This is a genomic window from Bartonella sp. AP20NXHL (assembly GCF_042196165.1).
Taxonomy (GTDB): Bacteria; Pseudomonadota; Alphaproteobacteria; order Rhizobiales; family Rhizobiaceae; genus Bartonella.
Map to the genome: position 1 here is coordinate 57672 of NZ_JBHIPV010000001.1, position 57671 is coordinate 115342.

Annotated in this window: 41 protein-coding genes and 1 tRNA gene (1 of these 42 only partly in view); 24 read left to right on the forward strand and 18 right to left on the reverse strand. The window is 38.3% G+C overall.

Annotated elements, in window-relative coordinates:
- A protein-coding gene (gene acnA, locus ACFILL_RS00205; protein ID WP_375642984.1) for an aconitate hydratase AcnA crosses the window boundary here: on the reverse strand, positions 1-1895 show its 5' portion. It extends 793 nt beyond the left edge of the window; 1895 of the gene's 2688 nt are visible here — the first part of the coding sequence; its start codon is at positions 1893-1895; the stop codon falls past the left edge of the window.
- 297 nt (positions 1896-2192) lie between these two features.
- Between acnA and ccmA the strand changes: the two genes are divergently transcribed.
- The 4 genes from ccmA to ACFILL_RS00225 all read left to right on the forward strand — a co-directional run bounded on the left by ccmA (position 2193) and on the right by ACFILL_RS00225 (position 5113).
- Complete coding sequence (gene ccmA / locus ACFILL_RS00210) at positions 2193-2804, forward strand: heme ABC exporter ATP-binding protein CcmA (protein WP_273790270.1); 612 nt, start codon at positions 2193-2195, stop codon at positions 2802-2804.
- 11 nt (positions 2805-2815) lie between these two features.
- Positions 2816-3481, forward strand: coding sequence for a heme exporter protein CcmB (ccmB, locus tag ACFILL_RS00215; RefSeq protein WP_375630511.1), 666 nt, complete (start codon positions 2816-2818; stop codon positions 3479-3481).
- 46 nt (positions 3482-3527) lie between these two features.
- Entirely contained in the window at positions 3528-4307 is a 780-nt protein-coding gene (locus tag ACFILL_RS00220) for a heme ABC transporter permease (RefSeq protein ID WP_375642985.1), read from the forward strand.
- Positions 4308-4498: 191 nt separating this feature from the next.
- A complete protein-coding gene (locus tag ACFILL_RS00225; protein WP_375637349.1) occupies positions 4499-5113 on the forward strand; it encodes a DsbE family thiol:disulfide interchange protein in 615 nt (204 codons plus the stop codon).
- A gap of 848 nt (positions 5114-5961) precedes the next feature.
- Here ACFILL_RS00225 and ACFILL_RS00230 read toward each other — a convergent pair.
- Genes ACFILL_RS00230 through ACFILL_RS00240 form a run of 3 tightly spaced genes read right to left on the reverse strand, consistent with a single transcriptional unit; the run spans position 5962 to position 9146 of the window.
- Positions 5962-6963, reverse strand: a complete 1002-nt coding sequence (locus tag ACFILL_RS00230; RefSeq protein ID WP_375642987.1) for an Hsp33 family molecular chaperone — start codon at positions 6961-6963, stop codon at positions 5962-5964.
- A 36-nt stretch (positions 6964-6999) separates the two neighbouring features.
- Positions 7000-7935, reverse strand: coding sequence for an ornithine carbamoyltransferase (argF, locus tag ACFILL_RS00235; protein WP_375630517.1), 936 nt, complete (start codon positions 7933-7935; stop codon positions 7000-7002).
- Positions 7932-9146 carry an aspartate aminotransferase family protein gene (locus ACFILL_RS00240; protein ID WP_273790265.1) on the reverse strand — a complete coding sequence of 405 codons (1215 nt, stop codon included), beginning with the start codon at positions 9144-9146 and terminating at the stop codon, positions 7932-7934. The genes argF and ACFILL_RS00240 overlap by 4 nt, the downstream gene beginning before the upstream one ends.
- Before the next feature lie 486 nt (positions 9147-9632).
- On the opposite strand from ACFILL_RS00240, the gene ACFILL_RS00245 reads away from it, so the two are divergent.
- Positions 9633-10169: a GcrA family cell cycle regulator gene (locus ACFILL_RS00245; RefSeq protein WP_375642988.1), complete on the forward strand. Its 537-nt coding sequence runs from the start codon at positions 9633-9635 to the stop codon at positions 10167-10169.
- Between the two features lie 913 nt (positions 10170-11082).
- Here ACFILL_RS00245 and ACFILL_RS00250 read toward each other — a convergent pair.
- Both ACFILL_RS00250 and ACFILL_RS00255 read right to left on the reverse strand, forming a co-directional pair.
- Entirely contained in the window at positions 11083-11673 is a 591-nt protein-coding gene (locus ACFILL_RS00250; RefSeq protein ID WP_273790263.1) for a Smr/MutS family protein, read from the reverse strand.
- Positions 11674-11725: 52 nt separating this feature from the next.
- On the reverse strand, positions 11726-12418 hold the full coding sequence (locus ACFILL_RS00255) for a Tim44/TimA family putative adaptor protein (RefSeq protein WP_273790262.1): 693 nt from the start codon (positions 12416-12418) through the stop codon (positions 11726-11728).
- 174 nt (positions 12419-12592) lie between these two features.
- Between ACFILL_RS00255 and ACFILL_RS00260 the strand changes: the two genes are divergently transcribed.
- On the forward strand, positions 12593-13087 hold the full coding sequence (locus tag ACFILL_RS00260; protein WP_273790261.1) for an FxsA family protein: 495 nt from the start codon (positions 12593-12595) through the stop codon (positions 13085-13087).
- Positions 13088-13230: 143 nt separating this feature from the next.
- On the forward strand, positions 13231-13707 hold the full coding sequence (gene secB, locus ACFILL_RS00265) for a protein-export chaperone SecB (RefSeq protein ID WP_375630527.1): 477 nt from the start codon (positions 13231-13233) through the stop codon (positions 13705-13707).
- Positions 13708-13774: 67 nt separating this feature from the next.
- On the opposite strand, the gene ACFILL_RS00270 is transcribed toward secB, so the two are convergent.
- Positions 13775-16075, reverse strand: a complete 2301-nt coding sequence (locus tag ACFILL_RS00270) for an NADP-dependent malic enzyme (RefSeq protein ID WP_375642989.1) — start codon at positions 16073-16075, stop codon at positions 13775-13777.
- 195 nt (positions 16076-16270) lie between these two features.
- Here ACFILL_RS00270 and mutS point away from each other — a divergent pair, with 195 nt between their 5' ends.
- Positions 16271-19015: a DNA mismatch repair protein MutS gene (mutS, locus tag ACFILL_RS00275; RefSeq protein WP_375642991.1), complete on the forward strand. Its 2745-nt coding sequence runs from the start codon at positions 16271-16273 to the stop codon at positions 19013-19015.
- A gap of 1038 nt (positions 19016-20053) precedes the next feature.
- Here mutS and ilvD read toward each other — a convergent pair.
- From ilvD to ACFILL_RS00290, 3 genes are all read right to left on the reverse strand, one after another.
- Positions 20054-21892, reverse strand: a complete 1839-nt coding sequence (gene ilvD / locus ACFILL_RS00280; RefSeq protein WP_273790257.1) for a dihydroxy-acid dehydratase — start codon at positions 21890-21892, stop codon at positions 20054-20056.
- A 993-nt stretch (positions 21893-22885) separates the two neighbouring features.
- Complete coding sequence (locus ACFILL_RS00285) at positions 22886-23137, reverse strand: DUF1150 domain-containing protein (protein WP_012754519.1); 252 nt, start codon at positions 23135-23137, stop codon at positions 22886-22888.
- Between the two features lie 26 nt (positions 23138-23163).
- Positions 23164-23595 carry an Hsp20 family protein gene (locus ACFILL_RS00290; RefSeq protein ID WP_012754518.1) on the reverse strand — a complete coding sequence of 144 codons (432 nt, stop codon included), beginning with the start codon at positions 23593-23595 and terminating at the stop codon, positions 23164-23166.
- 120 nt (positions 23596-23715) lie between these two features.
- Between ACFILL_RS00290 and nth the strand changes: the two genes are divergently transcribed.
- From nth to ACFILL_RS00340, 10 genes are all read left to right on the forward strand, one after another.
- The gene (gene nth / locus ACFILL_RS00295; RefSeq protein WP_375642992.1) at positions 23716-24456 is read left to right on the forward strand and encodes an endonuclease III; all 741 of its coding nucleotides are present in this window, start codon (positions 23716-23718) and stop codon (positions 24454-24456) included.
- A gap of 155 nt (positions 24457-24611) precedes the next feature.
- On the forward strand, positions 24612-24815 hold the full coding sequence (rpmI, locus tag ACFILL_RS00300; protein ID WP_183193590.1) for a 50S ribosomal protein L35: 204 nt from the start codon (positions 24612-24614) through the stop codon (positions 24813-24815).
- A gap of 33 nt (positions 24816-24848) precedes the next feature.
- Positions 24849-25250, forward strand: a complete 402-nt coding sequence (gene rplT / locus ACFILL_RS00305) for a 50S ribosomal protein L20 (RefSeq protein WP_012754515.1) — start codon at positions 24849-24851, stop codon at positions 25248-25250.
- Positions 25251-25344: 94 nt separating this feature from the next.
- Positions 25345-26421 carry a phenylalanine--tRNA ligase subunit alpha gene (gene pheS / locus ACFILL_RS00310; RefSeq protein ID WP_375630537.1) on the forward strand — a complete coding sequence of 359 codons (1077 nt, stop codon included), beginning with the start codon at positions 25345-25347 and terminating at the stop codon, positions 26419-26421.
- A gap of 39 nt (positions 26422-26460) precedes the next feature.
- Complete coding sequence (pheT, locus tag ACFILL_RS00315; RefSeq protein ID WP_375642993.1) at positions 26461-28875, forward strand: phenylalanine--tRNA ligase subunit beta; 2415 nt, start codon at positions 26461-26463, stop codon at positions 28873-28875.
- Between the two features lie 289 nt (positions 28876-29164).
- The gene (locus tag ACFILL_RS00320) at positions 29165-30073 is read left to right on the forward strand and encodes a metal ABC transporter substrate-binding protein (RefSeq protein ID WP_375630541.1); all 909 of its coding nucleotides are present in this window, start codon (positions 29165-29167) and stop codon (positions 30071-30073) included.
- Entirely contained in the window at positions 30070-30900 is an 831-nt protein-coding gene (locus ACFILL_RS00325; RefSeq protein ID WP_273790252.1) for a manganese/iron ABC transporter ATP-binding protein, read from the forward strand. Before ACFILL_RS00320 ends, ACFILL_RS00325 begins: the two co-directional genes overlap by 4 nt.
- Positions 30897-31763, forward strand: coding sequence for a metal ABC transporter permease (locus tag ACFILL_RS00330; RefSeq protein ID WP_273790251.1), 867 nt, complete (start codon positions 30897-30899; stop codon positions 31761-31763). Before ACFILL_RS00325 ends, ACFILL_RS00330 begins: the two co-directional genes overlap by 4 nt.
- On the forward strand, positions 31760-32665 hold the full coding sequence (locus ACFILL_RS00335; RefSeq protein ID WP_273790250.1) for a metal ABC transporter permease: 906 nt from the start codon (positions 31760-31762) through the stop codon (positions 32663-32665). Before ACFILL_RS00330 ends, ACFILL_RS00335 begins: the two co-directional genes overlap by 4 nt.
- A gap of 408 nt (positions 32666-33073) precedes the next feature.
- Positions 33074-33460 carry a YbaN family protein gene (locus ACFILL_RS00340; protein WP_273790249.1) on the forward strand — a complete coding sequence of 129 codons (387 nt, stop codon included), beginning with the start codon at positions 33074-33076 and terminating at the stop codon, positions 33458-33460.
- Positions 33461-35022: 1562 nt separating this feature from the next.
- On the opposite strand, the gene pncB is transcribed toward ACFILL_RS00340, so the two are convergent.
- From pncB to aroA, 5 genes are all read right to left on the reverse strand, one after another.
- A complete protein-coding gene (pncB, locus tag ACFILL_RS00345; protein WP_273790248.1) occupies positions 35023-36327 on the reverse strand; it encodes a nicotinate phosphoribosyltransferase in 1305 nt (434 codons plus the stop codon).
- Between the two features lie 133 nt (positions 36328-36460).
- Positions 36461-45031 (reverse strand): GH36-type glycosyl hydrolase domain-containing protein, encoded by an 8571-nt coding sequence (locus ACFILL_RS00350; protein ID WP_375642994.1) that lies wholly within the window; start codon positions 45029-45031, stop codon positions 36461-36463.
- Positions 45032-45259: 228 nt separating this feature from the next.
- Positions 45260-46960, reverse strand: coding sequence for a 30S ribosomal protein S1 (gene rpsA, locus ACFILL_RS00355; RefSeq protein WP_026500132.1), 1701 nt, complete (start codon positions 46958-46960; stop codon positions 45260-45262).
- Positions 46961-47093: 133 nt separating this feature from the next.
- Entirely contained in the window at positions 47094-47741 is a 648-nt protein-coding gene (cmk, locus tag ACFILL_RS00360; protein ID WP_375617510.1) for a (d)CMP kinase, read from the reverse strand.
- Positions 47738-49066 carry a 3-phosphoshikimate 1-carboxyvinyltransferase gene (aroA, locus tag ACFILL_RS00365; RefSeq protein ID WP_375642996.1) on the reverse strand — a complete coding sequence of 443 codons (1329 nt, stop codon included), beginning with the start codon at positions 49064-49066 and terminating at the stop codon, positions 47738-47740. Before aroA ends, cmk begins: the two co-directional genes overlap by 4 nt.
- Before the next feature lie 187 nt (positions 49067-49253).
- On the opposite strand from aroA, the gene ACFILL_RS00370 reads away from it, so the two are divergent.
- A complete protein-coding gene (locus ACFILL_RS00370; RefSeq protein ID WP_273790244.1) occupies positions 49254-49634 on the forward strand; it encodes a TIGR02300 family protein in 381 nt (126 codons plus the stop codon).
- 117 nt (positions 49635-49751) lie between these two features.
- A tRNA-Ala gene (locus ACFILL_RS00375) sits at positions 49752-49827 on the forward strand.
- Between the two features lie 1592 nt (positions 49828-51419).
- Here ACFILL_RS00375 and ACFILL_RS00380 read toward each other — a convergent pair.
- Together ACFILL_RS00380 and ACFILL_RS00385 are read right to left on the reverse strand one after the other, a co-directional pair.
- A complete protein-coding gene (locus ACFILL_RS00380) occupies positions 51420-52007 on the reverse strand; it encodes a hypothetical protein (RefSeq protein WP_375642997.1) in 588 nt (195 codons plus the stop codon).
- A 111-nt stretch (positions 52008-52118) separates the two neighbouring features.
- Positions 52119-53300 (reverse strand): DNA recombination protein RmuC, encoded by a 1182-nt coding sequence (locus ACFILL_RS00385; RefSeq protein WP_375642998.1) that lies wholly within the window; start codon positions 53298-53300, stop codon positions 52119-52121.
- Positions 53301-53396: 96 nt separating this feature from the next.
- Between ACFILL_RS00385 and def the strand changes: the two genes are divergently transcribed.
- The 3 genes from def to truA are packed head-to-tail and all read left to right on the forward strand — an operon-like array spanning position 53397 to position 55607.
- The gene (def, locus tag ACFILL_RS00390) at positions 53397-53933 is read left to right on the forward strand and encodes a peptide deformylase (RefSeq protein ID WP_375643061.1); all 537 of its coding nucleotides are present in this window, start codon (positions 53397-53399) and stop codon (positions 53931-53933) included.
- Positions 53933-54862, forward strand: coding sequence for a methionyl-tRNA formyltransferase (gene fmt / locus ACFILL_RS00395; protein WP_375630553.1), 930 nt, complete (start codon positions 53933-53935; stop codon positions 54860-54862). Before def ends, fmt begins: the two co-directional genes overlap by 1 nt.
- A gap of 1 nt (position 54863) precedes the next feature.
- Entirely contained in the window at positions 54864-55607 is a 744-nt protein-coding gene (gene truA, locus ACFILL_RS00400) for a tRNA pseudouridine(38-40) synthase TruA (RefSeq protein WP_375630555.1), read from the forward strand.
- A gap of 32 nt (positions 55608-55639) precedes the next feature.
- On the opposite strand, the gene ACFILL_RS00405 is transcribed toward truA, so the two are convergent.
- Entirely contained in the window at positions 55640-56503 is an 864-nt protein-coding gene (locus tag ACFILL_RS00405; RefSeq protein ID WP_375637222.1) for an LOG family protein, read from the reverse strand.
- Positions 56504-56609: 106 nt separating this feature from the next.
- On the opposite strand from ACFILL_RS00405, the gene dapD reads away from it, so the two are divergent.
- Positions 56610-57458 carry a 2,3,4,5-tetrahydropyridine-2,6-dicarboxylate N-succinyltransferase gene (dapD, locus tag ACFILL_RS00410; protein WP_375630559.1) on the forward strand — a complete coding sequence of 283 codons (849 nt, stop codon included), beginning with the start codon at positions 56610-56612 and terminating at the stop codon, positions 57456-57458.
- The last annotated feature ends 213 nt before the right edge of the window (positions 57459-57671 follow it).

Genomic DNA, 57671 nt, shown 5'->3' on the forward strand with positions numbered 1-57671 from the left:
GTAGAACCCGTAGGAATCTGAACTTTTTGCCAATTTTCATCTCCCTTAAAAACATCTGCATACTTTTCGGCAAAAACCTTACGCGTGACATTTTTTTCGATAAACTCCTGTATTTCTTGAGAAGTTGGCCAAATATCTCTCAAATAAATGGGTTGGCCATTTGAATCTTCACCAAGAGGCTCCTTGGTTAAATCCTTACACACCGTCCCGATGAGCGCATGTGCAACAACTAACGGTGGTGAAGCTAAATAATTCGCTTGCACATCAGGGGAAACACGCCCTTCAAAATTACGATTTCCTGAAAGAACCGCAGATGCAATTATACCATTGTCATTAATCGTTTTGGAAATAGCTGGATGCAAAGGACCAGAATTCCCAATACATGTTGTGCACCCAAATCCTACTAAGTTAAATCCCAGTGCATCTAAATCTTTTTGCAGACCCGAATTTTGAAGGTAAGCTTCAACGACTTGTGAACCAGGTGCAAGAGAAGTTTTTACCCATGGTTTACTCTTGAGCCCCTTTGCCACAGCATTTCGTGCCAAAAGACCCGCTGCAATAAGAACACTTGGATTCGATGTATTCGTACACGACGTAATCGCAGCGATCACCACATCACCGTGACCAAGCGTATATTCTTCACCCTCGACCTGATAACGCTTATCTTGTCCAGAAGTCTTCTTATAGTCTTCGACCAATGCCTTCTCAAAACCCTGCCCAACGTTTTCCAATGCAATACGTCCTTCAGGACGTTTAGGACCAGCCATAGAAGAGACAACAGTTCCCATATCTAATTCAATTGTATCACTAAAAATGGGATGAGCTACCATTTCATCATGCCACATCCCTTGTGCTTTGGTGTAAGCCTCCACTAAGGCAATCCGATTTTCATCACGCCCTGTCATATTGAGATAACGCACTGTCTCCTTATCAATTGGGAAAAAACCACACGTTGCTCCATATTCAGGTGCCATATTTCCAATCGTTGCCCGATCAGCAAGTGTCATATGCTCCAAACCAGGACCAAAAAACTCAACAAATTTACCGACAACACCCTTCCGACGTAGCATTTGAGTCACCGTCAATACGAGATCGGTGGCTGTTACACCTTCCTTAAGTTTACCTGTTAGACGAAAACCAATCACTTCAGGTAACAACATAGAAACAGGTTGGCCTAACATTGCTGCTTCTGCTTCAATACCACCAACACCCCAACCTAAAACCCCTAAACCATTTACCATAGTCGTATGCGAATCAGTTCCCACACAGGTGTCAGGATAAATCGTCTCACACCCCTCTTCATTCTTCATCCATACACATTGTGCTAAATATTCTAGGTTAACCTGATGACAAATCCCTGTTCCTGGAGGAACAACACGAAAATTTTGAAAGGCTTGCTGCCCCCATTTAAGGAAACGATAGCGTTCACCATTGCGTTCATATTCATGCTCGACGTTTTCCTTAAAAGCCATGGAAGTGCCAAAAGCATCAACAATAACTGAGTGATCAATGATGAGATCAACGGGAATGAGAGGATTGATTTTTTCAGCGTTACCACCAAGTTTAACCATAGCATCACGCATTGCAGAAAGATCAACAACTGCTGGAACACCTGTAAAATCCTGCATAAGAACACGCGCAGGACGGTAAGCAATTTCTGCCCCGGCACTCCCTTTGTCGTTTAACCACTTAGCAACATTGAGGATATCCTCTTTTTTAACTGTGCGACCATCTTCAAATCGCAATAAATTTTCGAGAATAACTTTCATCGAAAACGGTAAACGAGAAACACCTTCAAGTCCGTTCTTCTCCGCTTCGATCAAACTATAATAAATATATTCTTTGCCACCAACATTTAATACTCTGCGACAATTAAAGCTATCAATTTGAGTCATGACTGTCCACCCTCAATACTATAACCACCCAATTTCCAGGAATGAACAACACAAACTACGAGTCAAGGTCGCAGCTTGAGCGCAGACGCAATTACCTCCGCTATCCATTTCCCCTCCACCCTCTCATAGGCAAATGCGGAAATCAGCGCCAGAAACCATTTTACACCAGATATTGATGTAAGGTATCCTTTATAGAACTATTTCTAGAACTATTCTAGGTACAATTGCATAAAAAATGTGTTTTTTATTCTATAATACAATAAAGAATATGAAAATAAAAACAAAATAGGCAATCACATGGTGTTATCAGGCAAAGATTTAGCCGCTTACAGAAACGAAGAAATTCTGTTTAAAGGTCTTTCTTTTTGTTTATTTTCACAGCAACTTATGACAATCACCGGTCCTAATGGTATCGGAAAGTCTACATTACTCCGAATCATTGTCGGTCTTCTTGAAGCTGCTGAAGGTCATATAATACTTAAAGACCATGATCAAATATACCCTGTTGCAACTGCCTGTCATTATCTTGGTCCTCAAAATGCTATGAAACCTCTTTTATCTGTCATTGATAATTTGCAATTTTGGGCAGATTTTTACGGTCAACATTTACGTTTTGCGCATGAAGCTCTTGCCGATATTGGTCTTTCTAACCTTGAACATTTACCCTTTAACGCTCTGTCAACTGGACAACAAAGACGCGTAGCTATTGCTCGCCTTTTGCTCTCCTATCGTCCTCTTTGGATTTTAGATGAACCAATATCTGGGCTTGATAACCATGCTCAAAAACTCCTTGCTCGTATTTTCCAGCGTCATCTCAATCAAGGTGGTATGATTATCGCTGCAACTCATAATTCCATAGGCATTCCAGAAAACCATAAAATCGCTCTGGAAAAATTTTTACCTCTCTAGGAGAGAATAAAATGAAAGCACTGTTCTGGCGTGATCTTAAACTATTATTAGTGCTACAAGCCTCTTCACTAACAGGATTATTGTTTTTTATCGCTGTTGTTGTCATAACCCCCTTTGCCATTGGGCCAGACCCCAAAATTCTTGCACAAATAGGACCAGGTATATTGTGGTTTGGAGCCCTTCTTGCAGGGCTTCTCAATCTGAACAAACTTTTCCAAATCGATCGCGATGATGGTAATCTCGACCAATTTATCCTTTCAGGACAAAGACAAAGTTTTACTCTAATTGTCTTTACCAAATGTTTTGCCCATTGGGTAGGAACGATGCTTCCTCTTATTTTTGCCACACCTATTTTAGCCCTCATGCTCCATTTAGATGTAACAATAACTTTTACAACAATACTCACCCTTTTATGCGGAACACCAGCTATTATTTTTATTGGTGCTATAGGCGCTGCACTCGCAACCTCATTGTTGCACAGTACTTTGCTTATTTTTATCATTATCTTGCCGTGGATCATTCCAATTATGATTTTTGGTGTTTCGGCTGCTACAGCCCCAATAAACCCAAATACCTCTTTTCTTACTTCCCTAGCTCTTCTCAGTGCTTTTTCACTTCTTTTGAGTCTCTTTAGCTCTTTTGTTGCTGCAATAACGCTTAAACTTTTATCAGAATAATAAAAGATGATTGCCGCATAGCAAAACTCTGCCTATTATGAATTTTATGAATGAACTATCTCGTACATATAAAATCAGGTCACTCCCTGCAAGTTTCACCCTTTTCATGAAAATAAGCAGTATCGTCTTACCTTGGTTGGCCGGCATAACATTGTGTTTCCTTATCTTAGGACTTATTCTAGTGATGCATTCCCCTGATGACTATCAACAAGGCATTACTGTTAAGATTATGTACCTTCATGTTCCCTTTGCGTGGTTGTCTACATTCTGCTATGTAACGATAAGTGCAGCGGCATTAGGAAATCTGATTTGGAAATATCATCTTGCTGACGTGGCACTTAAATGTGGAGCGCCTATTGGGGCAATTTTTACCGCCTTGGCTCTCATGACAGGAGCGCTTTGGGGGCGACCTACATGGGGAACATGGTGGGTCTGGGATGCACGGTTAACATCAGTTTTAATTCTGCTTTTTATCTATCTCTCCATTATCCTGCTTGGGCGTGCTTTTGACAACCAAGTAAAAGCCGCTCGTGCTACTGCAATTCTTACACTTGTTGGATTTGTTAATATCCCTGTTATTAAATTTTCCGTTAATTGGTGGAATACATTGCATCAACCAGCATCATTGTTACGTGCTGGAGGATCAACAATCGACAATGCTATGTTATGGCCCCTTATAACAATGCTCTTTTGTTTTATCTTTATGTTTATTGTGCTTTATTTGATGGCTATGCGAAATGAAATCAATAGTCATTATATCCGAATACTTCAGATTAAAAAATCCCGTCGTGCACAACAACAGGACGCTTCATCATGCTCGACCTAAATGGCATCCACAGCGGACTTTTAGGAAATCTATCTCAGAAAATTGATTTTTTCCTTAGCACCCTTAAACACGAGCAAATTGTTGTTTTAAGCTATGTGCTTTCTGCAATATCCCTCTTATGTCTTATTGGATATATTCTTTGCAAAGCTCTATACCAAAAAAAAATTCTCCAACAACTAAACAAAAAAGAGCTGTCACAAAAAGAAAAGTATAATGAAAAACATCCCTCCAAACTTAAAAAAAATATATCTTTGCCTGTTCTGCTTGTTTTTTTTGGACCATTTGTTCTTTTTCTTCTTCTCATGGTGTTTTTTTTCAACTTTATGGATAAAAAACACCTTCAAGATTCTTCTCTTCTCGCAAACGCATTGGCTGAAAAACCTGCTCCCAATATTCATCTTCCTCTTCTTGATAAAGAAAGTTATCTCAATTCAAAACAGTTTAAAGGACGTGTCACATTGGTCAATTTTTGGGGCTCTTGGTGTCTGCCCTGTCGCGAAGAACATCCTATTCTTATGCAAATTGCACAAGATAAACGTTTTGATCTGATTGGTATTAATTATAAAGATAATAAAACAAATGCCCTGCGTTTTTTAAACAGTTTTGGTAATCCTTTTAAATTTATTGGCTTTGATGTTTCAGGATATACAGCCATTGATTGGGGAATATATGGCCCCCCAGAAACCTTTCTCTTGAATAAAGAGAGCATCATTATTGCCAAACATGTTGGTCCCTTAACGTGGCAAATTTATCAAAAAAAAATTCTACCAAAAATTGAACAAGCGATTATGACAGAAGAAAAATAAAATAATGCAGGTTTGTAAAAACATAACGTTTTATCATGCTATGTATACTACTTTATTTATACGGACCATCATTCTTCTTAGAAAAATTTTACAAGAGCATTACCATTGTTGATTCAAAAACATGTGTAAAGAAATATCTGTTTGGGAGCTTTATTTTTGATTACTTGGACAAAAACAATATTGCTGTAGAACCATCGTTAGATTAGTGACAGCAACCAACTATTATTTTCAAAGTCATATAGTATTTTGTCTTCGCATTTTTATCTAAAATGCACATTGTTATGAGGGGACTTCACCACTATTCTCATCTTTTTTATAAAATAACAAACCCGTTCCTTCGCAGCGTCATTGTTATATTTATTCCCATTATACTATCTGTTCGTAATAGACTCTATAAAGTCCATATTGAGTCTATACATTCTTATTCTATCGATAATTTCTCTTATGATTATAACTAATGAGCTTTTTTGACTCTTAATAAGATAAATTCGAGTCAAAAAATATGACTACAATCAAAAAGTCTCATTTAACAGAGAAGATAAGTTATGAATACATAATCAATCTATCAATGAACATTATAAAAGAATTCATTGTAAGAAATAAACTTTTGAGATGTAAAAAGTATAAAAGAAGCTTTTTCGAGAGGAGAAAATATATTTTACAGAGAACTCTTTTTTAAGCACTCTATAACGTAATTACTGATCTCAACAGAAAAATCACTCGTATACATTAAAAAACTCTAAGACAAAAAATATTCTAGAAGTTCATATGAGCTTATGCGCAAACTTTTATGACGCAAATAAAATAGGCTTTTGTTGCAATCATCATTTTTTATGAAAAATATTTGATTATGTTTTTTCTTCTAAAAATTCTTGCGGTGTAAAACAATATGTTTTTGAGCAAAATTCACATGTGACTGAAATATATTTATTTTTAACCATTTTATTGCGTTCATCAATAGAAAAGCCTTCTAGGATTCCTTTAATTTTTTCGTGTGAACAAGAACATTGATCGACAAGAGAAAAAGGATTAAAAACTCTAACACCTTGTTCATGAAAAAGACGGAACAAGAGCTGTTTACTACCGACTTGGGGATCTGTTAATTCTGAACTTTCAATCGTTTCCATGAGTATTTTAGATTCCTGCCATTGGTTATCCAATTGGGTATGAGTTTTCGTTTCTTCTCGCTTTTGATGAGGGGCATCTATTTTATGATGAGACGATTCTTGGGGTAAAAGTTGGATCAAAATACCTCCAGCTCGCCAGCTTTTCTGCGGTTTTCCTTGTTGGTCACGATTAATTAATATAGCAACAGCCAGACGGATATCGGTAGGAATTTGTTCTGATTGATCAAAATAAATACGAGAAGCTTCTTGTAAATTTGATCCATCTAATGCAACTATCCCTTGATAGGGTTGCATATGGGGACCTTGATCAATTGTGAAGGCTAAAGTGCCTTTTCCTAAAAGTGTTTCTGAAGAGGTTTGACCATTGTCTATGGCTTGTTTCAGCTGTTCTTTATCAAAACGAGCGTATCCACGTAAACTGGAAGGAGGCGAAAAATCGCACACCAACATATTAACCGGTCCATCGGAATGGGTTTGTAGAATAAATTTTCCCGTAAGTTTTAGAGAAGTTCCAAGCAGAACCGTTAAAAGTAAAGCTTCTGCCAGAAGATAAGAAACCGGTTCAGGGTATTGATGTCTGTTAAGAATAGAATTTAAAGTTTCCCCAAGTTGTACGGCACGTCCACGGATATCAAGTTCTTCAACTTGAAAGGGAATAACACTATCATCTTCACGCAAGAAGTTGTTGTTGGGAGAGGCTTCATCTTTAGCTTGTTCACTCATAGCTTTGCCTTTTTTATATAATTTGTTGTAGGGAGGCTATTGTGGAGAGAAAAACGCATCTTGTAAACACCAAGAAAGAATTGCTTTTTGAACATGAAGACGATTTTCAGCCTCATCGAAAACAACGGAGTGCGGTCCATCAATCACAGAATCAACAACTTCTTCACCGCGATGAGCAGGAAGACAATGCATAAAAAGAGCATCAGATTTTGCTAATTTCATGAGAGATTCATTGACTTGATAAGGCTGAAAAGTAGAACGACTGCGAGCACGAAATTCTTGTCCCATGGAGACCCATGTGTCGGTCATAATACAATCAGCATCTTGAGCTGCTTTTTGGGGATTATGGGTTAGTGTAAGATGCGCTCCTCGTTCACGTGCCCAATGGATAAATTTTTCCTGTGGCTCACTGCCCTTTGGAGTAGCAATACGCAAATGAAAATCAAAAAGAGCTGCAGCTTCAATTAAGGAATGGAGTACATTATTACCATCCCCCATCCACGCAAATATTTTACCAGAAATAGGCCCCCGATGCTCCTCATAGGTTAATATATCTGCTAGAATTTGGCAAGGATGTGTATCATCTGTAAGGGCATTAATGACAGGAATTTGTGCATATTGTGCCAATTCGAGCATACGTTGATGTTTTGTTGTTCGTAATATCACGATATCCACAAAACGAGATAAAACACGAGCCGTATCAGCTATAGTTTCACTGTGACCAAGCTGCATTTCTGAACCCGTGAGCATGATTGTATCTCCGCCAAGCTGGCGCATACTGATATCGAATGAAATACGGGTTCGTGTGGATGGTTTTTCAAAAATCATCGCAAGTGTTTTACCTATAAAAGGTTTTGAACCTTTTCCTGCTTTAAAAGATGCTTTAAGGATCTTCGCATAATCGATCAGTGCGCGTGCTATTGCTGGCGTTAAAATGGATAAGTCCGTGAAATGACGAAGAGCATTTGTCATGTGTGTGATATTTGTCTTTCTTTGTTTACTTGCGAAAGATAAGCTATTGCTTTTTCAATACGATGCAAACTTTCATCTATTTCTTCTTCCCTAATGATAAGAGGAGGCAATAAGCGCACAACATTGTTGTTGGCAGCAACACTTAAGAGATGTTCATTTTCTAAAGCATTAACGACAAGATTTGAAGACACAACACATTGAATACCCAACATTAGCCCCATCCCCGGAACTGCGCGGATAATATCAGGATAGATATTGAGAATATGCAAAAGTCCACTTTTTAGTTTATCCCCCATGCGCTGAACATGGTTGAGAAAACTTGGCTCTAACAAAATATCAAGAACACTATTTCCTACAGCCATTCCAAGAAGATTTCCTCCAAAGGTTGAACCATGTGTCCCAAGTGTCATGCTTTTTGCAACTTTATCCGTTGCAAGGCAAGCGCCTAATGGAAATCCCCCTCCTAATCCTTTTGCGAGGGTAAGAATATCAGGTGTGACATCACTCCATTCATAAGCAAAAAGCTTTCCTGTTCGTCCTATACCCGTTTGGACTTCATCTAAAATCAATAATAGACCATTATCATCGCATATTTTGCGCAAAAATCTTAAATATTCATGAGGGACCGTTCGTATTCCTCCTTCTCCTTGAATAGGTTCAATAAGAATAGCGGCGGTATTTTTATTAATAGCATTACACAAAGCGATTTCATCACAAAAAGGTACTTGAATAAATCCACCAGCTTTAGGTCCAAAGCCTTCAAGATATTTTTCATGCCCAGTCGCAGCAAGTGCTGCAAGTGTACGTCCATGAAATGCCCCTTCAAAAGTAATTATTTCAATGCGTTCTGAATGACCAGCAGCATAGTAATAATGACGTGCCGTTTTGAATGCGCACTCCAATGCTTCAGTACCTGAATTGCAGAAAAAAACCTTATCCGCAAAACTATTTGCACAAAGCCGCGTGGCAAGAGATGCTTGTTCAGGAGATTGAAAAATATTAGAAACATGCCAAAGTTTTTCAGCTTGTATTTTGAGCGTATCAACCAATTTTGGATGTGAATACCCTAATGCATTAACAGCAATGCCAGATGTGAAATCAAGATAATGTTCTCCTTTATCGGAAATAAGCCATACACCATGCCCCTGTTCAAAATGCAAATTTCGTCGTGCGAAGCATTCATAAAGTGGTTGTATAGAGACAGCATCCATCATAATTCCCTTTATATTTTAACCTTTTCAATATATATACAAAGCAACACTACAAATAAAACAGCATGGTACATTTCGTTACGGTGCTTTCAACATTTCATTACGATTAGTGATTACACCTATAGAATAGATCATTACACCAATTGAAAAAAAGTCAATGAAGGTTCTACAAATAAGCATTTTGGGGAAAAGCCTTAAACAAAAGTGAAAGTTTAACCTATGATTGATTTGCAAGTTGGGGAAAACATTCTAAATAAACTCTTCAAGAGGTAAAGACTCTTGTCATAGAGTGAGTGCATATTGTAATTTACAATATAATAAGCAAGATGATGTGTTTTGATTTGTAAGTCCACAGGCTGGATGATTTTCTTATGCTCGTTTAGAGTGTAAAGTTCTTTCATTCAGCGTAATGAAAACATTATTTAAACATTTGAAGATGCAACGGGGGAGAGCATCTTAGTGACGTAATCGGAATGGAGTGCTGGTATGGGTTGGACATGTGAACGCGTTGAGCTTCTTAAAAAGCTTTGGAGTGAAGGGTTAAGTGCAAGTCAAATTGCTGCTCAATTAGGTGGGGTCAGCAGAAATGCAGTCATCGGCAAAGTACATCGATTAAAGTTACCAGGACGTGGTAAGACAGCTCAAGGAAGCACGCGTGCGCAAAAAACTCCCGTGGGAAGCAGCAGCCCATCATCTCCACGTGTGCGTCGCAACACATCCACGGTATCGCCAGTAAACACATCATCTGTAAGTATTGAAGAAACAGCTTTAAAGACAGAATTTGTAGTGGAAGATGTAAAAGAAGTTGATATGTCCACAAAATCCAATGTAGTGGTGCCTATATCACGTCAACTTAATCTTCTACAATTGAGTGAAAATACATGTAGATGGCCGGTTGGCGATCCATTATCAGCAGATTTTCATTTTTGTGGTGCAGATTCTGATGAAAGTAGCCCCTATTGTGCCTTTCATGCTAAGCTAGCATTTCAACCAATATCTGAAAGACGTCGGATAAGAGTGTAATATCCTCAATTGAATCTCGTATTTTACGTCTTCTGCGCTTCGTTATTAAATTTTAATTATCGAATTATTATGAGAACGAAATTTGATGGAGCTTTTAATGAATGAAAAAATTTCTTCATGAAATTATTCAACGAAACTGTATCTTTTGATGCTACTGCGCAGCTATGTGTTGTAAAGTTATATTCTTGTTTATTTTCACGATTCTCTTTAATTTAGTTGTACTGCTGTTAACACTATCCATAGCAATGTCTTTTGAATAATACAGTTCTCAATTTCTCATGTTTTTATTCTTCGTGTATTTAATAGAGTAATGCTGTGGTTTATAAAAATAATTTATCGCTTTGCAACCTGAATGAGATCCATCTATATCTCTCTCATTTTAAGTCCTCTTATATTGAATCGATCAAAATCTTTCGTTTGGGCGTCACGCGCGAGATGAGAACTGCGGAGAGTAAAAACACTTACAGAAAAGCATGCCTCTGTATAAACGCTTTAAAATACCAAGGACTTAAAGGGTTGTTGCAACATTGGGAGATGGTAAAGTGTATGATGATGCCAGCTTACTCTTTTACTAAGCATAAAGATAGGGGGGGTGCTTCATGGATTTATCATTATACTCTTCACGGATACTGTCGCAAAATAAGCTTGAGAGCGTTGAAAGATGTTTCTTTAAAACAAGCCTGTGGATATATTCAATTCAATGTCGTTCTGTTTTGTGTGAGGGATGTGCCCCGTTAACGAATGCTATAAACAAAAGCGTGAAGCAATACGTAGAATGTAAAATAATATCTTTATAATTCTTTATAAAAAATTATAACGAAGGGAATATTGTATTCAAGGCTCTTACGAAATATACGAAAACAATAAATTATAAGTATAAATAAATATTAAACCTGAAACGACCATAATGACATCACATTCCTTCTCCCGACATAAAACGGCGCAACCAAACATAAAGCGCACCTTCTCCGCCATGCTGACGTGCTGCTTGCTCAAACGCGTGGACATAATATCGAAAAGCTGGTGTTGATAACCAATACGGAACAAATCTATACAAAGCTCCATCACTCCCAACGGATCGTCCTTTTCCTGTAATCACAAGGACATAACGCAATCCTCTCTGCTGAGAGGATTGTAGAAATTTTTTTAAGAAAAAATAAGCTTCTTCCTGCATATAACCATGAAGATCAAGACGCGCCTCAAGAGGATAACGACCTTGGGAAATTTTACGATATGCAACATGATCAAAGAAATGAATCTTTTGTGCTTGTATAACTGCCCTCTTTTCTCTTTTAATAATTGTCGAGGGTTGTTGATTTTCCTGAGACAATGAGGAGATTTGAGTTACAGGTTGATTTTTATCATTAATATTTGCAATAATTTCTGAAGTAGAAGAGAGCATCTTACCGTGAAGCGGTGTTATCGTACGACAAACCATCTCCCATAAAAGGCGATCTTGTGAAGCCAATAAATCTCTTTTTTGTCTCCATTTACTTGAGGACATTTTAATTTCTCATAAATCATTGAATGCTTATGGAAGAAAAACAAAAAGTATTTTAATTTTCATTTTCTGTAGCAAAAAGCTTCCAGTTGGGATCTGACGATAAACTATTGCGAACAAAAGTCCAAATATCTCTGATTTCTACAATAGCGTCAGGATCACCGTCTATACGCTCGCCCTGTTCATTATAAGTAACAGAAATCATCTCACTGACAATACGTATCGTTAAAAGTTCATCCTTTTCTTGTATTGCCGCCGCAATAAATTCGATCTTATTAATTCCAACAAAAGTGAATTCTATTCTTTCTTTATTTTTTTCTCGTTGCTCAATAGCCGTACAAAAACTCTCAAAAACATCCTGACAAAGCAAGCTTTTAAGCTGATTGCGATCACCTTTGGCAAAAGCTGTTACAATCATTTCATAAGCAATTTGCGCACCTTTTATAAAAAGTTGAGGAGAAAAATGAGAATCAATTCTATGCAATTCCCGCAAATTTTTATTCAAAAGACTCCCCTCCGGTGAAATTTTATCAATTTCACTAAAGTCGTCTTTTTGTGAATTTTTCTGATGAGGGAACGAAACAATATTATCAGCCGTTTCTGCTTCAACCTGTTTTTTAGAACGACGTGAATAAGGATCAAAGGGTGGCTTTTCAAACCCAATTCGTTTCCCTAATACATTACGGAGTTGCACAAAAATAACAACCATAACAACAAGAGCTATGACAAGTATAACGTCAAATTCCATAGGCGCTGTCAATCTCCAAAGCTTAAGTCTCTAATAAACATTGCAGTCAATACCATTTATCAATAAATATGTAAAATAAGGAATCTTATCATTCAAATATTTTTATAGATTTTGTATTTAAACGGAGTGCTCTTAAGAATTTCTCCCCCTACTCATCCAGAAGGAAATTTTCATGTGATAAAACTTTATTCTATAAATCCTCGTTTTTTTGTTGTTATCTTTCTTTGCATTCTTTTAATCGAGATTGCTGGTTTTATCTTTGTTGGTCAAGAAATTGGTATTTTGGCAACTTTGAGTTTGGTTATTCTCACAACCATAGTTGGGGTTGTTTTATTGCGAATTCAAGGGATTAGCCTTTTAAAAAATATACAAACTGAACTTGTCCAAGGACGCACATTAGAGAATAATATTATTAATGATGCTTTCATCATCTTTAGTGCAATTTTACTTATTCTTCCCGGCTTTGTAAGTGATCTCTTGGGAATATTACTTCTTATTAAACCAATTCGCTCTGTTGCTTGGCATTTCTTTATATCATTAAAAAACAAAATGAATCCCAATACTAAAAGAAAAAATGACTCTGAAAAAATAATTGATCTTAAAGCAGAAGATTACACAATTCATGATACGACAGAATCTCCATGGCGCAAAAATGATGATAACCATTGAAATGCCTAAAAAATCTGCAACAAACTAAAAAAATATTCAAGATAAAGAGCGCATTTCTTGCAACCTTTTGCAAGGCGTGATAACCAATCTGGTCTTTAGATCTAAAATAAATTATACATATTATAATAAGAGAGGTTCGTCGTATGGCCGAAGGTGAAATGAATAACAGTGGTGGAGAGCCGGTTTTTGCTGTATTAACTCAATATTTAAAAGATTTATCATTCGAAAATCCAGGTGCTCCTCGTTCATTGCGTGCACGTGAAAAATCACCACAAATTGATATCAATATTAACGTCAATGCTAACCCAATTGGTGATGACAATTATGATGTCGTTTTGTCTCTCTCCGTCAAAGCCAATGATGAAACTGAAACCTTATTTCATGTAGAATTGATTTACGGTGGTGTTTTTCACCTTAAAAACATTCCACAAGAACATGTTATGCCTCTGGTCTTTATTGAATGTCCCCGTCTTTTATTTCCATTTGCTCGCCAAATTATATCTGATGCTACTCAAAACGGTGGCTTTCCACCTTTGTGGATTGATCCTATTGATTTTGCAGCACTCTTCCAAAAGCGTCTTTCTGAAGAACAAAAAGACAGTCAAATACAGCCTTCTTAAAAAGTTTATTCTTTTGTTATTAAAAAGCCCCTTGATATATTCTTGGTATAGTAGGGGCTTTTTTCCTTTAGACGACTTTTGCGGCATGATAAGCCGCAAGCATTGCAATATTGACAACATCTGTATCGCTTCCACTAAATGGTACAATTTGGACAGATTTTTCCAATCCAATTAAAATAGGACCAATGATGGTTGCTTCACCAAGTTCTTGTAACATTTTGCTTGCAATGGAAGACGCGTGATATCCAGGCATAACCAAAATGTTAGCGGGCTCCGTTAATCCCATAAATGGATATTGCTGCATCAATTTGGAATTGAGTGCCACATCAGCACTCATTTCTCCATCAAACTCAAAGTCAACTTTGCGTTCATGCAAAATATTAATCGCATCCTGAATTTGCTGCGTCGTCTGCCCTTTCATATAAGCAAATGTAGAAAATGCTAAAAATGCTACCCGTGGTTGATATCCAAATCCTCGCACAAATGAAGCTGCTTGTTCCGCTATATCCGCAAGTTCTTCAGCATTAGGATTTTCATAAACGGCTGTATCCGTAATAAACACAATTCGTCCACGGCAAATAGCCATTGAAATACCAATCAATCGTTCTTTTGGTTTTTCATCAATTGCACGACGTATATCGATTAACGCTGTTTCATAATTGCGTGTCACCCCTGTAACCATTGCATCAGCATCTCCTAGTGCCACCATACACGCAGCAAAATAATTGCGATCATTATTGATACGATGATGACAATCACGCAACAGCCAGCCTTGACGCTGCATCTTTTTATAAAGATAATTCGCATAAGCATCTGTACGGCAAGAAAGCTTAGCATTCATAATAGAAATACCTTCACGCTCCAGATCAATTCCAGCGATAACAGCCGCTTCTCTTACTTGCTCTTCACGACCAACCAAAATCGCTTGTCCTAATTTTTGATGGACATAGGAAACGGCTGCCCGCATAACTTGCTCTTCTTCACCTTCTGCAAAGACAATTTGTTTTGGCGCTTGACGAACATGGTTATAAACCCCACGCATCATCGAGGAAGTAGGATCACGTCTCGCATTCAAATCGCGCTCATAGGCCTCTAAATCATCTATGTTCTTTTGCGCAACACCGCTTTCCATTGCTGCTTTTGCTACCGCTATTGAAACAACCGTAAATAAACGCGGATCAAAAGGAACAGGGATGATATAATTAGGACCAAATTTTAATCGCTTTCCATGATAAGCTTCTGCAACGCTGTCAGGCACTTCTTCATGCGCTAAATTAGCAAGAGCCTTTGCCGCAGCAATCTTCATGTCTTCATTAATAACTCTTGCACGCACATCAAGCGCACCACGAAATATATAAGGAAAACAGAGAACATTATTAATCTGATTTGGATAATCGGAACGTCCTGTTGCGATAATGGCATCATGACGCACTTGCATAACCTCTTCCGGCGTAATTTCTGGATCGGGATTAGCCATAGCAAAAATGATCGGCTGGGGTGCCATGGATCTTACCATTTCAGGAGTAAGAGCACCTTTAGCAGAAACCCCAAAAAATATATCTGCACCTTCCATTGCTTCCATAAGCGTACGTTTATCTGTTTGAATAGCATGCGCAGATTTCCACTGATTCATTCCCTCTTTGCGGCCTTCATAGACCACACCCTTTGTATCACATAATATGATATTTTCGGAACGAAAGCCCATCGCTTTAATCAGTTCAATACAAGCAATTCCTGCAGAACCAGCACCATTACAGACTAACCGCGTATTTTGCATATCGCGCCCTGTTAAAGTCAAAGCGTTGAGAACACCAGCAGCAACAATAATTGCTGTACCATGTTGATCGTCGTGAAAAACAGGTATATTCATTACCTCGCGTAGGCGGCTTTCAATCATAAAGCACTCTGGCGCCTTAATGTCTTCAAGATTAATTCCACCAAAAGAAGGTTCTAAATGGCGCACCAAATTGATAAAACTTTCTGTATCGTTTATATCAATTTCTAAATCAATGGAATCAATATCCGCAAAACGCTTAAACAGCACTGCTTTTCCTTCCATGACCGGCTTAGAAGCAAGTGCACCTAAATTGCCTAACCCTAAAATAGCTGTACCATTTGAAATAACAGCAACAAGATTGCCTTTTGCTGTATAATCATAAGCTAGCGCTGGATTTTGAGCAATTGCCTTAACTGGAACGGCAACACCTGGTGAATAAGCAAGTGCTAAATCATGCTGTGTTGCCATAGACTTTGTTGCAACAATCTCAAGCTTTCCTGGTCGACCACGACTATGAAAATCTAGAGCTTCTCTTTCGCTCGCACTGTAAACAGTTTGAGATATTTTCTGATCTTGCTCGCTCTTTTTCATCTCACTTTATTTTCTCCAAAAACAGTGTAAATTTTGCTTGATAATGCGTATAGTCATTAAATCTGATTCATATATTAGAAATCGCTATTCTTGCCTTAGCAAATCTGATGATGCGTTGCAATTTAGAGATAAATAGATATTGAAGTAAATAAAAAAGAGTAAAAACTTCACTTAAAGGAAACAGGCCTCGTACAAATGGATAAAAAAAACAATCATAAAAATAATTTAATTCCACAGCCTGCCTCCTCATCTGCTTCCTCTCAAGAACGTCTTACACCTATGATGGAGCAGTACATAGAAATCAAAGCCGTCCATCATGATTCCCTTCTCTTTTACCGAATGGGGGATTTTTATGAATTATTTTTTAATGATGCGATTGAAGCTGCTCAGGCTTTAGGAATCACACTCACAGCACGCGGAAAACATTTAGGACAAGATATTCCTATGTGCGGTGTTCCCGTTCATGCTGCTGATGATTATTTACAAAAACTGATTGCTTGTGGTTACCGAGTTGCTGTTTGTGAACAAATAGAAGATCCTGCTGAAGCAAAAAAACGTGGCTCAAAATCTGTTGTTCGGCGTGATGTTGTTCGCCTTGTAACACCTGGAACGATAACAGAAGAAAAGCTCCTTGATCCAACACGTGCAAATTATTTGATGACACTTTCCCGTATAAAAACTAGCGATGGAGAGGAATTTGCTCTTTCTTGGATTGATATCTCAACAGGCATATTTCGTGTAACAGAAAGCCGCCAAGAAAAACTTTTAGCAGATATTATGCGTGTTGATCCACAAGAAATCATTGTTGCTGATTCATTTTTTCATGATAAATCTCACAAGTCACTTTTTAGTGTTCTTGATCGTATCGTTTCACCTCAACCTGCTTGTCTCTTTGATGCACTCACCGCTGAACGCGATATTTGCAATTATTTTAAACTCTCAACTCTTGAAGGCGTTGCCGATTATTCACGTTCCGAACTCTCTGCAATTGTAGCTGCTATTCGTTATATCGAAAAAACACAAATCACGCATCGCCCTCCCCTCATGCAGCCTGAGCGCCAAAATGAAAGTGCGACTCTTTTTATTGATGCCGCAACCAGATTAAGCCTTGAACTTATTCGTACGACATCAGGTCAATGGGATGGAAGTTTATTAAAAGCTATTGATCGCACTGTAACAGGAGGAGGATCACGCCTTCTTATTGACCGCCTTATTGCTCCCCTCACCACTCCTTCGGCTATTGATACGCGTTTGGATTCTATCGATTTTTTTCTACGTAATCCTTCTCTTGCAGAAGCGATAAAGCTTATTTTAAAGGGGGGACCAGATATGCCCCGCGCCGTTTCACGTTTGGCTCTTGGACGAGGAGGTCCCCGTGATATGGCGACAATCCAGCGCGGCTTTGAAATCATTCGTGAATTGCATCAACTTCTTGATAATGAGCTTCTGCCTCAAGAAATAAGTGATGTACAACAGGTGTTCTCAAACTTACCCACAGCGTTATACTTTCATTTAGAACAGGCATTAGCTGATGATCTCCCACTCCTTAAACGTGATGGTGGTTTTATTCGTTCTAATTATCATAAAGAGCTCGATGAAATGCGTGCTTTACGTGATGAATCTCGCCGTGTCATTGCTGAACTTCAAGCGCAATATGCCCACGAAACAGATATTAAGACGCTTAAAATAAAGCATAATAATATTCTAGGTTATTTCATTGAAGTAACCAGCACACAAGCATCTTCCCTTACAAATAATCCACAAGCTAAAGCGCGTTTTATTCATCGGCAAACAATGGCAAACGCTATGCGTTTTACGACAACAGAGCTCGCTGACCTTGAAAGCCGTATTGCCCATGCTGCCAATCACGCATTGACACTTGAACTAGAGATTTTTGATATTCTCGTTCAGGAAATTACCGAACAAGTTGATTTTATTCGTAAAGCCTCTGAAGCACTTGCTATTTTAGATGTCTCTGTCGCTTTAGCATATCTTGCTGAAGAACAAGGATATTGCCGCCCTAAAATTGATCTTTCACTTACCTTTCATATTACAGCAGGACGCCATCCTGTCGTCGAGCAAGCACTCCGCAAACAAGCAGCAGAACCTTTTATTGCCAATAATTGTGATCTCTCTGTGCAAGAAAATCAGCAATATGCAGCAATCTGGCTGTTGACAGGGCCTAATATGGGAGGAAAATCAACTTTTTTGCGGCAAAATGCTCTTATTGCTATTATGGCGCAAATGGGGTCCTTCGTTCCAGCAACTTCAGCACATATTGGTGTCGTTGATCGCCTATTTAGTCGCGTTGGGGCTTCCGATGATCTTGCACGGGGGCGCTCAACCTTTATGATGGAAATGGTTGAAACAGCAACGATTCTCAATCATGCTAGCCACCATTCCCTTGTTATTCTTGATGAAATAGGACGTGGAACATCAACCTTTGATGGACTTTCTATTGCTTGGGCTGCTGTTGAATATCTCCATGAAGTTAACCATTGTCGTGCTATTCTTGCTACCCATTTTCATGAAATGACTGCACTTACCGAAAAACTTGACAGACTGCATAACGTAACCATGAAAGTCAAAAATTGGGATGGTGATGTAGTTTTTCTTCATGAGGTCACACCAGGAGCCGCTGACCGTTCCTATGGTGTACAAGTCGCAAAGCTTGCTGGACTTCCCCCAGCCGTTATTACACGAGCAACAGATGTACTCCATCAATTAGAACAAGGCGAAATGGCTGGAAAAGGACATAAACTCATTGATGATTTACCACTCTTTTCTCTTAAAGCAACATCTCCAGTCAATGAAGCAAAAAACAAACATTGTATACTTCACGAAGCTTTAAAAAATATTCATCCCGATGAACTCTCTCCTAAACAAGCTTTAGAAGCAATTTACCACCTCAAACAACTTGAAAAGAGTAACCCTTTATAGAAAACAGATGTTATTTTTTATTAAAAAACCTTCTTAATAGGAGATAACGTAACCATTTTTGATATACCACAGCATAAACAGTTATTTATCGTATTCCCATCGCTTTTCTACATAATATATTTGTAAGTATAATTGCCTATAGAAGCAAAACCATATGCATTATATTTCATATTCCCTTAGATTAATATTGGCTCTTATACAAAAAATTGGTCAAGATCGACTATTTTTACAAGATAGTCGTTTTTTGTAAAGATTGTCATGAAATCTCCTCCACCTTGCAAATACGCCATATTTAGTGAATTATGCTTTTTCACGATCGATATTATTGTTATCATAGCAACATTTCTAGTTTAAAGCTGTTGGTGTTGGGATACCATCCCATTTTGCATAATAAATTCATGGATAATGGGTCTCGTATTTTCTTCACATTTTAAGCTATAAAGAGCTCTTTTACTGTTTTCATATGGAACATATAATCAGATATATCACAGCAGCATTTTATTTTCCTAAATATCCTTAAACTCCTTCTTACATCTCAAAGGATAAAGATTTTCATTCGAATCAAGTCTGCAAACAATCCAGATTCTAAGGAATTTATCTTGATTTCCTAGTCATGTGATTCACTTAAACTAAAAGCTTTACAAACAAGTCTAAGAATATTCACCACGCACTAAGAAACACTTAATATTTAAGGAGGATGCCGTATATCACAGTCCTAAATGACAGTGTTTTACGGTACAACAAGATAATGCCACCAGTACAATAAATATCTTCCATAAATATGAGAACAGGAAATTGTAATTTCGTATAAGATTGGAATATGATATGAAAAGTAATGATACTGTATCTATCTTTATCTGTCTTACATAGCTGCTAAAATAAGCAATCCGCAGCTGCTTTTAGTTGTATTGATAGCTTTTTAATCATACTCATCCATGACTCGAAATATTCTGATAAGTTCATAAACTCATAAAATAATTAGCTTAGAATATCGTGCAAAAGATGCAAAAAATCAGAGTACTGTCTCTATTCAACTCATCAAATATTACGTACTGCACCTTTTGAAGCAGATGTAGTCATCGCTGCATAAGCTTTGAGAGCCTTTGAAACTTTACGCTGACGCTTCTCAATCGGTTGCCAAGCGCCTTTTCCTTTTGCTTCCATCTTAGCACGGCGCTGCTTCATCTCAACGTCATCCACCAACATATGAATTCTACGATTTGGAATATCAATTTCTATGATATCCCCTTCTTCCACTAACGCAATTTCTCCTCCTTCCGCAGCTTCTGGTGAAATATGTCCTATCGAAAGCCCTGAACTTCCCCCTGAAAAACGTCCATCTGTAACAAGTGCACAAACCTTGCCTAATCCTTTAGATTTGAGATAACTCGTTGGATAAAGCATTTCTTGCATTCCAGGTCCACCACGTGGACCTTCATAACGGATTAAAACAATTTCACCTGTTTTAATCTTATCAGTTAATATAGCTGAAACAGCTGAATCTTGGCTTTCAAAAATTCTTGCCGGACCTTTAAAAGTTAAAATTGATTGATCAACGCCTGCTGTTTTTACAATACAGCCATCTTTTGCAAGATTTCCATAAAGAACTGCCAATCCTCCATCTTGTGAATATGCATGTTCTCTATTGCGAATCACACCTTTTTCACGATCAAGATCAAGGGTCTCATAGCGACAAGATTGGCTAAAAGCTGTTTGTGTCGGAATACCACCTGGAGCAGCACGATAAAATGCACGAACTGTTGGCTCATTAGTTTGCTTTACATCCCAGCGGTAAAGAGCTTCTTTCATTGTTTTTGCATGAACCGTATAAGTTGATGTATCAATGAGTCCCGCCGCATCCAGTTCGCCTAAAAGCCCCATAATACCACCAGCGCGATGAACATCTTCCATATGTACATTTGCAACAGCAGGAGCAACCTTACATAAAACAGGAACACGACGTGAAAGATGATCAATATCCGTCATGGTAAAATCCACCTCACCTTCTTGCGCCGCGGCTAAAAGATGCAGTACTGTATTGGTTGATCCCCCCATGGCAATATCAACGGTCATTGCATTTTCAAAAGCCTTGCGTGAAGCAATAGAGCGTGGCAAAACTGTTTCATCATCATTTTCATAATAACGCTTAACCAATGCAACAATCTGTTTTCCAGCTTCTTCGAAAAGCATCCGCCGATCTGCATGTGTTGCTAACATTGATCCATTTCCAGGAAGAGAAAGCCCCAATGCTTCCGTTAAGCAATTCATGGAATTGGCCGTAAACATTCCTGAACAAGAACCACATGTAGGACAAGCTGCACGCTCCATTTCAGCAACTTCTTCTTCTGAATTTTGTTCTGAAGCTGCTGCAACCATGGCATCGACCAAATCAACCCTTAGATCTTGATCCTTCCATTTAATCTTACCTGCTTCCATAGGACCGCCAGAAACAAAGATTGTCGGAATATTCAACCGTAAAGCAGCCATTAACATACCAGGCGTAATTTTGTCACAATTAGAAATACAGACAAGTGCATCCGCACAATGTGCATTAACCATATACTCTACAGAATCAGCAATGATTTCACGTGAGGGCAAAGAATAGAGCATTCCATCGTGCCCCATCGCAATTCCATCATCTACAGCAATGGTATTAAATTCTTTCGCAACACCACCGGCAACAGCTATCTGTTGTGCGACTAATTGCCCAAGATCTTTTAAATGGACATGCCCTGGTACAAATTGTGTAAAAGAATTCGCAATCGCAATAATGGGTTTACCAAAATCAGTATCTTTCATCCCTGTTGCACGCCAAAGTCCGCGGGCTCCTGCCATATTACGCCCGTGGGTTGATATTCTTGAACGGTAAGAAGGCATTATTTTTTTCCCCTCAAATAATTCCATTTTGCTTGTTGTGCTGTAACTTCATTATAAAAACAAGAGTTTAATATTTAAAAGAGCAAAATACCTCGTACTGAGGCATTTGAAGCACAAAATTAAAAGCTCTGCATAAACTTTTTCATAAAGCCTTTGTTTTTTTCTTACCTGTTAATCAACATCTAATCCCTGTGCAAGTCCACGTTTGAGACAAATATCAAAACGCTTCAGTGTGGAACGAACTGTTCCAGATTTTTGTATGCCAGATTTGGTCAGTATATTGCATCTATCTGTTTGCGTAATTTCTGGAACAAGAAGACAGCCTCATTTGGAAAGAATATAAAGGCATCGTGGTAAAAATCTATCATCTCCTTACAATTCAGCTTTACACCTTTCAAACGCATTCATAGAAATATCTTTTAAATAATTATGACGCATTATCTCATGCTTTTGTTTTTACACTCTTCAATAGAGCTACTCCCCTCAGGAAGAACAAAACACACCAAACAAAATACACTTGTATAGCCTTTATGTACTCATTTTAAAGAGACATCTTTCAATGTAACTCGAGCCCATTTCACGATAGCGCCCATGAATGGTATAACAGCCCTCGTGAATAATATAAATCTATAAGAGACATCTTCACACTTATGAAGAAGAAAACTGACACCATCATACATTTTTTCATCCCCATATTGTGAATGTCTTTGGTAATTGAGACAATTAAAAAGAGATATTTTTATTCCTTTCTTCAAGTGTTTTTATCCACATGGCTCTCCCTGCTTATGACATAAAGCAAGTGACTTTGAATTGTTTCAATATAAGAAGATCTCAAATGAGAGAACCTTATGATATTCGGGACTCTCATTCCAGTTGTAAAAAATTAATTATGAATATAAATCAATACTTAATCTAATTATAACCCACATTACACCCTTTACGAAAAAACAGATAGAATTTATAAAAGAGTACAGCTTTTTCTCGTAAGGTAATCTAGTGCAGAGTTACAATTTGTAGTTCATGCTCATTGGCTCCAGCAAGAGCGATAGAACGCTCATCGGATAAAATGATAGGATAACCTGTTTCACCAAAGAGAGCCCATATCGTAATGCCTGGGGTCATCGGTGGAAGATCTGGAAAGTTTTTAGCCAGATCATCTGTACAAACTTTTTTTAAATAGGCAATCTGTCCCGCATCAGAGTAGGATGTGTTCTGAAACGACAAGTTTTGTTTATGTTCTCCCATTTCACTGTTCCTTTACGCCTTAACTTTTATGACTCACCACTACTGACTTTAATTGGAATCTGTTTTATTTCTTTTTTTAATTTTGGTTGATACAGATTAATTGATAAAAGACCATTTTTCAACTCCGCATTTGTAACATGCATCCCTTCCGCGAGAACAAAGGTTCGCTGGAATTGTCGCGCAGCTATACCGCGATATAAATATTGATGATTTTGGTTGTCTGTTTGTTTACCATGAATAACCAATTGATTATCATCAAGCAAAATATTAAGATGGTTAATCTTAAATCCAGCAACAGCCAAAGTTATCCGGATATGATTTGCATCATCATTTTTATGCAAACGTTCAATGTTATAGGCTGGGTAAGCCTCATCAGCTTTACCGATACGTTGCAATATTTTTTCTACGGTTTCAAACCCTAAAAGAAAGGGATTGGAGAAAGGCGTCACATGTGTCATTCATGAGTATCCTCTTTAAAACGGCTTTACTTGACCACACTCTATAAAAGTGTTCGCTGCATTTCTCTCATATGGCGAGCGTGAATGATAACTTCAAGAGAGAAGATTTAAGAGAGTTCAATGCCTCAACGTACCATAAAATTGTCAAAAGTGCGAAATTTATCTGGTATATTATATAATGAAAATGAAATTGCAGAAATATTTCGCCGTTTTTCTGTGCAACGCCCAGCGCCTAAGAGTGATCTTATCTATACAAATATTTTTACGCTTTTGGTTGCCGTTGTGCTTTCGGCTCAAGCGACAGATGTAAGCGTTAATAAAGCGACAAAAGAATTATTTCGCCTTGCTGATCAACCGGAAAAAATGGTTGCATTAGGAGAAGAAGAAATAGCACATCATATCCGTTCAATTGGTCTTTGGCGTGCAAAAGCACGTAATGTTTATGCGCTTTGCAACTATTTAATTGATTATTATGGCGGTCAAGTACCCGATACGCGTGAAGCACTCATGGCCCTTCCTGGAGTAGGGCGCAAAACGGCTAATGTGGTCTTGAATGTTGCTTTTGGTCAACCTACATTAGCAGTAGATACACATATTTTTCGCTTAAGCAATCGTCTTGGTTTAGCGCTTGGCAAAACACCAGAAATTGTTGAGAAAAAATTATTAAAGATTATACCGGTTCATTATATTCGCCATGCACATCATTGGCTGATTTTACATGGTCGCTATATTTGTCAAGCCCGTAAACCACAATGTACGCAATGCATTATTGCCGATTTATGTAAAGCAGCCATCAAAACAAATGCAATTCCAGCACCTTTAGTTGAGCTTCAAGGCAATGGAGCGCCGATTTTTTTGTAATACGGTCTTGCAATTTTGTGTATACTAGCTTATGAAAACGTCTTTAAGAGCCGCCCGGCAGGGCATGCCGTGGCTGTTTAAATGCTTGTTCAAGCGTTGGTCCGCTTGAGTGAATAAATTTTTTGATTGAATAAATTAATGTACGGAGTAGCAAAATGCCCAAGATGAAGACCAAATCATCCGCTAAAAAGCGGTTTAAAATCACTGCGTCAGGCAAAATTAAAGTAGCAGCTGCCGGTAAGCGCCACGGCATGATTAAGCGTTCGAATAAATTTATTCGCGATGCACGTGGAACAATGGTTTTGTGTGAACAAGATGCTAAAAAAGTCATTCAGCATTATTTGCCGAATGGTATTTAAACCTTACGCTTTTGATTTTGAGGAGATTATAATATGGCTCGTGTGAAAAGAGGTGTGACAGCACACGCTAAGCACAAAAAAGTTCTTAAACAGGCTGAAGGTTTTTACGGTCGTCGTAAAAATACCATTCGTGCAGCTAAAGCAGCGGTTGATCGTTCAAAGCAATACGCTTATCGTGATCGCAAAAATAGAAAACGTACTTTCCGTGCTTTGTGGATTCAGAGGATTAATGCGGCTGTTCGTGCAGAAGGTTTAACTTATGGACGTTTTATTGATGGCTTATCAAAAGCTGGTATTGAAGTTGATCGTAAAGTTCTTTCAGATATAGCAATCCACGAGGCGGAAGCATTTTCTGCTTTAGTAGCTTCGGCAAAAAAAGCTTTAGAATATTTAAAAGATACGACACCTAATGCTTTCGAAGGCGCTGTCAAATAAGCCAGTCGTGTTCTCTTAAAGCATTCATTTATTTGAGGTCCCGTGCTGGCTATTGCAAGTGCGGGTTTTTCTTTATTAAAAAATAGGCAAAAATATGAATGATATTGAGCGTCTGGAACAAGAAATTTGTTTAGCCTTAGAGGCCGCAGGTGATGAAAAAGCACTTGAAGAAGTGCGTATTGCAGCATTGGGTAAAAAAGGTAGTATCTCTGAAAAATTAAAAGAATTAGGAAAAATGGATGCTGGCGAGCGTCATAAAGTTGGACCAGTTCTTAATGGATTAAAAAATCGTATTTTAGAATTATGGGCGCAAAAGCGTGATCTTCTGAAAAGACAGGCAATGGATGCCCGTCTTTCTCGTGAAACAGTTGATGTTACCTTGCCTATTCGCTCTTCACCTATAGAACGGGGACGCATTCATCCTATTTCACAAGTGATTGAGGAAATTATTGCCATTTATACGAAGTTGGGTTTTTCTCTTGCAGAGGGACCTGATATTGAAACAGACTATTATAATTTTACGGCATTGAATTTTCCTGAAGGGCATCCAGCACGCGAAATGCATGATACCTTCTTTTTTGATGTTGATAAAATGGGAGAACGAAAATTATTGCGGACCCATACATCACCTGTACAAATTCGCACACTAGAAAGACAAAAAGCACCGATACGGATCATTATTCCTGGAAAAACTTACCGCATGGATTCGGATGCAACACATTCTCCCATGTTCCATCAGGTAGAAGGTCTTGTCATCGATAAAACCTCCACCATTGCCCATATGATGTGGCTACATGAAACCTTTTGTAAAGAATTTTTTGAAGTTCCCTCTGTAAAAATGCGTTTTCGTCCCTCTTTTTTCCCTTTTACCGAGCCATCTATGGAAGTGGATATTCAATGTGATCGTTCTGGTTCAGACGTAAAGTTCGGAGAAGGGCAGGATTGGTTGGAAATTTTAGGATGCGGAATGGTGCACCCTCATGTGTTGAAAAATGTTGGCTTAGATCCCGATGAATATCAAGGCTTTGCATGGGGAATGGGCATTGATCGTATTGCCATGTTGAAATACGGTATGCCTGATTTGCGGGCTTTTTTTGATGCTGATCTGCGTTGGTTAGACCACTATGGCTTTCGTTTCTTTGATATGCCTGCTTTTTTTCCTAATAGATAATGTGTGATCTTAGTCATCGCTTTCATGTGAGGTTTTAAAATGAAATTTACATTGTCGTGGTTAAAAGATCACTTAGAGACAAATGCATCTTTGGATGAAATTTGTGAGAAACTAACAGCTATCGGTCTTGAAGTTGACTCCGTTGATGATCGATCTTCTTTAAAAGGTTTTGTGATTGCAAAAGTTTTAACAGCAATAAAGCATCCTGATGCAGATAAACTCCAGATTCTGTCCGTCAATACAGGGACTTCCACACCTGTTCAAGTTGTCTGTGGAGCACCAAATGCGCGTGCAGGTCTTATTGGTGTTCTGGCACTACCAGGTACTTATATTCCAGGACTTGATGTAACATTATCTGTAGGAAAAATCCGTGGTGTTGAAAGTTTTGGGATGATGTGTTCACAAGCAGAGCTTGAATTATCGAATGAGCATGATGGGATTATTGAACTTCCAGAAGATAGTCCTATTGGAGGTTCATTTGCAGCTTATGCTGGTTTAGATGATCCGGTCATTGATATTGGTTTGACCCCTAATCGTTCCGATTGCACAGGTGTTCGTGGTATTGCCCGTGATCTTGCCGCTACAGGAATCGGACAATTAAAAGAATTGTCTTTACCAAAATTTGAGCCTTCCTTTGAAACACCTCTCAATGTTTCATTAGATTTTTCGCAAGATTCATCATTATGTTTAGGTTTTGCTTGGCGTGAAGTACGCAATGTTCAAAATGGCGAATCACCACAGTGGATGCAACAGCGTTTGAATGCAATTGGTTTGAGACCGATTAATGCGCTTGTTGATATGACCAATTACATCAGTTTTGACCTTGGTCGTCCACTCCATGTTTTTGATGCAGATAAAATTAAAGGTAATTTGTGTGTACGTTGTGCGCGTGAGGGAGAACAGCTTCAAGCACTGAACGGAAAAATCTATCATTTGGGCGCTAAGAATTGTGTCATTGCAGATGACGAGGGAGTTGTTTCGATTGCCGGTATCATGGGCGGAGAAAGAACGAGTTGTGATGAAACAACACATCGCGTTATTATTGAATCGGCGCTTTGGGATGCGCAAAGCATTGCACAAACAGGAAGAGCATTAGGTCTTATCAGTGATGCACGTTATCGATTTGAACGAGGTGTTGATCCGGCTTTTATAGAAACAGGGCTTGAGATTGCAACAGAATTGGTCTTGCATCTTTGTGGTGGTGAAGTATCTAAGAAGAGGATCGTTGGCTATCAGCAACAAGAAATCAAACAGATCGCTTTTCCTTTTTCTGAAATTAAACGTTTAACAAATTTGGAAATAGAGCCTGAAAAAATCATCTCTATTTTAACAAAACTTGGATTTTTTGTTGAAGGAAAAGGAGATGTCGTTACGGTAAAAGTACCATCATGGCGCCCTGATATTATGGGTAAAGCCGATTTGGTGGAAGAGATCATGAGAATTTATGGGTTAGATAAAATTAAACCTATTCCTTTGGAAAGCTTCGTAGAAGAAAAAGATCAGATTGTAACATGCGCACAAATTCGTTCACGTGCTACACGTTTGGCTTTAGTGCAACGCGGTATGAAAGAAGCGGTAACATGGTCTTTTATTTCTGAAAATCAAGCTCTTGCTTTTGGAGGAGGTCAAGAAGAGCTTAAATTGGTTAATCCTATTGCTGCTGATATGTCAATGATGCGTCCTTCCCTTTTACCTGGTTTGATTATGGCGGCACAAAGAAATGCTGATCGTGGTTTTTCCGATCTTGCTTTGTTTGAAGTTTCTAGTATTTATGAGGGTGACACCCCTGATAAACAACACCGTGTTGTTAATGGGATTCGTCGCGGAACAGAGCAATTTAAAGGTGCTGGGCGCTTTTGGAATGGAAATGCAACCGTCGTTGATGTTTTTGATGCCAAAGCAGATGCTTTAGCTATTTTAGAAGCATGTGATATGGATATTGGGAAAGTGCAGATTGAAGTTGGAGCACCAGATTGGTATCATCCTGGTCGTTCAGGTGTCATAAAACTTGGATCAAAGATTATTCTTGGTTTTTTTGGTGTTTTTCATCCTGCTACATTAGAAAAGTTAGATGTCAGTGGCCCTTTATGCGGCTTTGAAATTTTTCTAGACCGAATTCCAGAATCAAAGAAAAAAACGACCAAAAGCCGTCCTCCTTTGAAACTCTCACCTTTTCAAATGGTGCGGCGTGATTTTGCCTTTATAGCGGATAAAACTGTTGCCTCTTCTCTTATTATTCGTGCGGCAAGTGGAGCCGATAAAAAACTTATTCATTCAGTGCAAGTTTTTGATGTTTTCGAAGATTTAAGCTTTGGTGAAGATAAAAAATCTGTTGCAATTGAAGTAACTATTCAGCCCATAGAACGGACTCTAACGGATGAAGATTTAGAAAAGCTTGCCTCAAAGATCGTGGATAATGTTACCAAAATGACAGGTGCATATTTACGCTACTGAGTATTCTCATTTTTTATGAGATATTTTACATGAAGTGGGAGCATCTTTGAGTGCTCCCTTTTTGTTTGGCATTCAAGAGCTATAGAACTTCTTGAAAGGGGACCTCCTTACCAAAACAAGCTGCTTAAATCATCAATTTTTTCAATATGAAAAAACTGTTTTTAAACATTTTGAAAAGTTATTTTTCTCTTAATCCTTCATTGCAAATGTAAAAGATAACTGCTATTGCTAAATGATAATGCAAATTATTTGCAATAAAAAGAAGGCATATAAAGGAAAGAGAGAATCAATGAACGTAAGAACGTTTTTCACCATAGTTTTTGGAAGTGTTATTTTTTTTACACCCAATTTTGCTTTGTGTGCTGGTAAATTTAAAGCTGTTACGACATTCACTATCATTGCTGATATGGCACGCAATGTAGCAGGTGATGCCGCTGATGTTGAATCCATTACAAAACCAGGTGCGGAAATTCATGAATATCAACCCACCCCACGCGATCTTATGCGTGCTCAGGGAGCTAACCTTGTATTGTGGAATGGTTTAGAGTTAGAGCTTTGGTTTGAAAAGTTTTTTCAAAATATCAAGGATGTTCCAAGTGTTGTTGTTTCAAAAGGTATTGTACCCATTAAAATTGGTGAGGGCCCCTTTAGCGGTAAACCTAATCCTCATGCGTGGATGTCACCGACCTCTGCTTTGATTTACGTTGATAATATTCGCGATGCTTTTGTAAAATATGATCCTGAACATTCTGAAATTTATAAACAGAATGCTGAAATTTATAAACAGAAAATTCGTGCAACGATTGATCCAATTAGGGCTGAATTAGAAGCTGTACCGCAAGACAAACGTTGGCTTGTGACAAGTGAGGGGGCTTTTAGCTATTTGGCGCGTGATTTTGATCTAAAAGAACTTTATTTATGGCCCATCAATGCTGACCAACAAGGAACACCACAGCAAGTCAAGCATGTTATTGATATGGTTCGCAAATACAATATTCATGCAGTTTTTTCTGAAAGCACTATTTCCCCTGCGCCTGCTAAGCAGGTTGCCAGAGAAACAGGGGCTAAATACGGTGGTGTTCTTTATGTTGATTCTTTAAGTGAGAAAAATGGTGAGGTACCCACTTATATTGATTTATTACGTGTCACGAGTGGGCGTATTAGCAATGCTTTAGTAGAGGGAGTAAAAAGCCAATGACGGAATGTGGAATATTTGCCCAAGGAGTAACGGTAACATATCGTAATGGACATACAGCTTTACGCGAAGTGAATTTTGAAAGTCCAAAGGGTTCTATTACGGCATTGGTTGGTGTTAATGGATCCGGTAAGTCAACGTTATTTAAAGCGATTATGGGGTTTGTACGCCCCTCAAAGGGAAAAATTCGCATGTTTGATTTACCTGTTGATATAGCTTTGAAAAAAAACCTCATTGCTTATGTTCCTCAAAGTGAAGATGTTGATTGGAATTTTCCTGTCTTGGTCGAAGATGTTGTATTGATGGGGCGGTATGGTCATATGAATTTCTTTCGCTATGCCCGTACACAAGATTATGAAGCCGTTCGTATTGCCTTAGAACGCGTTGATATGTTGGCTTTTGCCAAGCGCCAAATTGGAGAACTTTCTGGTGGACAGAAAAAGCGTGTTTTCCTAGCGCGCGCTCTTGCACAGAAAGCAAAAGCTATTTTATTAGATGAGCCGTTTACAGGGGTTGATGTTACAACAGAAGATAAAATCATTGCTTTGTTACAAGATCTTCGTAAAGAAGGAGCAGTGATCTTGGTTTCAACTCACAATTTGGGTTCTGTTCGCGAATTTTGTGATCATACAGTTTTAATAAAAGGGACCGTTTTAGCTTCTGGGTTAACAGAAAAAATCTTTACAAAGGAAAATCTGGAGAAAACTTTTGGAGGGTCTTTGCACCACCATATTTTTGATCTTCAAACCACAAAAAAAAATGATGTTTTCATGGGAAGAAAGCAGTCTGCCGTTTGTGAAGATATTGAAAGAGTGGAGCACGTTGCATGATTTCTTGGTTGCTTGAGCCACTGAGCTATCAATATATGGTGAATGCAATGTGGGTTTCTGGATTAGTTGGGTGTGTTTGTGCCTTTCTTTCGGCTTTTTTGATGTTAAAAGGTTGGTCATTGATTGGTGATGCACTTTCCCATTCGATTGTTCCTGGTGTAGCAGGAGCTTACCTTTTAGGGTTACCTTTTTCACTTGGCGCTTTTTTTTCTGGTGGTCTTGCAGCAGCAGCAATGCTCTTTTTTAACCACCGGACAAAACTTAAAGAAGATACCATTATTGGGCTCATTTTTTCTTCCTTTTTTGCCTTTGGGTTGTTTCTCAAATCATTAAAACCAATGGCTGTTAATATTGATACGATTGTTTTGGGAAATATTTTAGCAGTTAGTTCAACAGATATTCTACAATTGGCTTTTATCGGCTTTGTTTCGTTGCTTATATTGCTTTTGAAATGGAAAGATCTTCTTGTTTCGTTATTTGATGAGACGCATGCGCATGCCATTGGATTAAACGTAAAATTTTTAAAGATTCTCTTTTTCACATTGCTTGCCGCTTGTACCGTTGCTGCGATGCAAACCGTTGGAGCGTTCTTAGTCATTTGTCTTGTTGTGACACCTGGGGCAACGGCCTATCTTTTAAGTGATCGTTTCGTGAACATCTTGGTTATTGCAGTTGTAATTGGAACCTTCACAAGTATCTTGGGTGTTTATGTGAGTTATTTTTTGAATGCACAAACGGGGGGGGTTGTTGTGCTTTTTCAAGCATCTTTATTTGTTTTAGCTTTTATTTTTGCTCCTAAACATGGGTTTATTGCCGCGCGCTTACGCATAAATGCAGCAAAAAAGGGTGTAATATTATCATGATTGATCAATTACTGCTTCCGTTTCAGTTTTCTTTTATGCTTAAGGGTATGCTTATTGTCATGATTCTTTCTATTCCCATGGCGATGCTTTCCTGTTTTCTTATTTTGAAAGGATGGGCGCTGTTAGGGGATGCCATTTCTCATGCAGTTTTTCCAGGTGTTGTTGTTGGTTATATGACAACACCATGGGTAATCGCATTTTTAACTTCTTTGCCATTTGCTTGGTTTCAGCATATGCGTCCAGAGAATATTACAATGACTTTGATTACTTGCGGTGCTTTTGTTGCAGGAATGGTGTGTGCACTATTAACGGGTTTTTTAGGGAGCAATAGCCGTATCAAACAGGATACGGTGATGGGCGTGGTCTTTTCTTCAATGTTTGGTTTAGGGCTTGTTTTAGCCACGTCTATTTATAGTAGCTTAGATTTGAATCATATTCTATTTGGTAATCTCTTGGGTGTTAACTGGCTTGATATAACGCAGACGGCAATCATTTCTGCTGTTGTCACTTTTATTTTAGCAGCAAAATGGCGCGACTTTATGCTGTATATTTTTGACACAGTTCAAGGACGTGCAATGGGGTTACCAATATCTCTACTCCACTATACCCTTCTAACGATGATTTCTCTTACAATTGTTGCAGCTTTGAAAGCTGTCGGTATCGTGCTCGTTATTTCTTTACTGATAGCACCAGGAGCAATTGCCTATCTTGTCACAAAGCGGTTTTCTTTTATGTTAATGATCGCGATACTTGTTGCAGCTTTTTCTGGTTTTTTAGGGATTTATCTCAGCTTATTTATCGGCTCTGATTCTGCTTCCACAATTGTGTTGATCTTGACGTTGATTTTTATGGCTATTTTCATGATGATTTTCTTTCGTCGAAACACAGTTCAAGAAACTTGAAAGTGTTAAAATTCATGCATATCAGCCATGCATTTTTATATATTGTTTCTCATTTTTATTTTAATTAGAGTCTGGGGTGCTAGGTTGTTTTTCCTCCTAATATCTAGCAGATGAGTGCAGTACATTTTCTCCCCCCCAACACTGCATTCTTAATTAAGAGGCTGCATTGATTTCTTCTGCAGCCTTTTTATTTTTTTGTTTTTCTAAAATCTCTCCTCTTTTCTTGAAATCATTTAAAATGATTATCATATTGTGTAAGCTATTCGGTATTTTCAAGGAACTTATAACAGCAAAGACACTTACGCATGAAGGGGTAGAGCGTAATTGTGCACTCAGACATGTAAACAGAAAAAAACAGATACAATGTTTTTGTATAGGGTTTTGCGTAGAGGAAAATAGTACGAGAGAATGAAAAAAGATTCGAAGATATCGCACCCTTTACGTATCTGCTATTATATAGCAGGGTGGGCGATGGTTATATTAGGTATTATCGGTGTCGTATTACCTATTATGCCAACGGTGCCTTTTTTATTGGTTGCCTCATGGTGTTTTACGCGTTCTTCTCCACGTTTTCATCAATGGTTGAATAATCATCGTATTTTTGGTCCCCCTATTAAGCGATGGGAAGAAAAAAAAGCAATCTCTCCATTCGTTAAAGTTTTTGCAATGATGAGTATGACAGGAGGATTTTTATCCTTTTTCGTAATGCTACACCCTCCTTTATGGATTTCCTTACTTGTTGCGGTTATATTATTGCTGATTGCCATTTATATTGTAACACGTCCATCTTCTTAATGATAAAAAAGGCTTTATGAGATACTCTTTTTAGCTTCGACTTATTTGTAAAAACTATGAGGACTTTTAAGTTTTGAATATAAGCTCTCCACATCCAAAATACATATGAAATAGCAAGCTTTTTGAGCGCAATTAATTAATAATATGTTTGTGAAATAATTTTTATGAACAAAGAAGATTGTTTACGAACACTCAAAATGTTCTCACTTGGTAAACAATGATAAATCACATTCATGGAAGAGAGTCATTATTTTTGTAAAGCATGTTTGTATGAATCTCTATATATACATCATTGAAAAGTCATTGATATGATAGACATTTCGTTTGTTTTCATATCTCTTAATGAGGATATAATACAAAGCTTACTAAATACCCTCATTTTTATACTTATACAGTTAAGAAGCCGGTCTATTATATCAATCTTTAAGGTTACATCTGTTCTTAACTTAAGAATAATTCATAAGAAACAACAGAATTTTTCAAATGGTTTATACATACACGCATTCTTATTATAATATGCGAATAAATAATTTCTCTGTCTTTATATAAAGCTTATTCGAAATAAAAATATTATTGCATTCTCTGTTTTTTAATGAAGTCATGCCCCTCACGTAAAACAAAAGGTCTCCCAAATCATGTTATTTACACATTTATTTTAATGAAACATTTCTCAACGCTTTACTCATTTCATAATAGCAGACCATACATGGATAAAGTAAAATCTCCTGTAAAGTGTATAAAATCTATTTGAGCACCATCATCCTTGCCTTGCAAAATGCATACCGATAGTCACCATGCTATTTATCATCCTCCAATGTTGCCTTAGTAATTCCTAATGTTGCAATTGTAGCTTGTCATCTGGTTTTGTATATTTTGACACTAGATTTTGTACCAATTTATTTTTTTCAAAGAGTTTTAAAGGTGTTCTCAAAGGGTTTTGAAAGCTTTTTCTCATTTTTACTATGGAAACGCACTTTTTTCTGATTTTCGGTAATTTTTGTAATTTTAGGTGTCAAAATCTATTTTGATAAAACGCGCATTTAATGGTAAAAATTGTACATAAAACAACAAATTACCACGTATTCCTACTTAATCCCGCCTCTTTCCACTTAGTATAAAACCTACTGTCAAACTACAACAATAACTCTTAAAACTTGAAAACCTTCATATATGCAAGGGGATTAGTGTGCTTGATTTAACAGGATTGAAATGAGAAAAACTTATGATACTCGCGCACGCTCATTCAACATGCAAAATGATAGTATCTTGTTATGCTGTATAACACTGTTATTTATGACAAATGATATAAGGAAGCCTCCTTGGCTAAACTTCCCTAGCGCGTTAAGTATTTTTTTAATGCGTAGTGAATATTTTTAAGTCTTATCTATCGCGCCTTATGTAAGTGAAGCGTATGCGTTGATAGACTAAGTAGAATCTGCTCAAAAAACAGCCGAACTATTTCAGACCAGCAAAGGTTAAGAATCCTCATCCTTAGGGCAGAACAAAAATCAATCTTATAAACAATATGTTGAGGCAATATACTTGTTTTAAAGTGCCGAAAACTACGTCTTTATAGGTCTAGCAATTCGCTTTGTATTACCAAAAAAATTGATATAACGTTGTACTTCTTTTGAATCACCGATCGTTTTTTCAGGATTATCTGAAAGTTTCACGGCTGGTCGACCATTGGCATAGGTCACCTTACAAACAAGGGAAAGAGCATCAAGAGTTTCGATTTCCTGAGGTGCACAGCCTGTAAAGTCATTGGTAAGATCCGTGCCCCACCCAAAACTCATGCGCACTTTACCATGGAAATGATGATAGGTTTTTTCAATTGTATTGACATCAAGAGCATCAGAAAAAATTAGAAGTTTTTTGCATGGATCTTTTCCTTTTTCTTTCCACCATTGAATAATACGTTCGCCACCTTCAATAGGGGGCGCACTATCGGGTCTGAAACCCGTCCAATCAGCTACCCAATCTGGTGCATTGCGTAAAAATGCTTCTGTACCAAAGGTATCAGGTAAAACAATGAGAAGATTTCCACCATAATAACGGTTCCAATCCTGCAAGACTTGATACGGAGCTCTGCGTAATTCATCATCGTTATTGCTGAGAGCCGCAATAACCATGGGCAATTCGTGTGCATTGGTTCCAAGAGCTTCTAAATCCGTATCCATGGCAAGAAGAACATTAGAAGTTCCAGTAAAAGAATTACCAATCCCTTCTTTTAATGCTTCCACACACCAGCGCTGCCATAAAAAAGAATGGCGGCGCCTTGTCCCAAAGTCAGATATTTTAATATCAGGCAATTTTTTGAGACGTTCAACTTTACTCCACATTTTTGCTTTAGCACGCGCATAAAGTACATCAAGAGCAAAACGATCTAGTTTTTTGAGAGCAGCACGTGAACGTAATTCACTTATAATAGCAAGGGCTGGAATTTCCCACATAGAGCTATGAGCCCACGAACCATAAAAATGAAGAATATACTGGCCATCTTTACGGGTTAGTTCATATTCTGGGAGTTGAAAATTCTCAAGCCACTGAAGAAAATCCGGTTCAAAAATTTGTTTGCGTCCATAAAATGTATTACCAGCAAGCCAAATCATTTCTTTTTTTGTAAAGTGCAAACTAAGAGCATGATCAAGTTGAGCACGTAATTCACTCTCATCAATATCATCGGCAAGACGTATTGTTTTAGAGCGATTTATGAGGGAAAAAGTAACATCAACATTAGGATATAACCCCCAAATCATCTGCACCATAAGAAGCTTATAAAAATCCGTATCGAGAAGTGAACGAATAATGGGATCAAGTTTCCAAGTATGATTGTAAACACGTCTAGCAATATCCGGATGATTCATAACCTTTTTCTTTCAGTTTCATAAAATCTAAAATATTATGCACCAACACGGCTAATATAGGCGGTGCAATATAACAACTCTACAGTTTTGGGCAAGAATAAAAAAGTCTGCTCTCTTTTTTCATCTTTCATCTTTAATATTTGACAATACGTATAATTTCATGCTGACCTGTTTTTTGTAACTTTATCCCTGTATGAAATTCGGTATATTCTTTGCTATTAACATAGAGCATATTTTTAGGTCCCCATTTTACTTTAATGCTATAAACGGCATCATAAAACTTCATTGTTGCTTCATATTTTGGCCAAATAGAGGGTAAATGTGGCTGCAAAAACAAGAGGTCTCCCTGACGCTGTATTCCAAGAATAGCTTGTGTTGCGGCGCGATAAAACCAACCGGCTGAACCTGTATACCAAGTCCAACCGCCTTGACCACATCGTGGTTCAACAGCATAAATATCTGCGGCCATCACATAAGGTTCAACACGATAAATTTCAGGATCTTGTCCGTGGGTAATTGGGTTTATCATAGAAAATAAAGCATAAGCTTTATCGTTTTGTTCCATTTCAGCCAACGCAAAAATACTCCAAATGGCACCATGCGTGTATTGACCACCATTTTCTCGAATTCCTGGAGGATAACCTTTTATGTAACCAGGCTCGAGCGTACTTTTATCAAAAGGCGGCCAAAAAAGGCGAATGAGTCCACCTTTTTTATCATAGAGATTTTCCAGCATTGATGTCATTGCTTGTTTTTGGCGTTCAAGCGATGCCATTTGAGAAATGACAGCCCAAGATTGAGCAATGGTATCAATTTGACATTCATCATTGATTTTAGAGCCCAGAGGCGTTCCATCATCAAAATAACCACGTCGATACCAAGCACCATCCCAACCATTTTTCTCTAGGGATTTTGTTAAATGTTCAAGGTGCGTACTCCATATTTGCATATGGCTATTGTCACCACGTTTTTTGGCTAAAGAGATAAATGCTTGTAATGTGTGCCCAAGAAACCATCCTAACCAAATGCTTTCGCCTTTTCCTTCCACACCGACCAAATTCATGCCATCATTCCAATCCCCACCTAAAATAAGAGGGAGACCATGTGGTCCGCAGCGTTTAATGGCAAGGTCTAAAGCTAAAGCACAATGTTCATAAACTGTTGCAACCTTTGAGGATTGGGTGGGTTGAAAATAAGCATCCTGTTGCCCACTTTTGAGAACATCACCTTCAATAAAAGGAATCAGCGTATCAAGAAAGGCATTATCGCCAGTGGTATTGACATAAAGAGCTGTTGCATATGCAAGCCAAACGATATCATCAGAAATGTATGTACGAACACCAGCATTTGTGTCAGGCAACCACCAATGTTGCACATCACCTTCAAGAAATTGGTGCGCTGCTGCATTTAACAATTGTTCACGTGCTAATTGTGGTTCCAGCAATAACAAAGACAGGCTATCTTGTAACTGGTCACGAAAACCAAATGCACCACTAGCTTGGTAAAAGCCTGCGCGTGCCATGATGCGGCATGAGTAGATTTGATAAGGAAGCCAATGGTTGACCATAAGATTAAAAGAAGCGTCAGGTGTTTTGACTTGGAAAGGAGAAACAAAATCACTCCATTGCTGTTTTTGTTTTGTGAGCTGAATTTCAAAATCACTTGCACGCACTTGATTAAGTAATTTTTCAGCTTCTTGCCTATTTTCAGCACTGCCAAGATAGAAGATGATTTCTTTTGTTTGCCCTGGTTGAAGATCAATATCATAGGCGAATGCTGAACAAGGATCACATCCTGCTTCAATGGTATTCGAAAGAGCACCGGCTTTACGGATCGCATTTGGACGTGTTACGGTTCCCGTTTCACCAATAAATTCAGCGCGATTGGTCGTAGTGCTGGTTGGCATTTCGGATGCTGATAAAAATGTAACTTGTTGAGATTTCTCGATGTGATAGGGATTTTGAATAAAATGTGCACCCCATCTGGCCTCATAAGAGAAAACAATAAAGGGGGCATATTTTGTACGGATATTTCCCAAAACCCATTCAACATAATTATAAAGGCGTAAACTACGTGGTTTTTTCCCTTCATTCGTAAGGATAAGACGTGAAAAGCGAATAGGTTTTTCGGGATCAAGTGTATGAGTCAGTTCTAATGCGATTTCTGAATGTGTTGATTTAAAAGTTGAGAATCCAAACCCATGACAAGCCTCATAGACAATATTTTCGTCACATTCAACAGTAGAAACGGGTGAGAAACGTTTTAAAGACTGGCGATCAACCAGATAAAGAGCTTCTCCTGGCCGGTTAGACGTTGGATCATTCGCCCAAGGAGTTAGTTGATAATCGCGGCTATTGTTAGCCCAAGTAAAAATTGCACCTTCAGCAGAGACATGAAAACCAAATCTGTGATTAGCAATGACATTAATCCACGGATGTGGTGTGGTGGTACGTCCATGAAGACGTATTACATAATGATTGTGCTGATTAAAACCACCGTAACCATTCCAATATCTTAGATCTTCTCCATTTGGGAGAAAAGAGGATGGTTTTTGTTGGCTAATAAGACCAATGGAAGAAAAAAGATTTTGTTCAGTTTGTGTTGTAAATTGCTGTCCTTCGTTATATCTTGGCAAGTCTAATTGATCATAAGATTCTTGATAATTTTTACGAATTGTGAGATTAAAATCATTCTCATCAAGTCGTTTAAGTTGTTCAGATAAAGAGCCATTTTGGGCATCAAGAACGATGCGTGCTGATGCAAGAAGCGTTTTAAAACTCTGTTCACTCATTTGATCGCGTCGAAGCATGAAAATATGTTGGCGTTCATCTGCTTTTTGCGTGTGGTGATAATAAGTTTCACAGACCCACTCGAGAGCGCGTTGTGTACTTTGTATATAAGAAAATGTTTGTTCATTAAGAATGACCAAATCAACAATGAGTCCGCGCATACACCAATATTCGTGTGCTTTAAGGAGCTCGCGCAGTACGGTTATATTTCCCTCGTTATTTAATCTAAGAAGACAGAGTGGATTGTCTCCTGAGATAGACATGGGCCAAAGATCAGACTGTTTTCCTAGCGTTTTTGCTAATATTTCAGAAGGAAGACGCCACGTTCTTTCTGGATAGATAAGCGGTGTTGCATATTTTTGATAGATAATAGCTTCTTTAAGCTGGGTTCCGCTCTGATACAGTGCGACTTGTGAGCGCGTCCATGCCATTGAAAGTTCTTTTTGAAACATATCAGGTTGTCGATAATGTTTAATATGATTATTTAGCGCTTCTTTTGTATGAGCAGCAAAGGTCCAAAAAATAAGTTCTGCTTTTTCATGGGCTGAAATTTTTATACGGCATCGCAATGACATAACAGGATCAAGAACACAACCTTGACTGTTACTGAAACGAGCATTTTGGTCAAATGCAGCGGGCCGATGAATGGATCGCCCCCGACCAATAAACAGAAAGCGATCTGTTTCAGCTTCTGTCTCTTGGAGAATATCTGTTGTACTAGAAACAAAATGGGCAACATAGATTTCAGGATCACTAGGCGAGCGTTTGCGCCTTTTGGCAAAAATTGTTTTACCTTCTTCAGCAATTTCTGTCTCTATAAACATACGGGAAAAAACAGGATGAACTTGATCTGTATCCATCGTGGCAAGCGCTAATTCACCATAAGAAGTCACTTCAATGAATCGGTCTTTATTTGTCGTATTCATCAATTGAATACGTCTCCCTTCGCCACATCCTTCAGATGTAATAAGACATTCAAGTGTTGATTTAATACCATCAACCATTTTTGTATATTCAGCCTTTTCATCTGTAAAAATGCTGACAGCTTCTTCTTCAATAACACGTGTTGGCTCACCAGTAACAGACCACCACCGTCCACTATGCGTGTCACGCAAGAAGAATAAAGTACCTTGTTGATCTTCTGTTGCATCAGGAATAAAGCGCGTAATCGCATAATCGTGCCAACGGCTGTAACCAGAACCATTCGCTGTTAACATGGTAGAATAAAAGCCATTAGACAAAAGTAAAGTCGCTCGTGGTTTGAGTAACGGGTTTGTAATAATGCGCAAAGGGGCTGCATCAAATGCTTGAGACTTATTGCGCATACGATTAACAGCTTTGGTATGAATAATAGGAATGAGATGAGGCGCTCTTTCCTGTAAGAGCAATTGTGTTGCCTCAATAAAGGGATCACGGTGAAAACGATCACGCATTCGCCCTTGAAAAATAACATTGTTAAGAGCAAGGATAGACATGCCATGATGGTGCGCATAATAATTGCGTACAACGGCGTATTTTTCCCCTGTTTTCACGCGTGAAGGGGTAAAATCAACAGAGTCATAATAACCATATGTTCCTAAAGCTCCAAGATCACGAAGTCGTTTTAAATTAGCGACAGCGCAAGCAGGAGCATATTGTGCCGCTAGAAGGCTGGCATAGGGAGCAATGACAGCATTGCGTGAAAGACCACGTTGGAGTCCGAGGTTTGGAACACCAAAATGAGCGTATTGGTAATTCATTAAATGATCGCGAGCATTAAATGCGGCTTCTGAAATACCCCATGGCAATTCCCGTTTATGGGCATATTGTATTTGACAACGAATAATCAATCGATTTGTTTGATCTAGGAGAGACCCTAAAGGTTCATGCATTATGAGAGATGGCATAAGATATTCGAACATTGATCCAGACCATGATAGGAGTGCACCTTTCCCACCTATGGGTACGAGAAGTCGACCAAGACGAAACCAATGTTTAAGTTTTATATCTCCTTTTGCGATGGCAAAAAAGCTTGCAAGACGTGCTTCTGAAGCAAGCAGGTCATAACAATTTTCATCGAGTTTGTTTTCTTGAACACGATATCCAATGGATAAGAGATGCCGTTTAGGCTGTTCTAAAAAGTCAAATTTCATATCAAAGGCTATTTGCCGTGCCACTATAGCCAGCCTGTTTAGTTTTTTACGTAATTTTTCAGTATCACAATGAGCAGTCGCATCATTATGATGAGCGTTACAGGTGTCGATAAGGCATTTAGCCCAAGAAAGCGCACGAGCAGATTCTATCGTTTGAATTTTGTGGTCAAGTTCACCGACTAAGTGCACAATATCGTGGGCTGCAAGTGAAAGATTTATGACGTGAGAAGGGATCGTATTTTCTTGTTCTATAAAAGTGAAGACAGAATCATGAAAACGAGTGATGTTTTCTTCGATTTTTTGGCGTAAAGAGCGTAAACTGGGTTTATGATCTGGAATTTCTCTGACAGTTTCTTCAAGAATAGCAAGAACATCCGATAAGCCTTCTCGATCACTTTGAAAAAAAAGAGGCGGTTTTTCAGCCCATTCACTTAACGCAGAAGAGAGTGTTACCAAATGACCGGCAAGATTTCCCGAATCAACGGTTGATACATAAGTAGGCAAAAGAGGCCTAAGTGTATCCGTTTCATACCAATTATAGAGATGACCACGGAACTTTTCCATTTTTGTAAGAGAGCGTAATGTACATTCAATACGGGTGATGGTCTCTTCAAAACCAATCCAGCCAAAATCACGTGCTGCAATAATAGAAAGGAGATAAACGCCAATATTCGTAGGCGATGTACGTTGAGCAACAAGAGGTTCAGGATCTTCTTGAAAATTATCGGGAGGCAAATAGTTGTTTTGTTCGTTGACAAAGGTTGCATAATAAAGCCATGTCCGCCGTGCAATAGAGCGGAGTTTTTTTTCATCTTTTGAAGAAAGATAAAGGCTATCTTGAAAGGTTGAAGGTTGACTCACAATCCAAGCAATAAAGGGTGAAAAAAACCATGCTATCCCAAAAGGTAAAGCAACCAAACTTGCAAAACTATCAGAAAAAAGAGGGAGTGCTATAGTAAGAACACCGATAAGCGATGCTGGTGCCATTGTAAAAACATAGAAACGCAAACTATTGGGCATTGATTTTGTTGCGGCAGAAGTTTTCCATTCAAGAAGATGCTGTTTTGAAATCGTCATACGATAGAGTGTACGAATAATCGCATCGGTCATAAAATACGCCGAATGAGCAAGAAACGTCGTTTTAAGAAATATATCAGCGCTTGTAAGAGCAATTTTGTTCCCAATTAATTGAAAATGTCCACGCAAAGAATGATCTATATTAGATGAGACAAGCGTTTTTAATACACATAGAATGGGTGAAATGAAGGAGCTAAACAACAAGAATATTTGCCAGACGATTGCACTCTTTAAAGACAAAAAAGCCCATCCTGCAAATGCTGCGATTAACCACATAAGTGGAGTGAGAGAACGACGTAAATTATCCTGCATTTTCCAACGCGTCACGAAACTTATTTGACGGTGGGAAAAAAGATAAGGCAAAAGCTGCCAATCACCGCGGACCCAACGATGATAACGCATAACATCAATATTGTAAGCGGTTGGATAGTCTTCAATGACTTCTATGCTACTTACCAGAGCAGTACGAGCATAACCTCCCTCTAAGAGATCATGGCTAAGAATAGTATTTTCTTTAATTTTGCCATCAAGCGCTTGTTCAAATGCATCAATATTATAAAGACCTTTACCGATAAAGGTGCCTTCTCCTAAAAGATCTTGATAAGTATCAGAAACAGCAAAAACATAAGGATCAATGCCACGGTTGATAGAAAAAACCCGTTGGAGAATTGATGTTTTTTTTCCTGTTGTAAGAGAAGGAATAATGCGTGGTTGTAAAATGCTATAGCCCTTTACAACCTTTCCACTTTGTGGATCAAAAACGGGATGATTGAGTGGATGGTTAAGCTTTCCAACAAGTTTCGCGACGCTCTCTGGAGTAAGACGTGTATCACAATCCAGCGTCATAACAAAACGGCAATCCATAGGAAGATGTGGATTGGGAGGATAAAAGCTTGTATTTTTATCGCCTCTTAAGAGCCGATTAAGTTCATGAAGTTTTCCTCGCTTTCGTTCCCATCCCATCCAACATTTTTCGCTTGCATTATAAAGGCGTCGGCGATGTAAAAGGAAAAAAAGAGGAAGTTCATCACGATGATAACAACTATTGAGTTTATCAATACTCTTTTGCGCATAGTGCAATAAATCAAGATCATCTTGCGTTTCTCTCAATGGAGCATCTACCCAATCTGTAATGAGCGCAAAATGAATGGCACCTTTAGGATTGGAAAGATAGTGCACTTCAAGATTGCGCACTTGTTCATCAACATTAGCGCGTGATGTCATCAAAGTAGGTACAACAACCATTGTCCGTGCATGTTTTGGAATACCTTCTTTATATTCATAACCAATGAGTTGTTTTGATGGGACAAACCACGAAACAACAGTGTTAAATAAAGCAAAAGAAGCATCAATAGCAGGAAAAAGCGCCAATACAGTAAAGCAAAAAGACATCCATTGTGTCATGCCAGATATTTGTAAAAGGGCGTAAATTACCAGCAAAAGAGCAAGCGTCAGAAAAGAGACAGGAAGGGCGATGACTCTCAATTTTGAGCAACAAGAAGCGCGTGTCCATTTTATGAGAAAGTGCGGAATATATCCACAAGCCTTTTCAAATATGCCACGACCATCATCAACAAGGTACCACCCCACACAAGAATGATGAGGCATATCTTTAGAAGTGGAATTTGCCATTTCTACAACTTTATGTGCAACTTCCAGTTCACTAAGAGGCGAAAAGCGTGAAACTTTTTCAATGACTTGTCGATAAATATTGCGTGAGTGAGCATCAATTTCAGAAAAATCACTATTTTTACGCAAAATAGAATCGACACAACTCACTGTTTCAAACCATGCTATCCAATCAACATCATCTATAGCTTTAAGAGCACGGATAATATTTCCCATGGTCACACCATCTGCTGCTTGTCGGGTATGTTCATCAGCTGTTGCAATCTCTAAGCTACTGCCTTGGCTTTTCAATTGCTTTTCAAGCCAAGTTAATGCTACGGTTGAATCGACAGATGCACTGCGCAGGCGATAGAATAAATGTGCTGAAAAAGTTGGATCAACAGTAAATGGTTTATACTGCGTAAAAAGAGAGTGTAGATTTGTTTTATTTTCTACAAGAGAGATTTTATCAGCCACTTGACTAGCAAGACGGCGCATATGTCGCGCTTTTTCGATACGGACTGAAAGACGACGGACATTTTCAATGAGCAGCATTTGCATAACAGAAGGAAGAGCCCACAATTCACCAATTGTGAGCGCACAAACTTCTTGAAATCCGTTGGTCATAGCAGTGAGTGTTTCTTGTGAAAAGCTGCTATCGGTATGCGCAATATAAAGCCAAGTTAAAGCAAAAATTCGTGGTATGCCGGCTTTGTGTGTAGAAAGAGGAAGTTGCTTTATGAAGGACTTGGGTAGATTACGACGTAGCTTTTGTATGGTTTTATCAATGGTGTAATGATTATCAATGAGCCATTGAGCAGATGGTGCGATGGTTTCATCATTTCGGGCAGCAAAATCACTGGTATGAAAGGCATGAAGAATAAGTTTAGCATTTTCATTCAATCTCTTGCGAAAATCTTCTACTCCTTCATATTCAGGGAGTAAAATTTCTTTACCAGAAGCTATATCATGCCCTAAGTTATAAAGATCTTCCTGTACCTTATAAATTGCACGAAGAGGAAAATCCGTATTAATAAAATGGTCTTTTTTCTCTTTTTGAGAAAAAAAGCACTTTATGAAAGGTCTTATGCACGTCATAATGTCCCATTGTTATTCAATTACATCGTTTTTTATTTAAATTTTAAGCATTTTATCTGAATAGTGAACCGTTGTTAGACAAAAAACAAACTTTTTGTTTTTATTTGCAAGCATTTATAATTTTTGTTTCAATAATTTAAAAATAAGCAGACAATTTCTTTAGAAAATAAAAAGGTCACTCCTAAAATGAGTGACCTTAATAATAACACTAACTTTAATGATTGATGATTAATCTTGTTCTTGTTTTTTCAAAGCTGCACCAAGAATATCACCAAGAGAAGCACCTGAATCTGTAGAACCATATTGTGCAACAGCTTCTTTTTCCTCTGCAATCTCTAAAGCTTTAATCGATACTGAAATTTTACGTGTTTTTTTATCAAATGCTGTGATGCGAGCATCAACCTTTTGCCCAATTGCGAAACGCTCAGGACGTTGCTCATCACGATCACGCGCGAGATCAGCACGCCGAATGGTTGTCTCAAGGTTGTGATCAATCAATTTCACACCAATGTCATTGTCGTTAACAGCAATCACTTCGCATGTTACAACAGCACCTTTTCGCAATTCGCCAGAAGCAGCTGCTTCTCCAACTTTATCGCTGGAAAGCTGCTTAATTCCAAGAGAAATGCGCTCTTTTTCAATGTCAACATCAAGGACCACAGCCTTAACGATATCGCCTTTATTATAAGTATCAATAACTTGTTCACCAGGACGGTTCCAATCAAGATCAGACAAATGAACCATACCGTCAACATCGCCTTCAAGCCCAATAAACAGACCAAATTCTGTTTTATTTTTAACCTCTCCTTCAATTTGTGAATTGACAGGAAATTTATTGGCAAAAGCTTCCCATGGATTTTCAAATGTTTGCTTTAAGCCAAGAGAAATACGCCGTTTAGAAGGATCAATCTCAAGAACAACCACTTCTACTTCTTGTGATGTAGACAGAATTTTTCCAGGATGAACATTTTTCTTTGTCCAGCTCATTTCAGAAACATGGATCAGCCCTTCGATTCCTGGTTCAATTTCAACAAAACCACCGTAATCAGTAATGTTGGTAACAGCACCCGTAATTTTTTTACCAATCGGATACCGGACACTGATGCTTTCCCAAGGATCACTTTCAAGCTGTTTCATTCCAAGAGAAATACGGTGCGTGTCTTGATTAATGCGAATAATCTGAACTTTAATCGTTTGGCCAATTGTGAGCACCTCAGATGGGTGATTAACACGCCGCCATGCCATATCTGTAACGTGCAAGAGACCATCAATCCCACCAAGATCAACAAAGGCACCATAATCTGTAATATTTTTCACCACACCTTCAACGATTTGGTTTTCTTCAAGATTTTGTACGATTTCTGAACGTTGCTCAGCGCGACTTTCTTCTAAGACAGTGCGACGTGAAACCACAATATTGCCACGACGACGATCCATCTTCAAAATTTCAAAGGACTGTGAATTATGCATGAGGGGTGAAACATCACGAATGGGACGAATATCAACTTGGCTGCGAGGCAAGAAAGCAACGGCACCATCAAGATCGACTGTAAAACCACCTTTTACTTGGCTAAAGATCACTCCATCAACGCGTGCACCAGCATTGAATTTTTCCTCCAAACGGACCCAACTTTCTTCGCGCCGTGCTTTTTCACGCGATAAAACAGCTTCACCCATCGCATTTTCAATGCGTTCAATGTAAACCTCAACTTCATCGCCAACTTGCAAAGAACCATCTTTTGCTTTAGCTCCAAATTCTTTGAGAGGAATACGTCCTTCAACTTTAAGACCAGCATCAATAATGGCCATGTCTTTTTCGATTGCAATAACACGACCTTTAACAACAGATCCTTCATTAAGATCATTAGTTTGAAAAGATTCTGTTAAAAGGGCTTCAAAATCCGCTGTTGTGGGATTGTATTGTGACATAAGAACTCCTAATATATACCTTGTATTATAAGGTATGAGCGCTGGGTTAGTGTTAACATAAGCAACTTCTTAGCCTTTTTCCTTGAATAAAGGAAAAAAAGTTAGCGCTAGGCTGGAAGTTACCTTAACGAATTTATCCAATTATATGCATTTTTATGATTGGATCAATAAAACTGCATGCAACTTCAAATGTTGCTTCTATACTCAATTCTGACGTATCAAGCAAGTGGGCGTTTTTTGCTGGTTTTAATGGACTTTGTTTGCGCGTTATATCGCGACTGTCGCGCTGTTCAAGTTGAGCTAGGATTTCATGATAATTTGCTTGAACACCTTTTTTTAAAATCTCTTGGTAGCGACGTTTGGCGCGTGTTTGGACATTGGCTAGAATATAAAACTTGATATCGGCATCAGGACAAACAATAGTTCCGATATCACGCCCATCAAGCACACAGCCGGGCAAAACTTTAGCAAAGTTGCGTTGTTTTTCGACAAGAATTTTGCGTACAGCAGGATTAATTGCTATTTTTGAAGCCGCTTCACCAAGTTCATGAGAAGAAAGAAGAGAAGGATTTAAGGTATTAAAATCAAGTTCTTTAGCATAAATAATAGCATTTTTTTCATCATTAAGAGCTAAATTTTGTTGTAAAAGCGTATGAGCAACACTACGATAAGTAAGACCAGTATCGAGATGGCGAAGGCGATAATGTGCAGCAATTTTGCGTGCTAAGGTTCCTTTGCCTGAGGCTGCAGGTCCATCAATGGCGATAACAAAAGGCTTCAAGCGATTTTTCCCCCAAGTTGTTTTATAAAAGGAATAAATTCTGGAAAGCTCGTAGCGATCATTCGTTTATCATCAATAGTAACAGGTTTTTCTGATACAAGCCCAAAAATGAGAAAACACATAGCAATTCGATGATCAAGATGTGTGGAGACATGTCCACCACCCAAACCTTTGGCAGAACCTGTTCCATAAACAATAAGAAAATCTTGACCTTCTTCACAGTCTACGCAATTAATTTTGAGTCCTTGAGCAACAGCAGACAGTCGATCTGATTCTTTTACACGCAACTCTTCAATTCCTAGCATTACTGTTTTGCCTTCTGCAAAGGCTGCTGCTACTGCCAAAGCAGGATATTCATCAATCATCGATGGAGCACGTTCTTTGGGCACCGTAACGCCTCTAAGGACCGATGATTTTATTCGTAGATCAGCAACATCCTCTCCACCTGTTTGACGTCGGTTCAAAAATTCAATTTGAGCACCCATTTCCCACAATGTTTCGATAAGTCCTATTCGAGAGTTATTTATCAAAACATTTTCAATGGTGATATCAGAGTCTTCTATAAGAAGGGCTGCGATAATTGGAAAAGCAGCAGAAGAAGGATCCCCCGGAATATGAATCGTTTGCCCAGTAAGATGGGGTTGACCATTAAGGTGAATCAAACGCGCACCTTCGTTATCTTTTTCTATTTCAAGTTGCGCACCGAATGCTTTTAACATTTTTTCCGTATGATCTCGTGTCAGAACTGGTTCAATAACAGTTGTAATGCCGGCGGTATTGAGTCCAGCAAGCAGGATTGCTGATTTAATTTGGGAGGAAGCTATTGGAACACGGTAACGAATCGGATTAGCCATTTTCGGACCATAAAGCGTTAAAGGAAGATGATCGTCGCGCGTTGCCTCAATTTCAACCCCCATGAGACGCAGTGGATCAAGGATACGTCCCATTGGACGTTTAGAGAGAGAAGCATCACCAATAAAGGTTGTTTTCATATGATACGGACCAACCATTCCCATAACCAAACGAGCACCTGTTCCAGCGTTTCCAAAGTCTAAAGGTTTTTGTGCAGCTAAAAGGCAACCATTCCCTGTTCCTCGTATGATCCAGAAGTCATCTTTTTTAATAATACAGGCACCCATAGCTTGCATAGCAGCAGCTGTATTGAGTACATCAGCGCTTTCAAGTAATCCATGAATATATGTCTCACCACTTGCTAATCCTCCCAATATAAGAGAGCGGTGAGAGATTGATTTATCTCCTGGTATTTGAATTTTTCCAGAGAGACTACTCGATTTATAGGTGGTTATAGGGATTGCTTTTTGCATGGAAATTCTATTTAATTCTATCTAACTTTTATGAAATTGTGCATCCTTTAGCACATGCTTTAAAAGACGTCATGAAAAAATCACTGTGGAACAGTGTATTTATCTTTGACAAAGGTATTATTTTTCGATTAAGCACCATAAAATTTATCTTTTAATGGAATAATAGTTAATCAAAGAGGCACGGTTTATGGCAAAACAAGAACTTGGAACTAAACGTGTTGATCCAGAAACAGGAAAAAAATTTTACGATCTAAATCGCGATCCTATTGTGTCGCCCTATACAGGAATTTCTTATCCGCGTTCTTACTTTGAAGTTGCAGCAGCTGAAGCAAACAATGAGGAAGAAGTTGATACTGAAGAGCTTGATACAGCACTTGAAAAATCTGCTTTTATGCTTCTTGAAGAGGATGATGAGGATTCTAAAGATGACGATCTTCCTGATTTAGAAGATAGTGATGTAGATCTTGGTGATGATGATGATACATTTTTATCTCATGATGGTGACGATGAAGATGATGACGTTACTAATATTCTCGGAGGCGGTGTTTCTAATGATGACGATGCTTAAGAGAAATAAAAAAGGACATCTTTTCCATTGAATGTAAATTCTTCTTGATCTTCAACTTTGATCGTTCTAGAAAAGTTGGAATTGTATACTGTCCTTTTGGAAAAATTTGTTTTTATAGGGGCTATAGCTCAGCTGGGAGAGCGCTTGCATGGCATGCAAGAGGTCAGCGGTTCGATCCCGCTTAGCTCCACCAAAAGGACAAACTGTTCTATCAAGGGAATCAATTATAATAAAGGATGTGTACATCAATTTAAAAGGTTTATTTGCTATTTAATCATCATTCCAATAGCGCTTGTTCCTTGCATTTTAATGATATTATAATACGTTTTTAATCATTTGTTGGATTATAAAATTTTACTGTTGCAACCGTGAAAGTAGATAATTCTTTTATGTTTTGCACAGAAATAGAAAATGTGCTGTTTAACCTACGCCTTGTCTTAAAGGACAAAATTTGAATTTCCTTTACCACAATATTTCCACAAAATCATAATATGTTGGCTACCGATATCTTTTTAAAAGGTATGAAGTACTTAAACAAAGAGTAGAGAATAAAATATTAAAATATACTTCTCAATTATTGAAAATTAGAGCTTTTTTTGAGTATTTTTAATCTGATCAGATGTCCTGCCAAAAAAATTACTCACTTTGATTAGCATCTACCTGCTCAATACTAAGGTATATTAACGCTTAAATAATATATTGAATCAATTATTTTTTTCCTTGCGCATCACAAGAAAGGTTGAGGTGTGAGAGCAAAGTAGCGCCATCATTATTGTGCTAATTCCCAATGTTGGCGATAATTCTTACATTTTAGAATGTTCATAAAAAACATTTTTAGTCTTTTCTTTCACAGTTTTTATCCACATGCCAATTGCGCTTGTTATGTGCAAGCCAATGGATTTATTGATTCAACCTCAAGAGATCTGAAACGATAAAGCCCTACGCCATTCGAAATTCTTACTTTAATATGAATAACGATATATTATCTTTATAAATCAATATGCTTAAACAATTTAAGAAAAAGAATAAAAATGCTTCTCATAAATATTCTCAAATGCAAAAGCTATCACAACATTGGAGACTGACTTGTTACTTCATAGGCGCTACAAATCTTTCTCTGAATACTCCCTACCCTGAATATTCATTGTGTGTAAAGTTGCATATACCTTATCATCCTATAAACGATAGTGTTTTTACAATACAATAAGATAACTTCTTTCAATTAAGATGGACTGGATGGACGAGTATGTTTTATTTCATACAATACTAAATACACTTAGTTCTTTTGAGGACTGTAGCGCCCTCTTTATACAAAATAACGTTTTTTCGTTTAATGCATTTCTCGTTTTTTTATATTGAATATTTCACCCTTTTTATGATGCCCGAATTGCATTTGTTTTAATTGCTATTTTATACGCTTAATAAAGAAAATATTCATATAATAATCAGCCAGTAATACGCATAATTAAAATAAAAAATGATATTATATTTTAAAATTTTTCTTCAATAACCTCTGGTACTTAGCCCAATGCGAAATACCAGCGCTAAATAGAAAATAGTTTCCATTGTAAATTTTTTAAACAAAGGAGGTAAAAATGTCGAGAGTATCTTCAAATATATTGTGTATTGCAAAAGCTTTCTGTCGCTTGAGTTTATTCTAAAAAATAACAATTTATTTCATTGAACGATCAGAAAAACGAGACAGCCTTGTCGTATAATAAAAAATTTTTCCCTCAAATGATTTTACCACATCAATTCCCTGATTGAGATTTTCAAAAATCTTCCCTAATGCCACCCACATCTTTTTAATTGCTGTTCATAGAGCCTCGATATCCTTGCCATGCGCTGTGCTGCCTGTGAGAGTGCCGCAGTGGCATGCCCGCCACTACGCGCATAAGCACCATGTCCCATATGATAATTTAAATAAAGGCTATATGCATCATCAAATCTCACCCCATTGCGTTGAACACTTTGGCGATGATACCAAGCAACAAAATCAGCAGCATCTGCGAAATTCGTACGCCATGCAAAAGACTTTCCTGTCGAGCGAAGATACATTGCCCATGTACTGTCAAGCGCTTGAGCATAACCATAAGCTGTCGACCGACGCTTCCATGGGATAAAACCAAGTAGTTTTTTGCGTGGAGGACGTGCATTGTGACGAAAGCTCGATTCCATCTTAATGGTTGCAAGAATGATAGGCATAGGAATTCCATAGCGCATTTCCGCTCTTTGAGACACTTTACCCCAATTGTCAAAAAAACCATTTTTTTGTGCCAAAATAGCACAAGCATTATTTGTGTGGATGGGAGTGGTTGTTGCACATCCCTCTAGCAAAAACACCAGTGCCCCTAAAAACAAAAGGTGTCGCATATTCCTATTCCTCTCGTTTAAGAAATAAAACAAGATAGAGATACTAAAAAATGATTACCAATCAATAAAGAACATGATCTAACTTGTGATATTTAAGAAGCTTGCTTTGCTTTATTCCTCATCAGCAAAACGCAATGCTTGCGACTGAGCTAATGTTGTCATTTTTGTTGGTTCAGAGTAATTTTCTTTTAATTCAACAGTTTCAATGCGATTTGCCCGTTTCATAATTTTGGAGGACGATATCAAAATACCCTCTATATCTTCACCTGCTTTGTGAAAGTGCTTCTGTAATGCGCGAACACGCATATCCATTCGTCCAAAATCTTCCATCAATTTTGCTACTTCTGATTGAATTAAATGCGCTTGTTCACGCATCCGCGCATCTTTCATAATGGTTTGTACCACTTGGACAGAGAGCATCAACAAAGATGGTGAAACAATAATCACATGAGCTCTATTGGATTTTTGTACCAATGCCTCAAAGTCCTCATAAATTGTTGCAAAAATCGATTCAGATGGCACGAAAAGGAAAGCAGTGTCATGAGTTTCTCCAGGAATCAAATATTTTTGTGCAATATCACGAATATGGACTTCCATATTGGTACGAAATTGGCGTTCTGCCTCTTGACGCTCTTGCGCTGATTCTGCCTTACGCATAGCATTCCAAGCCTCCAGAGGGAATTTAGCATCAACAACAAGAGAAGGGGCTTTATTGGGCATATGAATGAGACAATCTGGGCGCTTTCCATTAGAAAGAACGGCCTGAAAAGCATAAGCGTTTGTTGGTAAGGCATCGGCAATAATTGCTTCCATCCGCCCCTGACCGAAAGTACCACGTGTCTGCTTATTGCTTAAAATAGACTGTAACTGAACAACTTGTCCCGTAAGCGATTGAATATTATTTTGTGCCGCATCAATCACTGCTAAACGCTCTTGCAAACGATTCAAATTTTCATAAGTGGATTTAGTCTGTACCTGAAGTGTTTGGCCTAAGCTTGTTGTCATCCCATTGAGTTGCTCACTGAGTGATTTATTCAATTCAGCCTGCCGTTGACCAAAAATTTCCGCCATCGTTTGCATTCGCCCTTGCATTTCAGCTTGTGTTTTCAGCAAGGTAGCCATCTGCATTTGTGCCTCACGTGCGCGTTCAGCAATTTCATTTTCCAAAAATGCTTTTTTTCGATGAGAATGTATCAACATAAAAAATGCCAAACAGACAAGTATAAATAAAAGCAAAAGCACTAGTTTAGAAAAAAAATCACCAGCGAGTATGGAAAAAAACGAATCAAACATAAATTGTAATATAACGCTCTTATTGTAAAAAAACGCAAGAATCCGTTATTCAATATTGACCAATAACAAACCATTGATTAATCTCTACTTATGCCTATGCCAATGAGATCTTTAATTACTTTACCTGATCCGATTTTACGGGAAGTGTCCAAACCTGTTGAGCAGGTCGATTCATCTCTCCAAAAACTTGCAGATGACATGTTGGAAACCATGTATAATGCTAAGGGCATTGGTCTTGCTGCTATTCAAATTGGTATACCGCTACGTATGTTGGTTATAGATGTCTCTGGAAATTCTGAAGATGAGCAGAAAAAACCACTTGTTATTATCAACCCTGAAATTTTATGGCTTTCAGATGAGCGTAATATTTACAAAGAAGGTTGTCTTTCTATTCCTGATTATTTTGCAGAGGTTGAACGTCCTAAACGCCTTCGTGTTCGCTATCAGAACCGTGAAGGAAAACAAACAGAAATTGAAGCAGACGATCTCTTAGCAACTTGCTTGCAGCATGAAATTGATCATTTAGATGGGCGCCTTTTTATTGATTACATTTCAAAGATCAAACGCGATATGGTGATACGAAAATTTAAAAAACGCGCAAAAGAAAAAAACATGCAGGAAGCAGTTTTGTAATGGCTTTACGATTAAGTTTTATGGGAACACCAGATTTTTCTGTTCCTATTTTACATGCTTTACTGGATGCAGGTCATGATGTTGTTGCTGTTTATAGTCAACCCCCTCGCCCAGCAGGACGTCGAGGGCTTAAATTAATCCCCTCCGCTGTTCACACCGTAGCAAAAGAGAAATCTATACCCATCTTTACACCTCAAACACTTAAAACAATCGAACAACAGGAGCAATTTGCAGCACTTTCTGTTGATGCTGCTATTGTGGTGGCTTATGGACTCCTTTTACCCAAAGCTATTCTCGAAACGCCGCGTTTTGGTTGTTTTAATGCCCACGCTTCACTCTTACCACGTTGGCGTGGTGCTGCGCCTATTCAACGAGCAATTATGGCTGGTGATAAAGAAACAGGTATCATGATCATGAAAATGGATGAAGGACTTGATACGGGGCCTATCGCTCTTTCTCGCTCCATCCCCATTACGGATAACACCACCACTGCTGAGCTTTCAAACAGACTTTCACATATTGGCGCAGAACTTATGGTAGAGACTTTATCCACTCTTGAAAAAGGACGACTTAAACTGACCCCACAATCAGAAGAAGGCATCACCTATGCCGCCAAAATTAGAAAAGAAGAAACCCGCATTGATTGGACAAAACCAGCAGAGTTTATTCATAGGCATATTCGCGCGCTCTCTCCCTCTCCTAGTTGCTGGTGCAATATGAATATCGGTGGACGAGAAGAACGTGTAAAAATTCTTGATAGTCGTTTAACAACAGGTCCTTCTCTTGAAATTGGACGGATAGAACCAGATTCTTTGATTATCCATTGTGGGCAAGGACGGATAGAAATAACCTCTCTCCAAAGATCTGGCGGTAAAATTCTTGATAGCGCAACCTTTTTGCGAGGTGCTCATATTTCTGCTGTTTTTTAAGATGCCACGTTTTAAACTCACTCTTGAATATGATGGTTCAAATTATGCTGGTTGGCAGCGTCAAGCAAAACTTCACACGATACAAGGAGCTCTTGAACAAGCGATTTTTTGCTTTAGTGGACAACAATTGACCATAACAACAGCAGGACGAACGGATGCGGGCGTACACGCTACCGGACAAGTTGCGCATGTTGATTTTGAAAAAAACTGGCTCTCCCATACTGTACGAGATGCGCTCAATGCTCTTTTACGTAAACAGGGAGAGGCGATTTCAATCTTAAATGTAGAAAATGTCCCTGATGACTTTGATGCACGATTTTCCGCAACCAAACGCCATTATCTTTTCAAAATCCTCAATCGTCGCTCTCCACCAGCTTTAAATGCCAAACGCGTGTGGTGGTTGCCAAAGCCTCTTAATGCTGACGCCATGCATGAAGCTGCGCAAAAGCTTGTAGGACAACATGATTTTACAACTTTCCGTTCAGCACATTGCCAAGCCAAAAGCCCTATTCGCACCCTTGAACGCCTCGATATTCAAAGAGAAGGTGAAGAAATTTTTCTTTATGCACAAGCTCGTTCTTTTCTTCATCATCAAATCCGTTCATTCGCAGGAAGCCTCATGGAAGTGGGTATTGGACGTTGGACAGCTCAAGATCTCGAAGCAGCTCTTCATGCTAAAGATCGTAAACGTTGTGGTGTTGTTGCCCCCCCCTCAGGACTTTATTTAACCAAAGTAGAGTATTAATGATCCTTCAAGAGTGAGCGTCTCAAAAGTCGTTAAGGCAGTTTATAAAAAGAACGAATTTCTTCAAAAGCTTCTGCTGCTGTATTAACAAATTTCACAAAATTAACATCAGTAGGAGAGATTGTACCTTGTGCAGACAGATACTCAAAATTGATAGTATTGCTCCAAAATTCTTTGCCAAACAATAAAATTGGTACCTGTTTCATACGCCCTGTCTGTACTAAAGTTAACGTCTCAAACAGTTCATCCAGAGTCCCAAATCCGCCAGGGAAAATGGCTAGGGCTTTCGCTCGTACTAAAAAATGCATTTTGCGCATCCCCAAATAATGAAAATTGAAACACAAATGCGGCGACACATACGAATTAGGCTCTTGCTCATGTGGTAAAATAATATTCAAGCCAATCGTTGGGGCACCAACATCACAAGCACCACGATTTCCCGCCTCCATGATTCCTGGTCCGCCCCCCGTAACAACCACAAATTCACGATATTCTGTCGTAGCAGAATAAAGTGAGCACAAACGCGCAAACTCTCTTGCTTCATCGTAATAATGTGACATAGCATGCAAATTTTTCTTTTGTATTTCATTTTTTGCAGCCCACGCTGCTTGCCCAGGTTCAGGAATACGCGCACCACCAAACAAAACAACTGTTGATTGAATATCATATTCTTTAAGGGTTATTTCCGGCTTTAAAAATTCAAGACTAATACGTTGTGAGCGCAGCTCTGGACGCATCATAAAATCTTGATCGATATAGGCTAAACGATAAGTAGACGAACGCATTTGTGCTGAATTAGAAACTTTATGTATTTGTTGTAGAGCATCCTTCGCATGGAGAAGTGGTGCCCAGTTTTCTTGCTCTGCTTTTCTTTTTTCTTTACAGCTTTTTTTCATACACCTGTCCTACTTCCTCATCGTTTTATTGACTGAACACATTTCTTCGCGTAGTTCATAGAGAATAAATCTTGAAGCTTTCAACTTGTTTAACGGAACTCTCGTCATGACCCATATCACACAACTTGAAATTATTATCGAACAAGCTTTTGATGATCGCGATTCTATCGATACTACCACAAAAGGCGAAATACGTGAGAGTGTTGAACATGCATTGAACCTTCTTGATAAAGGTGAAATTCGTGTTGCAGAACGACACAAAAATGGACAATGGCATGTTCATCAATGGTTGAAAAAAGCGGTTTTACTCTCTTTTCGGCTCAATCCTATGCAAATTATTACTGGTGGAATCAATGGGACACATTGGTGGGATAAAGTTCCTTCAAAATTCTCTGGTTGGCAAGAGGCAGATTTTAAAAGTGCTGATTTCCGTTCCGTTCCTGGAGCCATTGTACGTCATTCTGCTTACATTGCACCCAACGTTATATTGATGCCTTCCTTTGTCAATCTTGGTGCTTTTATCGATGAGGGCACAATGGTTGATACATGGACCACCGTTGGTTCTTGTGCACAAATTGGTAAACATGTCCATCTTTCTGGCGGTGTTGGTATTGGAGGTGTTTTGGAACCACTGCAAGCAAATCCAACAATCATTGAAGATCATTGCTTTATCGGTGCTCGCTCTGAAATTGTTGAAGGCTGTATTATCCGTGAAGGTGCTGTTTTGGGAATGGGAGTCTTTATTGGAAAATCAACAAAGATTATTGATCGTACAACAGGTGAAATTTTTATTGGTGAAGTACCAGCCTATTCAGTGGTTGTACCAGGTTCTCTCCCTGGAAAACCTTTACCAAATGGTGAAGCAGGACCTAGCCTTTATTGTGCTGTTATTGTAAAACGTGTTGATCAAAAAACACGAGAAAAAACATCCATTAATGATCTTTTACGTTCTTAGACACAAGATTAATGCATAATAATATTTCATCGTTTTTTAACTTGAATAATAACCTCGAATACAAGGATTCTCTCATTTCAAATCCTTTCATAGTGAATCAATCACTATCATTTCCTGCTCGTCTCATAAACACTGTTGGTGTATGGATAAGAAGCACTTTAAGAAAAGAATAAAAATGTCTTTAATGAATTTTCTCAAGCACCATGTGTCTTT

Bases quoted from the DNA above. Each gene is read 5' to 3' on its own strand.
- ccmA (WP_273790270.1), top strand. From the start codon at position 2,193: ATGGTGTTATCAGGCAAAGATTTAGCCGCTTACAGAAACGAAGAAATT.
- ccmB (WP_375630511.1), top strand. From the start codon at position 2,816: ATGAAAGCACTGTTCTGGCGTGATCTTAAACTATTATTAGTGCTACAA.
- ACFILL_RS00220 (WP_375642985.1), top strand. From the start codon at position 3,528: ATGAATGAACTATCTCGTACATATAAAATCAGGTCACTCCCTGCAAGT.
- ACFILL_RS00230 (WP_375642987.1), bottom strand. From the start codon at position 6,963: ATGAGTGAACAAGCTAAAGATGAAGCCTCTCCCAACAACAACTTCTTG.
- argF (WP_375630517.1), bottom strand. From the start codon at position 7,935: ATGACAAATGCTCTTCGTCATTTCACGGACTTATCCATTTTAACGCCA.
- ACFILL_RS00240 (WP_273790265.1), bottom strand. From the start codon at position 9,146: ATGGATGCTGTCTCTATACAACCACTTTATGAATGCTTCGCACGACGA.
- ACFILL_RS00245 (WP_375642988.1), top strand. From the start codon at position 9,633: ATGGGTTGGACATGTGAACGCGTTGAGCTTCTTAAAAAGCTTTGGAGT.
- ACFILL_RS00250 (WP_273790263.1), bottom strand. From the start codon at position 11,673: ATGTCCTCAAGTAAATGGAGACAAAAAAGAGATTTATTGGCTTCACAA.
- ACFILL_RS00255 (WP_273790262.1), bottom strand. From the start codon at position 12,418: ATGGAATTTGACGTTATACTTGTCATAGCTCTTGTTGTTATGGTTGTT.
- secB (WP_375630527.1), top strand. From the start codon at position 13,231: ATGGCCGAAGGTGAAATGAATAACAGTGGTGGAGAGCCGGTTTTTGCT.
- ACFILL_RS00270 (WP_375642989.1), bottom strand. From the start codon at position 16,075: ATGAAAAAGAGCGAGCAAGATCAGAAAATATCTCAAACTGTTTACAGT.
- mutS (WP_375642991.1), top strand. From the start codon at position 16,271: ATGGATAAAAAAAACAATCATAAAAATAATTTAATTCCACAGCCTGCC.
- ilvD (WP_273790257.1), bottom strand. From the start codon at position 21,892: ATGCCTTCTTACCGTTCAAGAATATCAACCCACGGGCGTAATATGGCA.
- ACFILL_RS00285 (WP_012754519.1), bottom strand. From the start codon at position 23,137: ATGGGAGAACATAAACAAAACTTGTCGTTTCAGAACACATCCTACTCT.
- ACFILL_RS00290 (WP_012754518.1), bottom strand. From the start codon at position 23,595: ATGACACATGTGACGCCTTTCTCCAATCCCTTTCTTTTAGGGTTTGAA.
- nth (WP_375642992.1), top strand. From the start codon at position 23,716: ATGCCTCAACGTACCATAAAATTGTCAAAAGTGCGAAATTTATCTGGT.
- rpmI (WP_183193590.1), top strand. From the start codon at position 24,612: ATGCCCAAGATGAAGACCAAATCATCCGCTAAAAAGCGGTTTAAAATC.
- rplT (WP_012754515.1), top strand. From the start codon at position 24,849: ATGGCTCGTGTGAAAAGAGGTGTGACAGCACACGCTAAGCACAAAAAA.
- pheS (WP_375630537.1), top strand. From the start codon at position 25,345: ATGAATGATATTGAGCGTCTGGAACAAGAAATTTGTTTAGCCTTAGAG.
- pheT (WP_375642993.1), top strand. From the start codon at position 26,461: ATGAAATTTACATTGTCGTGGTTAAAAGATCACTTAGAGACAAATGCA.
- ACFILL_RS00320 (WP_375630541.1), top strand. From the start codon at position 29,165: ATGAACGTAAGAACGTTTTTCACCATAGTTTTTGGAAGTGTTATTTTT.
- ACFILL_RS00325 (WP_273790252.1), top strand. From the start codon at position 30,070: ATGACGGAATGTGGAATATTTGCCCAAGGAGTAACGGTAACATATCGT.
- ACFILL_RS00330 (WP_273790251.1), top strand. From the start codon at position 30,897: ATGATTTCTTGGTTGCTTGAGCCACTGAGCTATCAATATATGGTGAAT.
- ACFILL_RS00335 (WP_273790250.1), top strand. From the start codon at position 31,760: ATGATTGATCAATTACTGCTTCCGTTTCAGTTTTCTTTTATGCTTAAG.
- ACFILL_RS00340 (WP_273790249.1), top strand. From the start codon at position 33,074: ATGAAAAAAGATTCGAAGATATCGCACCCTTTACGTATCTGCTATTAT.
- pncB (WP_273790248.1), bottom strand. From the start codon at position 36,327: ATGAATCATCCGGATATTGCTAGACGTGTTTACAATCATACTTGGAAA.
- ACFILL_RS00350 (WP_375642994.1), bottom strand. From the start codon at position 45,031: ATGACGTGCATAAGACCTTTCATAAAGTGCTTTTTTTCTCAAAAAGAG.
- rpsA (WP_026500132.1), bottom strand. From the start codon at position 46,960: ATGTCACAATACAATCCCACAACAGCGGATTTTGAAGCCCTTTTAACA.
- aroA (WP_375642996.1), bottom strand. From the start codon at position 49,066: ATGCAAAAAGCAATCCCTATAACCACCTATAAATCGAGTAGTCTCTCT.
- ACFILL_RS00370 (WP_273790244.1), top strand. From the start codon at position 49,254: ATGGCAAAACAAGAACTTGGAACTAAACGTGTTGATCCAGAAACAGGA.
- ACFILL_RS00380 (WP_375642997.1), bottom strand. From the start codon at position 52,007: ATGCGACACCTTTTGTTTTTAGGGGCACTGGTGTTTTTGCTAGAGGGA.
- ACFILL_RS00385 (WP_375642998.1), bottom strand. From the start codon at position 53,300: ATGTTTGATTCGTTTTTTTCCATACTCGCTGGTGATTTTTTTTCTAAA.
- def (WP_375643061.1), top strand. From the start codon at position 53,397: ATGCCAATGAGATCTTTAATTACTTTACCTGATCCGATTTTACGGGAA.
- fmt (WP_375630553.1), top strand. From the start codon at position 53,933: ATGGCTTTACGATTAAGTTTTATGGGAACACCAGATTTTTCTGTTCCT.
- truA (WP_375630555.1), top strand. From the start codon at position 54,864: ATGCCACGTTTTAAACTCACTCTTGAATATGATGGTTCAAATTATGCT.
- ACFILL_RS00405 (WP_375637222.1), bottom strand. From the start codon at position 56,503: ATGAAAAAAAGCTGTAAAGAAAAAAGAAAAGCAGAGCAAGAAAACTGG.
- dapD (WP_375630559.1), top strand. From the start codon at position 56,610: ATGACCCATATCACACAACTTGAAATTATTATCGAACAAGCTTTTGAT.